This window comes from Rhizobium sp. NFR07 (assembly GCF_900111905.1).
Taxonomy (GTDB): Bacteria; Pseudomonadota; Alphaproteobacteria; order Rhizobiales; family Rhizobiaceae; genus Neorhizobium.
Genome location: NZ_FOKM01000001.1, coordinates 749,006 through 806,676, shown reverse-complemented (window position 1 = coordinate 806,676; position 57,671 = coordinate 749,006). Strand labels below are relative to the sequence as shown.

50 protein-coding genes and 2 pseudogenes (2 of these 52 running past the window's edge) are annotated in these 57,671 nt (G+C 61.7%); 10 read left to right on the top strand and 42 right to left on the bottom strand.

Translation table 11 applies throughout. The annotated features are described in order from the left end of the window. The 6 genes in view from BM216_RS03555 to BM216_RS03530 are tightly spaced (at most 55 nt apart) and all read right to left on the bottom strand, a layout consistent with a single transcriptional unit that may run on beyond the window. Positions 1-1,677, bottom strand: the 5' portion of a protein-coding gene (locus tag BM216_RS03555) for a gamma-glutamyltransferase family protein (protein ID WP_092994930.1). It extends 111 nt beyond the left edge of the window; the window shows 1,677 of its 1,788 coding nt (coding positions 1-1,677); the start codon lies at positions 1,675-1,677; the stop codon falls past the left edge of the window. 7 nt (positions 1,678-1,684) lie between these two features. Further along, the gene (locus BM216_RS03550) at positions 1,685-2,467 is read right to left on the bottom strand and encodes an ABC transporter permease (protein ID WP_092994927.1); all 783 of its coding nucleotides are present in this window, start codon (positions 2,465-2,467) and stop codon (positions 1,685-1,687) included. Positions 2,468-2,470: 3 nt separating this feature from the next. Further along, positions 2,471-3,334, bottom strand: coding sequence for an ABC transporter permease (locus BM216_RS03545; protein ID WP_092994924.1), 864 nt, complete (start codon positions 3,332-3,334; stop codon positions 2,471-2,473). After that, on the bottom strand, positions 3,331-4,431 hold the full coding sequence (locus BM216_RS03540; RefSeq protein WP_348271990.1) for an ABC transporter ATP-binding protein: 1,101 nt from the start codon (positions 4,429-4,431) through the stop codon (positions 3,331-3,333). Before BM216_RS03540 ends, BM216_RS03545 begins: the two co-directional genes overlap by 4 nt. Then, positions 4,428-5,852, bottom strand: a complete 1,425-nt coding sequence (locus BM216_RS03535; protein ID WP_092994921.1) for a BPL-N domain-containing protein — start codon at positions 5,850-5,852, stop codon at positions 4,428-4,430. Before BM216_RS03535 ends, BM216_RS03540 begins: the two co-directional genes overlap by 4 nt. A 55-nt stretch (positions 5,853-5,907) precedes the next feature. After that, on the bottom strand, positions 5,908-6,969 hold the full coding sequence (locus BM216_RS03530; RefSeq protein ID WP_092994917.1) for an ABC transporter substrate-binding protein: 1,062 nt from the start codon (positions 6,967-6,969) through the stop codon (positions 5,908-5,910). Between the two features lie 259 nt (positions 6,970-7,228). On the opposite strand from BM216_RS03530, the gene BM216_RS03525 reads away from it, so the two are divergent. Next, on the top strand, positions 7,229-7,912 hold the full coding sequence (locus tag BM216_RS03525; protein ID WP_092994914.1) for a FadR/GntR family transcriptional regulator: 684 nt from the start codon (positions 7,229-7,231) through the stop codon (positions 7,910-7,912). A gap of 319 nt (positions 7,913-8,231) precedes the next feature. After that, positions 8,232-8,531, top strand: a complete 300-nt coding sequence (locus tag BM216_RS03520) for a response regulator transcription factor (protein WP_244530048.1) — start codon at positions 8,232-8,234, stop codon at positions 8,529-8,531. Positions 8,532-8,600: 69 nt separating this feature from the next. Here the strand turns inward: BM216_RS03520 and BM216_RS03515 are convergent, their stop codons facing one another. The 6 genes and pseudogenes from BM216_RS03515 to BM216_RS03490 all read right to left on the bottom strand — a co-directional run. Beyond that, positions 8,601-9,284, bottom strand: a complete 684-nt coding sequence (locus tag BM216_RS03515) for a hypothetical protein (protein ID WP_092994911.1) — start codon at positions 9,282-9,284, stop codon at positions 8,601-8,603. Positions 9,285-9,309: 25 nt separating this feature from the next. After that, a pseudogene (locus tag BM216_RS03510) lies at positions 9,310-10,491 on the bottom strand (hypothetical protein). A 47-nt stretch (positions 10,492-10,538) separates the two neighbouring features. Then, positions 10,539-11,294 carry a TfuA-like protein gene (locus tag BM216_RS03505; protein WP_092994908.1) on the bottom strand — a complete coding sequence of 252 codons (756 nt, stop codon included), beginning with the start codon at positions 11,292-11,294 and terminating at the stop codon, positions 10,539-10,541. Positions 11,295-11,304: 10 nt separating this feature from the next. Further along, a complete protein-coding gene (locus BM216_RS03500) occupies positions 11,305-12,537 on the bottom strand; it encodes a YcaO-like family protein (protein WP_280141666.1) in 1,233 nt (410 codons plus the stop codon). After that, a complete protein-coding gene (locus BM216_RS03495; protein ID WP_092994905.1) occupies positions 12,521-15,622 on the bottom strand; it encodes an ATP-binding protein in 3,102 nt (1,033 codons plus the stop codon). The genes BM216_RS03500 and BM216_RS03495 overlap by 17 nt, the downstream gene beginning before the upstream one ends. 198 nt (positions 15,623-15,820) lie before the next feature. After that, positions 15,821-16,205: pseudogene (locus BM216_RS03490) on the bottom strand (transposase); the annotation flags it as partial. A gap of 217 nt (positions 16,206-16,422) precedes the next feature. Here BM216_RS03490 and BM216_RS03485 point away from each other — a divergent pair. Next, entirely contained in the window at positions 16,423-17,052 is a 630-nt protein-coding gene (locus tag BM216_RS03485) for an RBBP9/YdeN family alpha/beta hydrolase (RefSeq protein WP_092994902.1), read from the top strand. A gap of 174 nt (positions 17,053-17,226) precedes the next feature. Next, positions 17,227-17,673: an RrF2 family transcriptional regulator gene (locus tag BM216_RS03480; protein ID WP_092994898.1), complete on the top strand. Its 447-nt coding sequence runs from the start codon at positions 17,227-17,229 to the stop codon at positions 17,671-17,673. Here the strand turns inward: BM216_RS03480 and BM216_RS03475 are convergent, their stop codons facing one another. The 24 genes from BM216_RS03475 to BM216_RS03360 form a co-directional block, all read right to left on the bottom strand. Beyond that, a complete protein-coding gene (locus BM216_RS03475; RefSeq protein WP_092994895.1) occupies positions 17,674-18,891 on the bottom strand; it encodes an SfnB family sulfur acquisition oxidoreductase in 1,218 nt (405 codons plus the stop codon). It lies immediately after the preceding gene. Positions 18,892-19,030: 139 nt separating this feature from the next. After that, complete coding sequence (locus BM216_RS03470; protein WP_092994891.1) at positions 19,031-20,110, bottom strand: LLM class flavin-dependent oxidoreductase; 1,080 nt, start codon at positions 20,108-20,110, stop codon at positions 19,031-19,033. Beyond that, positions 20,107-21,117 (bottom strand): C-terminal binding protein, encoded by a 1,011-nt coding sequence (locus BM216_RS03465; protein ID WP_092994887.1) that lies wholly within the window; start codon positions 21,115-21,117, stop codon positions 20,107-20,109. Before BM216_RS03465 ends, BM216_RS03470 begins: the two co-directional genes overlap by 4 nt. A gap of 16 nt (positions 21,118-21,133) precedes the next feature. Then, on the bottom strand, positions 21,134-22,036 hold the full coding sequence (locus BM216_RS03460; RefSeq protein ID WP_092994884.1) for an ABC transporter permease: 903 nt from the start codon (positions 22,034-22,036) through the stop codon (positions 21,134-21,136). Further along, positions 22,029-22,859: an ABC transporter ATP-binding protein gene (locus BM216_RS03455; protein WP_210217016.1), complete on the bottom strand. Its 831-nt coding sequence runs from the start codon at positions 22,857-22,859 to the stop codon at positions 22,029-22,031. Before BM216_RS03455 ends, BM216_RS03460 begins: the two co-directional genes overlap by 8 nt. 83 nt (positions 22,860-22,942) lie before the next feature. Beyond that, positions 22,943-23,977: an ABC transporter substrate-binding protein gene (locus tag BM216_RS03450; RefSeq protein WP_210217015.1), complete on the bottom strand. Its 1,035-nt coding sequence runs from the start codon at positions 23,975-23,977 to the stop codon at positions 22,943-22,945. Between the two features lie 309 nt (positions 23,978-24,286). Continuing rightward, positions 24,287-24,847, bottom strand: a complete 561-nt coding sequence (locus BM216_RS03445) for an NAD(P)H-dependent oxidoreductase (RefSeq protein WP_092994881.1) — start codon at positions 24,845-24,847, stop codon at positions 24,287-24,289. Between the two features lie 60 nt (positions 24,848-24,907). Continuing rightward, positions 24,908-26,092 (bottom strand): acyl-CoA dehydrogenase family protein, encoded by a 1,185-nt coding sequence (locus tag BM216_RS03440; protein WP_092994878.1) that lies wholly within the window; start codon positions 26,090-26,092, stop codon positions 24,908-24,910. Between the two features lie 97 nt (positions 26,093-26,189). Next, positions 26,190-27,293, bottom strand: coding sequence for an LLM class flavin-dependent oxidoreductase (locus BM216_RS03435; protein WP_092994875.1), 1,104 nt, complete (start codon positions 27,291-27,293; stop codon positions 26,190-26,192). Positions 27,294-27,461: 168 nt separating this feature from the next. Further along, positions 27,462-28,550: an LLM class flavin-dependent oxidoreductase gene (locus BM216_RS03430; RefSeq protein WP_092994872.1), complete on the bottom strand. Its 1,089-nt coding sequence runs from the start codon at positions 28,548-28,550 to the stop codon at positions 27,462-27,464. Beyond that, the gene (locus BM216_RS03425; RefSeq protein WP_092994869.1) at positions 28,547-30,250 is read right to left on the bottom strand and encodes a dipeptide ABC transporter ATP-binding protein; all 1,704 of its coding nucleotides are present in this window, start codon (positions 30,248-30,250) and stop codon (positions 28,547-28,549) included. The genes BM216_RS03430 and BM216_RS03425 overlap by 4 nt, the downstream gene beginning before the upstream one ends. Next, entirely contained in the window at positions 30,229-31,077 is an 849-nt protein-coding gene (locus BM216_RS03420; RefSeq protein ID WP_092994866.1) for an ABC transporter permease, read from the bottom strand. Before BM216_RS03420 ends, BM216_RS03425 begins: the two co-directional genes overlap by 22 nt. Beyond that, entirely contained in the window at positions 31,074-32,084 is a 1,011-nt protein-coding gene (locus BM216_RS03415; RefSeq protein WP_092994863.1) for an ABC transporter permease, read from the bottom strand. Before BM216_RS03415 ends, BM216_RS03420 begins: the two co-directional genes overlap by 4 nt. A gap of 37 nt (positions 32,085-32,121) precedes the next feature. After that, on the bottom strand, positions 32,122-33,774 hold the full coding sequence (locus BM216_RS03410; protein WP_092994860.1) for an ABC transporter substrate-binding protein: 1,653 nt from the start codon (positions 33,772-33,774) through the stop codon (positions 32,122-32,124). A gap of 432 nt (positions 33,775-34,206) precedes the next feature. Next, a complete protein-coding gene (locus BM216_RS03405; protein ID WP_092994857.1) occupies positions 34,207-36,507 on the bottom strand; it encodes a molybdopterin guanine dinucleotide-containing S/N-oxide reductase in 2,301 nt (766 codons plus the stop codon). Between the two features lie 49 nt (positions 36,508-36,556). Then, complete coding sequence (locus BM216_RS03400) at positions 36,557-37,933, bottom strand: FAD-binding oxidoreductase (protein ID WP_092994854.1); 1,377 nt, start codon at positions 37,931-37,933, stop codon at positions 36,557-36,559. After that, positions 37,930-38,808 (bottom strand): 3-mercaptopyruvate sulfurtransferase, encoded by an 879-nt coding sequence (gene sseA / locus BM216_RS03395; RefSeq protein WP_092994851.1) that lies wholly within the window; start codon positions 38,806-38,808, stop codon positions 37,930-37,932. Before sseA ends, BM216_RS03400 begins: the two co-directional genes overlap by 4 nt. Positions 38,809-38,884: 76 nt before the next feature. Continuing rightward, entirely contained in the window at positions 38,885-39,487 is a 603-nt protein-coding gene (locus BM216_RS03390) for a 2-hydroxychromene-2-carboxylate isomerase (protein ID WP_092994848.1), read from the bottom strand. A gap of 11 nt (positions 39,488-39,498) precedes the next feature. After that, on the bottom strand, positions 39,499-40,068 hold the full coding sequence (locus BM216_RS03385) for a TetR/AcrR family transcriptional regulator (RefSeq protein ID WP_092994845.1): 570 nt from the start codon (positions 40,066-40,068) through the stop codon (positions 39,499-39,501). Between the two features lie 51 nt (positions 40,069-40,119). After that, positions 40,120-41,148, bottom strand: a complete 1,029-nt coding sequence (locus BM216_RS03380; protein ID WP_092994842.1) for a ketopantoate reductase family protein — start codon at positions 41,146-41,148, stop codon at positions 40,120-40,122. A 24-nt stretch (positions 41,149-41,172) separates the two neighbouring features. Further along, positions 41,173-42,492 (bottom strand): NtaA/DmoA family FMN-dependent monooxygenase, encoded by a 1,320-nt coding sequence (locus BM216_RS03375; RefSeq protein WP_092994839.1) that lies wholly within the window; start codon positions 42,490-42,492, stop codon positions 41,173-41,175. A 23-nt stretch (positions 42,493-42,515) separates the two neighbouring features. Then, a complete protein-coding gene (locus BM216_RS03370) occupies positions 42,516-43,373 on the bottom strand; it encodes an ABC transporter ATP-binding protein (RefSeq protein WP_244530047.1) in 858 nt (285 codons plus the stop codon). After that, positions 43,370-44,467 (bottom strand): FecCD family ABC transporter permease, encoded by a 1,098-nt coding sequence (locus BM216_RS03365; RefSeq protein WP_092994836.1) that lies wholly within the window; start codon positions 44,465-44,467, stop codon positions 43,370-43,372. The genes BM216_RS03370 and BM216_RS03365 overlap by 4 nt, the downstream gene beginning before the upstream one ends. Before the next feature lie 44 nt (positions 44,468-44,511). Further along, on the bottom strand, positions 44,512-45,645 hold the full coding sequence (locus BM216_RS03360; protein WP_092994833.1) for an ABC transporter substrate-binding protein: 1,134 nt from the start codon (positions 45,643-45,645) through the stop codon (positions 44,512-44,514). Positions 45,646-46,025: 380 nt separating this feature from the next. Between BM216_RS03360 and BM216_RS03355 the strand changes: the two genes are divergently transcribed. Then, positions 46,026-46,964: a formylglycine-generating enzyme family protein gene (locus BM216_RS03355; RefSeq protein ID WP_092994830.1), complete on the top strand. Its 939-nt coding sequence runs from the start codon at positions 46,026-46,028 to the stop codon at positions 46,962-46,964. 7 nt (positions 46,965-46,971) lie between these two features. Here the strand turns inward: BM216_RS03355 and BM216_RS03350 are convergent, their stop codons facing one another. Next, positions 46,972-47,643 (bottom strand): SDR family oxidoreductase, encoded by a 672-nt coding sequence (locus BM216_RS03350; protein ID WP_092994827.1) that lies wholly within the window; start codon positions 47,641-47,643, stop codon positions 46,972-46,974. A gap of 150 nt (positions 47,644-47,793) precedes the next feature. Here BM216_RS03350 and BM216_RS03345 point away from each other — a divergent pair, with 150 nt between their 5' ends. After that, a complete protein-coding gene (locus BM216_RS03345) occupies positions 47,794-49,290 on the top strand; it encodes a sulfatase family protein (protein ID WP_092994824.1) in 1,497 nt (498 codons plus the stop codon). Positions 49,291-49,299: 9 nt separating this feature from the next. Here the strand turns inward: BM216_RS03345 and BM216_RS03340 are convergent, their stop codons facing one another. Further along, positions 49,300-50,337, bottom strand: a complete 1,038-nt coding sequence (locus tag BM216_RS03340; protein WP_092994821.1) for a LacI family DNA-binding transcriptional regulator — start codon at positions 50,335-50,337, stop codon at positions 49,300-49,302. 180 nt (positions 50,338-50,517) lie between these two features. Between BM216_RS03340 and BM216_RS03335 the strand changes: the two genes are divergently transcribed. From BM216_RS03335 to BM216_RS03320, 4 genes are all read left to right on the top strand, one after another. After that, the gene (locus tag BM216_RS03335; protein ID WP_092994818.1) at positions 50,518-51,954 is read left to right on the top strand and encodes a sulfatase family protein; all 1,437 of its coding nucleotides are present in this window, start codon (positions 50,518-50,520) and stop codon (positions 51,952-51,954) included. A gap of 113 nt (positions 51,955-52,067) precedes the next feature. Beyond that, a complete protein-coding gene (locus BM216_RS03330; protein WP_092995129.1) occupies positions 52,068-52,802 on the top strand; it encodes an ABC transporter permease in 735 nt (244 codons plus the stop codon). Next, entirely contained in the window at positions 52,799-53,572 is a 774-nt protein-coding gene (locus BM216_RS03325; RefSeq protein WP_092994814.1) for an ABC transporter ATP-binding protein, read from the top strand. The genes BM216_RS03330 and BM216_RS03325 overlap by 4 nt, the downstream gene beginning before the upstream one ends. Before the next feature lie 39 nt (positions 53,573-53,611). Next, complete coding sequence (locus BM216_RS03320; RefSeq protein ID WP_092994811.1) at positions 53,612-54,592, top strand: aliphatic sulfonate ABC transporter substrate-binding protein; 981 nt, start codon at positions 53,612-53,614, stop codon at positions 54,590-54,592. 281 nt (positions 54,593-54,873) lie between these two features. Here the strand turns inward: BM216_RS03320 and ehuA are convergent, their stop codons facing one another. The 4 genes in view from ehuA to ehuB are tightly spaced (at most 60 nt apart) and all read right to left on the bottom strand, a layout consistent with a single transcriptional unit that may run on beyond the window. Next, positions 54,874-55,656, bottom strand: coding sequence for an ectoine/hydroxyectoine ABC transporter ATP-binding protein EhuA (ehuA, locus tag BM216_RS03315; RefSeq protein ID WP_092994808.1), 783 nt, complete (start codon positions 55,654-55,656; stop codon positions 54,874-54,876). Then, positions 55,653-56,345: an ectoine/hydroxyectoine ABC transporter permease subunit EhuD gene (ehuD, locus tag BM216_RS03310; RefSeq protein ID WP_092994805.1), complete on the bottom strand. Its 693-nt coding sequence runs from the start codon at positions 56,343-56,345 to the stop codon at positions 55,653-55,655. The genes ehuA and ehuD overlap by 4 nt, the downstream gene beginning before the upstream one ends. A gap of 12 nt (positions 56,346-56,357) precedes the next feature. Then, the gene (gene ehuC / locus BM216_RS03305; protein ID WP_092994802.1) at positions 56,358-57,023 is read right to left on the bottom strand and encodes an ectoine/hydroxyectoine ABC transporter permease subunit EhuC; all 666 of its coding nucleotides are present in this window, start codon (positions 57,021-57,023) and stop codon (positions 56,358-56,360) included. Between the two features lie 60 nt (positions 57,024-57,083). After that, positions 57,084-57,671, bottom strand: the 3' portion of a protein-coding gene (gene ehuB / locus BM216_RS03300; protein ID WP_092994799.1) for an ectoine/hydroxyectoine ABC transporter substrate-binding protein EhuB. Its footprint extends 264 nt past the window's final position; the window shows 588 of its 852 coding nt (coding positions 265-852); its start codon lies beyond the right edge, outside the window; the stop codon is at positions 57,084-57,086.

Genomic DNA, 57,671 nt, shown 5'->3' with positions numbered 1-57,671 from the left:
TGACAGCCTGTGGCCTCTGGTCCGCAGCTCGTCGAAGACGGCCTCACCGAAGCGGTCCTCGATCTGGAGGCGGCCAAGCTCGTATTCACGTGGATAGAAGGAGCCCGGCCAGTGGCGGCTGTGGAACATCGGGGCGTCGATTGCCTTCTGCAATCCATGGCCATGCAACACATGGCGCAGGAACACGGTCAGCGGCCACTGGTCCTGCTGGTCGCCACCCGGCGTGCCGATGGCGAGAAAACCTTCCCCGTCACGGGTGACGAGCGTCGGCGTCAGCGTGGTGCGCGGGCGCGTGCCGGGGCGAAGCGTCGAGGGCAGGCCCTCGTCCAGCCAGAACATCTGGGCACGGGTCGAAATGGGGAAGCCCAGGCCCGGAACGACGGGCGAGCTCTGCAGCCAGCCGCCGCTCGGGGTGGCGGAAACCATGTTGCCGAACCGGTCGACGACGTCGAGATGAACCGTATCACCCTCTATCTCAGGGACCGCAGCAAAGGTCACTTCGCCGCCGCCCGGTCCCTGCGGGACCTCGCTGCCGCCGCGGGCGGCGATCTTCGCCAGCCGTTCGGCAGCGCCGTCGAGATGGCTGGCGACAAGTTCGAGCGAGGCATCGCGGCCGATCAGTTTTGCCCTTTCGCGGGCGTATTCTGACGACAGGAGAATATCCATCGGGATATCGCTGGCATCCGGATCGCCGTAAAAGGCCTCCCGGTCGGCAAAGCAGAGCTTGGCGCTTTCGACAACCGTGTGAACATACTCGGCGCTCATCGTGTCGAGACCGTCGAGATCGAACTGCGAGAGAAGCTGCAATTGCTGCAGGAAGACGGGCCCCTGGCCCCATGGGCCGGTCTTGTGGACGCGCATGCCGCGGAACTCGACAGACAGCGTCTTTTCCCGCGTGGCGGTCCAGCCGGCGAGATCGTCGCCGCGCAGCAGCCCGCCGTTGCAGCGGCCGGACGTATCGAAGAGCTCGGCCATCCGGTAGAACCGGTCGATCGCCTCCGCCACGAAGCCGCGATAGAAAGCGCTGCGGGCGGCCTCGATCTGAACGACGCGATCGCTACCGGCGGATTGCGCCTCCTCGATGATCCGGCGATAGGTCGCGGCGATGCCCGGATTGCGCATCGGCGCGCCCGGCTTGGGGACATTACCGCCCGGCAGCCAGACATCGGCCGAACTCGGCCATTCTCTTTGAAAAAAATCGGCGACCGGGATGATCGAGGCGACCGCGCGCGGGAGGAGCGGATAGCCGTTCTCCGCATAGCCGATCGCGTAGGACAGCACGTCGGCGAGCGACATCGTGCCGTAGTCGCGCAGCATCAGCATCCAGGCGTCGAAAGCGCCGGGCACGACCGCAGGCAGAAGGCCGGTTCCGGGCACCATGTCGAGGCCGAGCGACCTGAACGTCTCGACAGTCGCCAGCTTAGGCGCCACGCCCTGGCCGCAGATCACGACCGGTTCGTCCTCGTCGACGCTCTTCAGGATGATAGGCACTTCGCCGCCCGGGCCGTTGAGATGAGGCTCGACGATCTGCAGCGTGAAGCCGCAGGCAACAGCGGCATCGAAGGCGTTGCCGCCGCGTTCCAGGACGGACATGCCGACGGCTGTGCCGAGCCAATGGGTGGAGCTGACGGCGCCGAACGTGCCGCTGACCTCGGGACGGGTGGTGAAGGAGACCATGTTATGCCTATCTCTGGACGATCTGACGTGCGCCGACCAGGCGTTCCGCCAGGAAGAGCACGATGAGAATGATGAGGACCTGCAAAGCGGAGGCCGCCGCGACGACGAGCTGATTGCCCTGGAACTGCAGGTAGCTGAAGATCTCGATCGGAAGGGTGACGATACCCGGGCCGGTAAGAAAGAGTGCGGTGTTGAGTTCGCCGAAGGAGACGACGAAGGCGAACAGCCAGCCCGACAGAACCCCCGGCCAGATGATCGGCATGGTGATCAGCAGGAAGGATCGGACAGGGCCTGCGCCGAGGCTCTGACCTGCCTCTTCCAGCGTGGTGTCGAAGCTTTGCAGCGACGTCAGCACCGACCGGAAGGCATAGGGCAGACAGACCACGACATGGGCGATGAAGAGGCCGGGCAGCACGCTCATGTTGACGGTCTTGTAGAGCAGCAGCAGTGCGAGGCCGAGGATCAGCGCAGGAAAGACGAGCGGCGCCATGATCAACATCTGAAGCATAACCGAAAAGGCATTGCGGTTGCGGGACACATAGATCGCCCCCAGTAGGCCTACAGCGGCTGCACCACAAGCGGAGGCTATCGCCAAAACGATCGAAAGCATGAAGGCGTTGCGCATCTGCGCGATGCTGAAGAATTCGATGAACCAGCGCAGCGAGAAGCCCGGCGGCGGAAAGCTCAGGGATTCTCCCGAGCTGAACGCCGCGATGATGACGACGAGGATCGGGCCGATGACAAGCGCAAGGACGATGCCGACGACCAGACGAAGAATGAAGGCACTCATGGCTCACGCCTTTCCCTGGACGCGTTGTGGACGGACGACGAGCTGGATGACGATCGCGATGATGAAAGCGATCAGCAGCAGCACGAAGGATAGTGCGGCGGCGCGCGGCCAGCGGAATGTCGAGACGCTGTCGAAGACCATGCTGACCAGCAACTTGTAGCGGGGGCCACCAAGCAGTGCGATCGAAACATAGGCACTGAGCGCCAGGAAGGTCACCAGCATTAGTCCTGATGCGATGCCGGGGCTGGAAAGAGGAAGAGTTACGCGCAAAAAGGTCCGCCACGGTCCGGCTCCGAGAGAGTGGGCCGCTTCCGTGTAATGCTTGTCTATCGTCGCCAGCGAATTCGTCAGCGAGACGACCATAAATGGAAGCAGAATGGTGAGCAGGCCGAGCGTGACGGCCTCGAAGGAATAAAGATACTGGACAGGTCTCTCAATGATGCCAGTACCGGTTAGCGTACCCGACAGCACGCCGCGGCGACCAAGGATCGCAAACCAGCCATAGGCGCGCACGACATTGCTCACCATCAGCGGCACCATCATGATCATCAGCATGATCAGCCGGCCCCGCGGCGACAGATGCGCAGCATAGAAGGCTGCCGGATAGCCGAGCAGCAGGCAAAGGATCAGAACGACAGCGGTGGAGAGAAGAGTGCGCTGGATGATCAGCCAGTAAAAACTATCGGAGAAGATCTCCGTATAGTTGGCGAGGGTCGGCTGGACGTCGAAGAGCGACGTTGCCGAATTGGTCATGAAGCTGATGAACAGCAGATATCCCAACGGCACGACGAAGAAGAGCGCGAGAATGATGAGAGGCGGCAGCGCCACCGCCCATGCCAGCGAATTGCGCGACAGGCTTGGGTTCATCGTGCGGGCTCCAGCGCGACCATGTTGTCATTGTCCCAATGAAGCCTGACTGCCGCACCCGGCTCGAGGTTCATCGGTTCGACGCCGGCATTCTGCACCACGGCGTTGACGGGCATGCCGTTGATGTCGAGATAGAGTAAGGTCTGGGCGCCGCGATAGATTGCCTCGCGCACGCTGGCGGCAATACCGCCTGGCTGGTTGCCGTCCATACTGCCGATCGAGATCTTTTCCGGCCGCAGGGCGAAGCAAAGCTTTGCGCCGGCCTCCGCGGTTACACCGGCGACGGACAGCGTGTTGCCGGCAATGTCTAGGATCGTACCGGTCCCGTCCTTGCCCTTGACGATCGCTTCAAGAATGTTGCTGGCGCCGAGGAAGGTGGCCACGAACTCCGTGCGGGGCCGGTCATAGATCTCGCGCGGCGTCCCCGCCTGCTGAATGCGACCATCCTTCATCACGGCGACGCGGTCCGACATGGTCAGGGCCTCTTCCTGGTCATGGGTGACGAAGACGGTGGTCATCTTCAACCGCTGCTGAAGGTGGCGGATCTCGACCTGCATCTGCTCGCGCAGCATCTTGTCGAGCGCACTCAGGGGCTCGTCGAGAAGCAAAACATCGGGCTCGAACACAACGGCGCGTGCAAGCGCCACGCGTTGCTGCTGACCGCCGGAAAGCTGGCGCGGATAGCGTTCGCCGAGTTTGCCGAGCTCGACGAGATCGAGCGCCGCCGCAACCTTGGTGACGATATCCGCCTTTGAAACGTTGCGCATTTTCAGGCCAAAGGCGACATTCTCGGCGACCGTCAGGTGCGGGAACAGCGCGAAGCTCTGGAACACCATACCGAAACTGCGCTTGTAGGCCGGCACGCCCGTGACATCGTTGCCGCGGATATATACATGGCCGCTTGTCGGTTGCTCGAAACCGGCGATCAGTCGCAGCGTCGTCGTCTTGCCGCAACCGCTCGGTCCCAGAAGCGCGAAGAGACTGCCGCGCTCGATCTCCAGATCGAGGGAATGCAGTGCCGTGGCGGTATCGAATTTCTTCTCTACCCGGGTGAAGCGGACATCCGCATTGATCATGGAAGGGGCCTGCGTATTCATTCGGTTGTCTCCAGGGCGCGGTCGCATGCAACGATGCGAAGGGCTGCCGCGACGAGGCGGATGGGAAGTTCGGTCACGATGAGGATTTCCGCCAGGCGGGTGTTCTGGTCGGCGCGCGAAGCGGTATCGAGGACGGTGGACAGGCCGGTCGCGACACGGGCGTCGATCGGGGTGGCCCTGACGACCGCTTTCATCGTCGAGGACACGTCGTCCCACTCGGATTTCAATCGCGACGCTTCCGCGGCGATTATCTCCTGCATCGCCACGGTCTCGGCAGCCGCCAGTTGCCCGATCGCGGCGAATTGCTGCGCCATCGTCCGGTCCAGGCGTTCGATGACTGCACCGATGCCATCGGCACGTTCCAGTTCCAGTTCCAGTTCCGGGCCGATGGCCGGCGAGTTCCCTTCATACAGCCCCAGACAGGCAATGGCATTGTGGATCAGGCGGAAACCGGCGCAATCTTCCTTCATGAAGAAGCGCAGCGTCTGATCCATGACCTTGAAGCCGCGGATCGGGAGATAACGACGCACATAGCCTTCAAGGGCGATGCCCTTGCGGACGAACTCGCCCATTTCCGGATGAGGCGAGAAAGTCAATACCCGGCCTTTGCCGAAAGACGCCATGAAGATGGCCGGCGTGCCCCGCATCTCCCTGTCGAACATGCCTTGCGACAACGGATTGTCGATGAAGAGACCGCTTTCGGAAATATGATAGCGGAAATGGCCGAGGTCTTCCGCCTCTCGGTTCGCCTGCGCATAGATCGGCCCGTGGTAATAAGGCAGTTCCAGCAACTCCGGCAGGCCGCGTCCTATCACCGGCCCATCGACGGAGATGCTGAGGACTGCGGCGCCGGTCAGCAAGTACTCCTGGGTGAATTTCGGCGTCGCATCGATCGCGCCGTGCCAGCCCGGACGGCCTTCCGACATGTAGAAGGCGCCGCCGCAGGAGCCTATATAGGTGCCGCCTTCGCGGATGAAGCGCGAGATCGCGGCGTCGATCCCGTCGATGCCTTCGGCTCGGTCGAGGCCCCAGGTGGCGAAGCCACCCGGCATGACGAGAAGGTCGTATCCGGCCAGGCAGCCGACGGCCACGTCTTCGCCCGTGACGGCATGAAAGCCGAAGCCTATGCTGAGCAGCGCGTGGGCGTAATAACCCCAATAGGGGTAGCCGATAGCGTCGCCGGCATAGATGGCAATTCTCGGGGCGAAGGCCCACTTTGGGGGATGCAGGGGAGGCTCCGCCAGCGGCTCGACCACAGGAGAGAGGCCGAGCCGTACTGCCGCATCCGATGCAGCGGCAGCAATCCTGAAACCATCATCGCCGTCTTCATCGACGCCGATGCCATGGGAACGGCAGCGATTGAGAAATGCGAGCGTATTGCCCGCAAACGCTCCCCGATCGGCAAGGCCGAAAGTTGTCATAGTATGAATATCCTGCAAGGGGAGGGCGGCAACCGATTGCCGCCCAGGTCTGGCATCAGCCGCCGGCGATCACCCTGTTCCAGCGATCAGTCCACTCGCCGCGGTTGGCGGAGATGAATTCGTGGTCCAGATCGATGATGCGTGCCACTTCCTCGTCGGAGAACTGCACGCGCTGCTGCAGCTCGACCGGAAGCGTCTTCAGCGTGTCCGGATGGGTTCCGCCATAGTTGAACACGTTGGCGACCCAGCCTTGGGTGGACGGATCGAGCGTCGCGTTGACATATTGTTCGGCGAGCGCCTTGTTCTTGGTGTTCTTTGCTATGCCGGTGCCCGAGAGGTAGGAGATGGCGCCTTCCTGCGGGAAGACCCACTCGACCTTGCCGCCCTGTTTCAGCACCGTATAGGTCTGCGATTTGTAGAGCAGGCCCACGGCGGCCTCGCCATTGACCAGCGCGCTCATGATGCTGTCGGTATCCTTCGCCCAGATCGGCTCCAGGTCGTTCATCTTGGACAGCATCTCGAAACCGGCCTCGGTATCCTTGGCATCCTTGCCGGCAGCCATGGCGCCGATCGGGATCATGTAGGGGCCGATCGAATGGGTGATTTCCGGCAGCACGATCGCACCGGCGTATTCTTCGTTCCACAGATCGGCAAAGCTCTTCGGCGGGATCTTTACCATGTCCGGATTATAGACGATGCCGAGCGCCGAATAGATCATCGCCACCCAGCCCTTGCGCTTGAAGCGATCCGGTACGGCTGCCAGGAACGGGAGGTTCGGTGAGGTTGGATCAAGATCTTCCAGAACGCCCTGAGCTTCCGCCAACGGCACGATCCCGTCATGCAGCTGCACGAGGTCAAAGACCTGATTGTCCATGCTGATCTTTAGTTTGGTGATGCGCTCCACCGGGCTCGAGCCGCGGTCCTGCACGATCTTGACGCTGGTCTTTTCGGCAAAGGGGATGTCGACATACTTGGCCATGCCGTCGCCCCACAGGCCTCCCCAGGTCATCAGCGCCAGTTGTTCGGGCTTTGATTGCGCGAACACGGAGCTTGCCGCTCCGAGGGTTGGCAGAATCGCCGTCGACGCCGCAAGCGCCAGGAAATCACGTCTCTTCATTTCAAGTCCCCCAAATTATTTTCGAACCAATCAGCATTGGTGCAGGTCGTTTGAGACAAGGCAGGAGTGTGGATCACGCTCTTGGTAGCAAATCCTCATCTCGAGATTGGCAGTAGTCAAGGAAAAAACGCCGGAGGTTGACTAAGTTTCGTGCTGCAATGCAACGGCGCCTGTTTTGTGAGCATTATGCCTGTCTTGCAAATTGGTTCGGATTGGTTCAGTTTTATTGAGTGCAACGGTTTGCTTGGAGCTGAAACAAATGTCGTCTCAAAAGACACTCCGCGTCGTCGCCACGCTGAGGTCCGCGATCGGTGAAGCCGACACCCGCTTCCTCACGGAAGATCGTCTTTTGCCTGAGAGGCAATTGAGCGCCGCGCTCGGCGTCGGTCGCCGCCTTGTGCGTGAAGCGCTGAATGCATTGGAGGGCGAGGGGTTGCTCTTTCGCAAGCAGGGGCAGGGCACATTCATCAGGGAGGTTAACCCCAAGACCGCGAGCCTCAAGTCGTTGGCCAACCACACCAGTCCCCATGACATCATAGAAGTTCGGCAGCAGATCGAGCCTATCCTGGCGGGGCTGGCCGCGATCCGAGCCACGCAAATGGAAATCGATCAGATGAAGCACTTGGTGCACCGCGCCGCGGCGGCCGACAGTCCCAACGAGTATGAAAGGTGGGATAGCGCTTTTCATTCCAAGATCGCCGAGAGCGTGCGAAACGGCATGTACTGGAGCATATTCCGATTGATCAACTCGGTGCGAAAGGAACATCACTGGGTGAGTTCGCGGTCTCGCGTGTTCACCGCCGGCGTGAGCAAAGAGATGGTCCAGCAACACAAAGCAATCGTTGATGCGATTCAGGCTCGCAATGCCAGTGGCGCTGAAAATGCCATGCGAACGCATATTATGACAGCAGGCGTGCGTATCCACGAGGGAGAACGCGAATAACGAATGAGTCAATGGTTCAGATCCGGTCAAGACCGCAGACCACGTGGCGCTTTGACAGCTTTGCGCCTCCATAGTGGTCATCGAGCTACCGGTCGACGTCGCCGCGAAGCGGACATTGCGTGGTGAAAACACCCGGTCGCAGCGGAGCCATAAGCTGTCATCTCGCCATTGCAGTCACGAGGGCTCGGCACTGCAATGTTGTGGCGCTATGCTGCAATCCGAAAAAGTCTAGTTCCGAAAGGACATATTGGCCAGTCTGATCCGGGGCGAGATGGCTTTATGGCTTGCTGTGCTAACGACGAAGAACACCGGCAGACAAATGCCAGCACGGAGACAATACTGGCGACAGCCTGAGATATTCGTCTTCCGCCCTTTCGCCGAGGCGCTCTACTGTTTCGAAGCACGGAACCGGCCGCTGGCAGACGCTGAAAATCCGCTGACCGGCCGGCAGCGGCAGATATTGACGATGATGGCGCAGGGCAAGACGAGCGGCGAGATCGCCGAGGAACTCAAGCTGTCCCGGCGCACGGTGGAGGCGCACCGCGCGAGAATGATGCGCTCCACCGGGATCCGGAACGCTGCGGGACTGATGGCCTGGTTCTCGACCGAGATGAATTGAGGTGTGTTTGAGACGCATGAACGGCGTGTGGCCGATAGCTTCGGCCACACTAGCCGCGATATACCGGACTCAGCCGCTGATCGGCGGCCGCGACGGTGCAAGCCTCATGGTCTGTGAGTAGGCGAGCGGTGAACGGTTGCCCGGAAGATTGGCGTCAAGGATGAGTGTCTTCACATCGTCGACGCGAATATCGATTACCATAACATCCTCCAGCCTGTCGATCTGCCATACGGCATAGCCGAGGCCTGGACCGTATCCGCAATCGCATTCGCAATCGCCGAATGTAAGCTGGTGGGGTGGACATGGCAGGAACATGATCAACGGCTTTGGCAAATCATAGCAGTGCCCTTCATAGGAGTAGCCGTATATGACGCCGATGCTCCTGCCTTTGTCATCGTCGCAGCATTTCTTGGAGGAAATCTCCACCGGGAGAGAATAAACATCGAAACCCAGCAGGACCGCGAGTGTGATTTTTTCCTTGAAAACCCCAAGGACGTTATTTGGATCAGGGCTGTATGACAGGCTTTTTCTTGCGATTTCTACTATTTTCTTTGTATCGCCCTCGATGTTGTTGACGTGTAGGTCATTTTCGAGTCGTTTTAGTACCTCTTCCTCGGAATGTACAACTATGGGCGCGTGAGGGGCCGGGCGCCCATATAATCGCACTTCGCCTGGTCTATAGGCGCTATAGTTGGGAGGCGTTAGGTCTGTTGCGTTTGGACCTACACCGGGATGGCAGCAGCAGTCGCTCATGTTCCCCTCCTATCAAGGACTTGTTTCAACGGATGATTTCACGCCATACAAAATTTGCCTCGAGCCGTTCGGCCGCGACCCCGTCGACCGTTGCTGCAACCACCGCCCTTGCGACTTGATCAAGCGTCATAGTGTTTGGGTCGAGCGAGCGCAGCGACCCCGCGAGCGCGCCACCGACCTGGTCGCGGGCGGTTTCGAGTGCCAGCTTGAAATAGAGCGACCGGTCGCGGAACGATCGCTCGGTCAAGCCGCGAAACTCGTCGAATTGGTCGAGCGTCAATTCACGGAGATCGACGTCGAGCAGGCGCGGGTCGGCGAACCCTTCGCGAACCAATTGGCGGTGGTAGACGTCCACGATGCTGTCGAAGATCGCGCCGAGGAAGGGGAGCGAGCGGTCGTGCGGTTCGCGGGTGGTTTCCGACATGCGGCGGAAATTGGTGGCGAGACGGATTTGCGTCTCGGGACTGGTCTCGGCGAAGCGGTTGAGCTCGTTGGAGAGCAGAAGATTGCCTTGCGTCCGACGCAGCAGCCGGTCGACGGCGGAATCGAAATGCAGGAGCGAAATCAGCGACACGCAGTCGGAAAAGGCTTCGGAAAACGGGAAGAAATCTGCCTCGCGCGATGTGATCATCGGGATGCCGAGTTCCGACAGGCTGATGAAATGGCCGACCTCATGGGCGATCGTGTCGAAGTTCAGCGCATAGGGCCGCAGCACGCCGCCGACATCGGAGGCTCCCAGTTCCAGATAGCCGTAGCCGGCATGCGCGTTGTCCCAGTCGACCAGGGGAATGATTTCCAGGCGGCGAAAAGCCGGGTCGAAGAACCAGCGGATGCGACGACCGAGATAGCTGTGCCAGATGTCGAGCACGAAACGTACGCAGGCATAGACGTGGACGCCAAGGTAGGCCCGCGATTTCGGGTCCATATTGTCGAAGTTGCGATCCGGGCCAGATCGTGCCGCCGGTCGCCGCTCGCCTTCGAACGGCGGCAGATCGTCAGGACCTTAGGGCTGTTTTTCGATCAACGGATCGACCACGTACACCCACTGGTCGCTCGGTCCGTCACGGATCTCGTCGGGCAGGATCGAGAGCCAGACGCGATCGGGCTCCTCGTAGCCGGGGACGAAGGGCGGCTGCGGAAAAATCCAGAATCGTGTTCCGATGCGTGGCTTCACGCGTTCCGTCACATTGTTCGGATACGGTTCCATGGCACAATCACTTTCGAAGAAGAAGGATTGAGCAACCACACGTTTAATTAGTAATTTCGTATCAAGTCGATGTCAATATGCGAGGCTTCCAAATCTCTCATGAAAGTATTGGTCGCGACCCAGGCGCGATCAACGTCGCTGCCCTGCCGCTCTACTATTAGGGAAGGCGCCTTGCGTAACGCAAGGAGGGCGTCCTGGCGCTTTTGCCCGGTCATTTCTTTTTGCAATGCCGAAATACGGTCACTGGAAAATCCCCCAGCCCGCAATAGGGCTGCGAGCGAGCGATCGCGAAAGTTCGTCCCGTGCGCCAATGCGATGAGCTGGTCGCGCTCATCGGATGTCATCATATTTCGGCGGGCAAGCGTCGAAAACGTCCGTTGAAGGTCGACCAGTGCGTCCGTGAGCGGCAGAAAGCCGAGTTCGGCGGGCCCTGACTGCACGGCGACCGCATCCTCCGCCGTCAACGTCCAGCGCCGGTACCACCTATAGATCAGGCCGACGCCGATCATGCCATAGGGCGCAAGCTCGGCCGCCCGCAAGGCTCCCATGCTGGCCGCCCCGATCATGACGATGCCTTGTGCCATCGCCCAGAGAATTTCCTTGTGGCGGACGGCGGGGCGGTCCTCGAACTGTCCGTCGATCAGGACCATCGCACGTGGCCGGAAGGCATGGGCGGCGAGTATGACGTCTCCCTGGGATACGGGCTGAAGATAGATCGCGTCGAGCACGGCCTGCGCCTCGTCGAGACGCAGCGTGGGGCCGAGAAATACCAGAATTGGACCTTCCTTGCCGGCATTCGTCATGGGCAATCCCTCAACGCAAAATTGAAAACGGCTGCGCACCCGCAAGAATGGTTCGCACGCAGGCCACACCTGCTTCGGCGTCCGCTCCGACCGGCACGGCGAGAACAGGTCCAAGCCCGCAGGCGGCAACCCGGTCGACGACGTCGCGCAGGCATGTTGGGGCGAAGGGCGACGCTGCCGTGCCCGCAGCCGTGGCTTCGAGGATCAGGCGGCGGGCGTCCGCGACGAGCGGATCGGTGCTCTTGCGATCGTGTTCGCGCGTCTGGTCGTCGCGCGCGCCGGAAATCGCTCCGGCGCGCGCCGACAATGCCTCCAGCATCGCGCTCGCCGCGGCTGTCTCGACGGTAAAGCCCGCCGAATGGCCCTCCGTCGGCAACGCCAGGGTCGGCTCAGACGCGCCGGCCTCGATCGCCTGGCACCAGATCACCGGTAGGTCGGTGGGCGAGGGGGCGTGCCAAAGCGCGAAAGCGATGCCCTGCGTCCGGGTGACCGAAAGAATATGCTCGACCTTCGGCCCGATGTGCGATGTCGCTATGCGGCGACGATCGAAAAAGCCGTGAGTGGTGAAGGCCCGCGCGATCGCGTCGCGTTCGATGCATTCGAACAGTCCATGCGCGAAGGCATCGCGCGCTGTGCTGTGGCAGGCAAGGCCGGTGGTGGTGCGGATGAACAATCCGTCACCCTGTGGCTCAGGATCGGTATAGCAGGTGTGAACAAGTTCGAGCGGCACCGGCTGCGGCGCTCCGCTCGCGACATCGACAGCCAAGGTCCAGGGAATTGGCAGCGATCGCCATCCGGTGCCGGCGTGGGGAAGCAGCAGGTTTTCGAGCATGGCCGCGTCGATCCGAAGCTCGTCGGCGGTCGCAAGAAAGCAGTCCGAGGAGGGAATGCGCTCGGCGAAATAACGCTCGAGACCTTCCATGATCGCCCCGACCGCCGCCTCCATCAGTGTGAGGCCGCGGCCAAGCGAGGTCACCTCGGAAAGCGCGGCCGGCTGGATGGCCTGCGCCACCGGCAGACCGAGACGGTCGAGCCCGGTCAGGTCGGCGAGACGGGTGATGCCGGCCCGGCGGCTGAAAGGGAGTAGCCTGCGAAAACATGCCTCGGCGGCGCCGGGGTCGGCCGGCGTATCGAGCGGTTGCCTCAAGCCGGCGGCAAGCTCGTCGCGAAAGTCGGCAATCCGTCCGTCGATCGCCGGCGGGGCAGGGGTCAGACCTTCGGCCGTGTCAGGGTCCGATAACAATGCCCAGCTCCCGGATTGAGCGGCCCGCCCTTTGCAGCAGAGCCATCGCACCCTGGCTTTCGGCGATGGTCACGGCGGTCAGCAGTTCGGCGGCGACAAGATTGGTTTCCACGTTTCCCCGAGCGCGCAGCACGGCCCGGCAGCGGTAGAGTTCGGCGAGCCAGTAGGCATGGCCGGTTTCCTTGGCCTGCCGGATGGCGTCGGTGACGACGTCGATGGCCTGCTCATATTTGCCGGCAAGGCCGAGCAGGGTCGCGTGCATGTAGAGATAGATCGGCAGGTCGGCGACGGCGCCGAGATCCTTGAGCAGCGCCAATCCCTCGCCGAACATCTCATGGCCGGCGAGGAGGTCGTCGCTGTGGGCTTTGGCCCAGCCGCCGAAAAGCAGCGACATGCCAGCGAGCGACTGCATCTCGTGTTGCTGGGCAAAGAGCTGCATCCGGCTCGAAACATCCGCCAGCCGCTCGAAATCGTCGCGGTAGAAGGCCGAGACCGCCTCGGTGTCGAGCGAATGGGCGGTACTCGGAGCATGGCAGATGCGCTCGACCAGGCCGACCATGTCCGCAAGTGCTGTGTCCGAAGCCGAGCCCTGTCCCGTCAGCCAGAGCGACAGAGCGAGTTGTCCGAGGCCGCAGACCTTGGCGTCGTGGCCGCCATAGAGCGTTCGCGCGGTTTCGGCCGTTTGCTCGTCGTAGAGCGCAAGCGCCGCCGTGATCGCCTCCTGCGTCTCCTTGTGCCAGCCGAGATTGAAGTCGATCGCCCAGATGCAATGCTTGACCTGCAGGGCGATTTCGCGATCTTCGGTGCCAAGCATCATCATCTGCACTTCGAGTGCGCGGTCGTGCATGACGAGAAAGTCGGGCCCGGTCAGCCACCAGCCCCAATAGATCGGAAACCACTTTGGCTGGTCTTCCTTCGGCTGGCGGCGGGCAATGGCGACGCCGTCTTCGTACAGCTTGCGGGCGGGCGGGGAATTGGCGCCGACGAGGCCAGTGAGGATCGGGCCGAGCCTCGTGAAGGCGGAAAGCCGCAAGGCGTCGACCGCCTCGCTTTCGTCCATCTCGGCGCAAAGGGCCAGCGCGTGCTCCAGATGGTGGCGCGCCTCGATCATCGCCGAGCGGCCGGCACTCTCGGAGCCGGCGGCGATGAACAGCCGAATTGCCTCCTCCGTGAGCCCGGCGCGTTCCGCCTGGTCGGCGAGCCCGCCGGTGTCGATCCATTCCGCCAGCCCACGGTCGTCGCTGACGGCGTTGAACAGCCGTCGGTGCAGAACCTGCCGTTGCTTGCGCAGCAGTGCCTTGTAGATCGCTTCCTGGATCAGGGCGTGTCGGAAGCGGTAGATCACGGTTCCGCCGGTTCGGCCACGCGTCAGAAAGCCGGTTTCGCACAGCACATCCGCCGCACTCGCCAGCGACCGCTTGGCGAGATCCGGCAAAAGCGCGTGAAGCAGCGGCAGCGTCGTACGGCCGCCGGCGATCGCCGCGGCTCGCGCCACGTCCCGCGCCGGTCCGAGGCGCGCGAGCCGTTCGTCGAGAATCTCTTCGAAGGCAAGCGCGTGCGTGTGAGAGACCTTGGCCTCGCCGTCATGCGCGATTGCCTCAGGAATATTCGCTGCATCCGCAGGTGCGATCTCCGTGATCCACTGGCAGATCTCCTCGATGAACAGCGGAACGCCGCCGGAAATCCGCTCAGTCGCCTCCAGAAGTTCCGGAAGTGCCGTGCGCTTGTGTGCCGGCCAAGTCGCTACGATCGCCTGCTTCGTCTCGTCGCGATTGAGTGGCTTCAACGACAGGTGCACCACGTCGGCACCGTCGGCCCAATCCATCGCGGCGCCAGGGCGCGAGGTGACGACGAGAAGGATGGGAAGCCGTGAAGCTGTGCGGGCGATTTCCCCAAGGAGGTCTTGCGACGTCGGATCGATCCAGTGAATATCCTCGACCGCCATGATCAGCGGACCGCGGGCGCTGACGGTCTCCAGCGCATGGATGGTTGCCCGCCGCGCCCTGTCGCGGATTGCCTTGGGATCGCTGCCGGAGAGGGACTCGTTTCGGCCCGCAGCGCCGAGCAGATACGAAAACAGTTCGGCGACGTCTGGCTCTTCTATACCGTGGTGCGCGAACGTGGCGGCGACGGTTGTCGCCGTCAGGCGTGAGGGGCCAGCCGCCTTGGACGCCGTGCCGGGAAAGCCATGCATGAGCGGGTGAAGCGTGGAGCGCGCGCCGCCGGGCGCGCACTGAAACAGGAAGGCCCTCGATCGCTCCTTGCGGGTAAGCTTGCGGATCTCCCGCAAAAGCCGTGATTTGCCGATGCCGGCGTCGCCTTCGATCGCCAGGATCTGGCCTTTCCCGGCCAAGACCTCTCGCCAGCAACGGCCAATTGTCTCAAGCTCGGCGGCACGGCCGATGAAGGAACCGCCAAGCCGTCCGAAGGCGTAGAAGCGGGTGACTTCGGTACGATGTTCGAGCGCGCGCCAAACCCTTTCGGGCTCGGCAAATCCCTTTAGCGACCGGCTGCCCTCGAAGATGAAGGCGTAGGCGCGTCCAGCGAGGGTCTTCGTTTCCTCCGAGACGAGAATGCTGTCAGGGGCCGCAAGCGCTTCCAGCCGCGTCGCCATGGCGAGCGCCGCCCCCGTCACCGACTCCTGCGAAGGGACTTCCTCGCGCGGTTCCTGGACCAGCGCGATGGAGGTGGCGATGCCGACGCGGACATGCATGTCGCTGCGCCGCGCCTCGCGGCCGATGCGCCGGCAGGCCTCGATAACGTCGAAGCCAGCGCGAATCGCCAGCGACGCGGCATCGCGCGAGCCAAGTTCCGTCGGGAAAAGGGCAACACCGCCGTCACCGGCCTCGACCCGAATCACGCCGGAACGCGCGACGATCGCCGACCGCATCGCTTGCTGAAAGGCGGAAATCAGCTCCTGGAAGTCCTCGATATCGAGTTGATGGAAAAGATTTGTCGATCCGACAAGATCGTAGCAGAGCGCCGTGATTTGGCGCCGCTCGCTGCCATGCTCCGCCGGCCGCGCGCCCCCGCCCGGCGATTTTCGTGGGTGCTTCGGTGAGTTGATGGGACTTTCGCTCGCCATCGCCGCCCCTTGCGTGTCTGCTAAATCCTGCACCTGACAGAGCGACTATAACACAGGCCGACACGATGTGTCGGTAGCCAAAAATTGAAAGGATGTCGGATTGTACGCGGCGCGAAAGGCCGTGCGGCGGGGCAGCCCCGCACGTCGAAATTACGCAACGATTTCAGAGAGAGTGGCACGCCCTGGGGGAGCCGAACCCCTCCTGCTCTGCGGGTTCTTCAGCCAGGTGTAAAATCCACTCGGGTGAACCCGCAGCAGGCGGCACATCGTCTGCACCGAAAACTGTAAGCGATGCAGAGCAATGAACGCGTACTTCACTTTGCATCCCTGGCGAAATACGCGGCCGCTTTTTTAGGATGTCTCGCTCCTCGGTGACGCGAGCCAATTCCTTCTTCAGCCGCCTGATCTCCTCGGCCTCATCGTTGCCCTGGGCGTTAGACGCCGCGAACTTCTTCTTCCATTCATAAAGGGAATGCTGGCTCACGCCGAGGCGCCGCGAAACCTCCGCAATCGGATAACGTCGCTCCGTGATCTGGCGAACAGCGTCACGCTTAAACTCTTCGCTGAAATTCGATTTGCTCATGATGCTCTTCCTGCCTCAAAATTAGGAAAGAAGGCGTCTACAAATCTTGGTGCTATTCAGTGCAAATCAACATACCGCGGATCGCAATCATCCGACTAACCAGCCGCCGGGAGAGGCAAGAATAGAAATCTACTGAAATAATGGAATTTAGTCGGTCATTCGCCGACCGCGTTCCGTCGCGGGCCTAGTTTCCGGATAACACTAAAGGAGATAATACATGGCCGCGACGCTCCTCATTCCCGGCTTGAACGGTTCATCGGACAACCATTGGCAACGCTACTGGGCCAGGGATCACGCAAACGCGGTGGTGGTGGAACAGGAGGACTGGGCCTGTCCTGCGATCGAGCACTGGCAGGCCAACCTGGACGAGGCGCTGTCGAGAACCGATGGCGCCTTTCTCGTTGCGCACAGCCTCGGCTGCCTGCTGGCGGCGAGCTATGCGAAGAGAGCGCTTTCCAAACGCATTCGCGGCGCGTTACTGGTCGCACCATGTTCACTGGATACTGCGGTCGATCTGCACCCGTGCATGATCAGGTTCGGAAGCGAGCCACTCGATCGCCTGCCGTTTCCAAGCCTCGTCATCGGAAGCCTCAACGACCCCTATATGAGCCCGAACCAGCTCGATCGCCATGCACGCGCCTGGGGCAGCGAGCTCTCGGTCATAGGATTTGCCGGACACATCAATGTCGACAGCGGCTTCGGGCGTTGGAGGGAGGGATACGGCCTCTTCGAGCGCTTGGTGCTTGGCGGAAATCGTTTTCCAGCTGATGGGCACTCCGCATCGGACCTGAAGCCAGGGCTGATGCCGGCCTCACTGCCGGCATCCCGTCACACGGGCACGCCCTGATCAGGTTTCGAGCGCCCGCAGTTCGCAGTGCCAGTAGCAGCGAACCAGCGATTATCGCCAGGGAGGCCGCGCAGTGTTCGTTCGGTGGCAGTGTTGAAGGTTCAAGGCCGCTGCTGTATCGCTTTCGGGGCCGGCAATTCTGCTGGCTGCAAACGCTTGGACTTGCGAATATCGATGCTGACGAAAAAAGGGAAATACGGGCTGAAGGCGCTCGTCCATCTGGCACAGATTGAACCCGGCAAGACGGCGTTTGTCAGCGAAATCGCCGAACAGAACAATATTTCCAAGAAATTTCTCGATGCGATCCTTCTGGAGCTGCGCAAGGGCGGTATCCTGCGGTCAAAAAAGGGACCAGGCGGCGGCTATGCGCTTGCCAAGCCGGCATCGCAAATCTCCATTGGCCAGGCTGTCAGGATACTCGACGGACCGCTTGCTCCGATCCGTTGTGCCAGCAAGACGGCGTTCGAAGCCTGCGATGACTGCGACGACCCGGAAGACTGTCAGGTGCGTCATTCCATGACGGAAGTAAGGGATGCCATTTCCGCGGTACTCGACAACATGACGCTTGAGCAGATGGTGGCGAAACGTTCGGCCCCATCCGTCGGAGAGCAGATACTCTGATCAGAACTGACCGTTCGGCGAGGGAAGCCTGCCGTTAAGGTGGAAATCACCGATGGCATGGTGTTTCCAGCGGACCGGATCATGGACCGTATGGGTGCGCGCATTGCGCCAGTGGCGGTCGAGATTGAGCGCCTCATCGGTCGAAGATGTACCTGCAAGCTCGAAGAGCGCATTTGTCGCCTCCAGTGCGGCTTCGGTGGTCAGGATCTTTGCGGCCGCGACCGCAAGCGATGCCTCGGTTGCGGCTTCAGGCGAGGGCGATACCTGCGCCACATCGATCGTTCGCCCTGCGCGCTCGATGACCGATGCTGCCGCCTCGATCCTGACGGCGATCGATCCGGTCCTTGCGATCAGCAGCGGATCATCGCCTGCAATCTCGATACCGAGATTGCGATTTCCTCGTGACCGGGTTTTGACGAAGTCGACCATGTCGGCGAAGGCCGCGCGAGCTATCCCGAGATCGACGGCGGCATGAAGTAATTGGCCGAGCGAGCCGAGAGGGGCCGGTTGCTCGAAAGCCTTATAGTGATCGATGACGCAGTCGGCAGCCACGTAGATATTGTCTATTGCCACCGTCCCGCTAGCTGTCGTTCGCTGGCCGAAGCCAGCCCAATCATCGGTAATCGTCAGCCCGTCCGTGTCGCGGGGGACGAGTGCCATCACGATGCGATCCTGTGGATCCTGCGCGAATACCGCAATCCAGTCGGCAAACAGGGTGCCCGTGGAGTAATATTTCTGGCCGGAAATGCGGTAGCCGGGTCCATCCGGGATCAGTCTCGTGTTGATCACCCCGGCGGCTCCGGGGTTCTTTTCGGCAAGCGCGTTGGCGAAGTGATCGCCCGCCAGCGCCCTCGGGAAGAAATAACGCTTCTGCTCCTCGGTGGCGGCGAGCCGCAACACTTCGAGAATGTAGAAATGGTTCTGCGGGATCTGGCCGATGGAGCTATCGGCCTCCGACAGGATCGCAACGACTTCGGCAAGAAAGGGATTGGAGATGTCGGCGCCGCCATATTCGGCGGGAACCGTCACGCCCAGGATTCCGGATTGTGCCGTCAGTTCCATCTCGCGATAGGGCAGAATACGCTGCCTGTCGCGAAGGCTCGAGCCGGCGCGGATCAACTCCGCCAGCGCCTTAGCGGCATCGACCGCCTCATCCTCCGTTCTTATGTACGAGGCTACGGCTTTGAGTTTTTGCGCCAAGCTGATCACCTTGCTCATCCCACCCTCCTCGCATGAACGCGACATTCAGCCATGCCGCGGCGGCCTGGAGAAGAAACAAAGCTTCAAAAAGCGCCGGACCATGAGCGTTTTTTTCTGCCTTGACCCGCGGCAGAGGTTTATCGGCCGCGGGCTGTTTTCAGTTGTTGTCCTTGGCCAAAAGCGGGAGCAACTGGTTGCCCTGCCTTTTTATCTCCGTCAGATAAGGCGTGTCGGAGAGCACGAAATGGCTGATGCCGAGCGCCTGATATTTGCGCAGCGAGCGCGCGACATCCTCCGCCGAGCCGACCAGCCAGGTCGTGCCGGCACCGCCGCCGCCAAACTTACCCGGCGCGGTGTAGAGATTGTCATCCAGGACGTCACCCTTGCCGGCTAGTTCGAACAGCCGCTGCTGGCCGACGGCCACCCCATGGCGGTGATCCTGCCAGCTTCCAGCCGAACCTTCCGCCATTCTTGCGACCTTCGCCTCCGCATCCGCCCAGGCCTGTTCCGTCGTGTCGCGAACAAGCGTGGTGATCCTCAGCCCGAATTCCAGCGGCGGCAGGTCCCGATCGAGTGTCTTGCTCAGCGTCTTCAGCCGTTCGATCCGCTCCCGCACGCCATCGAGCGGCTCGCCCCAGAAGAGCTGCACGTCGGCTTCGGTGGCGGCTACCTGCTCTGCCGCCGGCGAGGCGCCGCCGAAATAGAGCTTGGGATGGCGACGATCGCCGACCGGTTCCAGTCGCGGCACTACCGTGGAACCCGCGACCTCGAAATACTGGCCGCGGAAGGTAACGTCTTCCTCCGTCCACAGCCTGCGGGTCAGCCGCATGAATTCCTTGGTGCGTGCATAGCGCTGGGCTTGGTCGCCTTCCTTGTCGCCATAGGCCGCGAGAGCATCCGGCCCCGACACGACATTGACGCGCACCCGCCCACCGCTCAGGTGATCGAGCGTTGCGGCGGCGGAGGCAAAATTCGCCGGCTTCCAGTAGCCGGGCCGGACTGCGATCAGCGGTTCGAACGTCGTGGTGCGGGCAACAAGCGCGGTCGCGACGGTAAACGTGTCCGGCCTGCCCCAGCCGGTGCCGAACAGGGCGCCTTTCCAGCCATGGTCTTCCATGGCCTTTGCCTGGGTCGTTAGTGTATCCAGACTGTTGTGGCTCGGATCGACCGCGTCGCCACGGTGGCCGGATTTGACGTCGTTGGGGATGTACCAGAGAAATTCGGATTGGCTGCTCATGATCTGTCCGTGACCTGATTTCGAAGCTTGCCCTCGTCGAGCAGCAATCTTACCGTCTTCGCCGCATTGCGCCGCATCTCGACTGCCGCGTGATCGGAATAGAAGGCATTGTGCGGGGTGATCACCAACCGCCCGGCAAGCCAGTCTTCGCGATTGCGCCATGCCGTCAGCAGGGGGTGATCGCCGGGAGGTTCCTTGACCAATGTGTCGATTGCGGCAGCCGCCAGATGGCCGCTGCGCAACGCGGTTTCGAGCGCATCGAGATCGTCGATCAGCTCGCCTCGGGCGGTGTTGACGACGATGGCTCCCGGCTTCAGGCGGGAAAGGCCGTCCGCATCGAGAAGCCCGCGTGTCTCCTGCGTCGCCGGACAATGGAGTGTGACGACATCCGACTGGGCAAGAAGGTCTTCCAGCCGCTCCGTCCGCTCGTAGCCGATCGCTTTTTCGTGGCCCGGCGGCTGGCCCGGATCATAACCGAGGATGCGGAAGCCGAAGGGTTTCAGCCGGTTGACCACGGCCGTGCCGATCCTGCCGACACCGACCACACCCACCGTCGCCTTGTTTGAACGGGAAAGCGGCTTGAGGCTGTGGACCTGCCAGCCGGATGCATATCCGCGGGCGCGGGCATCGTGTTCCCAGAGCCGCCGATGCAAGGAGAGGATCATTGCCAGCGCATGATCGGCAACTTCCTCGGTGCCGTAATCCGGGTTGTTGGCAAAGGGAATGCCGGCGGCAGCGAGGGCCGCGAGATCGATCTTCTCGTAGCCGACGCCATAACGTACCACACCCTTGCAGCGGGCAAGATGAGCGATGCTCTTCGGTCCCAGCCGTGCGCCCCAGACCATTAGTGCATCAAGCCTTGCCAGACGGTCGGGCGTAAAGGACGTCTCGTCGGTACTGGCGAAGAAATCGATCTCGACATCGCTGCCGAGCACGTCCGCTTCCAGATCGGGTTCGCCGATCATGTGATCGGTAATGCCGACCACATATTTCCGTTCTGCTGTCATGCTGATTATCCCGGCGTTAACGCGTCATTCCCCATTTTGCCACCGTCCGCTTCTCAAGTTCGCGGAACAGGACATTCTCGACCAGAAGTCCGAACAGGATGACCATGATGAGGCCGGCGAAGACCCGGTCGGTGTAGAGCTCATTGCGGTTCTGGAAGATGTACCAGCCAAGCCCGCCCCGGCCGGAGGAGGCACCGAAGACCAACTCGGCGGCGATCAGGGTTCTCCAGGCAAAAGCCCAGCCGATCCTGAGGCCCGCAATGATCGAGGGCAGCGCTGCCGGAACAAGGATCAGCAGAACATAGCGCAACCCTCGCAAGCCGTAATTGCGGCCGGCCATGCGCAAGGTTTCCGGCACGCCGGTAAAGCCGGTATACATGTTGAGCGCCAGCGGCCAGAGAACCGAATGGATCAGCACGAAGACGAGGCTTGCCTGACCCAGCCCGAACCACAGCAGAGCGAGCGGCAGAAGCGCGATCGGCGGCAGGGGATTGAGCATGGATGTCAGCGTCGACAAAAGGTCGCGCCCTATCTGGGTCGAAACCGCGACGGATGTCAGCACGAAGGCGAGTACGACACCTGCCGCATAGCCCTTTATCAGGACGTCCAGCGAGTTCAGGGTACGCGCCGGAATCACGCCGCTGAGTGCATCCTCGACCAGCGCCTTGATCGCTGCGGAGAAGGGCGGGAGGAGCAGCGGGTTTGCCTTGAGCCTCGCGGTGATTTCCCACAGCAAGGCAAGACAGATGAGGATCAGCGTCTTGCGCAGCCATGCGCGTTGCCAGAGGCGCTGATGCAGCGGCAGGGCTTGGTCGCTTGTCGCGTCGGCAAGCGGTTCGAGCGGCCGCTCGTATTCCGGTCGGACAGGTGGTTCCGGCCGCGTCTCTGGCTCAAGGCGGTTGCGCAAAGCTTCACTCATCGCCGGCTCCATCCGTTGCTTCGGCTTCTTCGAACAGGAGCCGGTGAATGCGGCTGGCGGCCGCCTGGAATTGCGGACTCCCGCCGCTTTTCAGATCCCACTCGTGGCTGTTGATCTCCGCACGCATGCGCCCCGGATGGGGTGACAGAAGCGCGATGCGATTGCCGACCACCAGGGCCTCCTCGATCGAATGGGTCACAAACAGCAGGGTGAAACGTACTTCTTCCCAGAGCGCCAGAAGCTCTTCCTGCATCTTGCGCCGCGTCAGGGCGTCCAATGCGGCAAAGGGCTCGTCCATCAGCAGCACACGCGGCTCCATGGCGAGCGCCCGGGCGATCGCGACGCGCTGCTTCATGCCGCCGGAGAGCGTATTCGGATAGGCATCGGCAAAACGGGTCAGGCCAACTTTCTCGATATAGTGATCGGCGCGCTCGTCGGCCTCTTTCCGGCTCAGGCGGCCGGAGACGCGCAGCGGAAAGGCGACGTTCTCGCGAACGGTCTTCCACGGCGGCAGCTGATCGAATTCCTGAAAGACGACGACGCGATCGGGGCCTGGGCCATGTATCGGCTGTCCATCGAGCAGGATCCGGCCCTCGCGCGGAGGAATGAAGCCGCCAACCGCCTTCAGCAGTGTGGACTTGCCGCAGCCGGACGCACCGAGCAGGATGAACCGATCGGCTTCCCAGACGTCGAAGCTGACATTCTGCGTGGCGCGCACCACCCGTCCCGGAGCGTGATATTCCAGCGTCACACCTTCAACGGCAAGGAGAGGCGGGGTAGGCGGTGCTGCATTCTCCCGCAGAGGCGAGGTCATGGCGTCCATTCTCGGTTCCATTCAAATTGCAAACCCGGGACCGGCTGCATCAGCAGGCCGGTCCCGGGTCGTGAAGGTTGTGAGGGATGGCCTCAGCCGCCGTTCTCGCCATGGGCTTCCTGGAAGAAGTAATCCTTCCAGGAGCCGGCCTCGGTCTTCAGGACGCCAAGCTTGTGCAGCTCGGTGGCATAGACGAAGGTATTTTGCGGAACGATGGTGAAATCGTTCTCGGGATCGTTGATGATTTCGAGGACGAGTTCGGGCGAAAGCTTCGAGCCCTGCTGGCGGATGAAGGTTTCCGCCGCCTTTTCCTTGTTGGCATTGATCCATTTCGCCGCCTCGCCCAAGGCGGCGTAGAAGGCCGCATAGGTCTTCGGGTTTTCGTCATGGAAGGCCGTGGTGGTGTAGAGGACGTTGAAGGTCGCCGGCCCGCCGAGGATGTCGTAGGAGCTGATCACCTTGTGTACTGCCTTGTTGCCCTGCAGTGCCTGGTAATAGAATGGCGCCGAGGAAAAGTGCGAGTTGACCTCGGTCGCCCCCGAGATCAGCGCCGCGGTCGCGTCCGGATGCGGCAGGCTGATGGAGATCTGGTCGAGCTTCTGGAAATTCTCCTGGCCGAAGAGCTTAGCCGCCTCGATCTGCAGCGTGCGTGACTGGAAGCCGACGCCGGCCGCCGGCACTGCGATACGGTCCTTGTCGCTGAAATCCTTCAGCGTCTTGACGTCCGGATTGGTGGTGATGAGATAGTTCGGCAGGGAGCCGAGGGCCGCGACCAGCTTGACGTCACCTCCGGTCCGATCCCACATCGTCAATGCCGGGGGCACGCCTGCCGAAACGATGTCGAGATTGTTGGCGAGAAGCGCCTCGTTCATGGCCGTCGCGCCGGAAATGCTCGCCCAGTCGACCTCGATATCGACACCGGCTTCCTTGCCGTGTTTCTCAATAAGCTTCTGGTCGCGGATGACGTCGAGGATCAGGTAGGAGATGCCGAACTGCTGCGCGATCCTGATCTTGCCTTCGGCGGCGGCCTGTCCGGCTATCAGCATTGCGGCGATGCCGAATGCGGCTCCCATTGCCTTGCTGCGATTGAAATTGACGCCAAGCGTCGAAGGACCACGTGCGCTCATGAGTATCCCATCCGGCGAATAATTTAGGTGAACGCGATGAAGCGCATGCTTCCCCGCAATGACATTGTGAACGGCGTATCCTCGCCAAGGCGTGGCCCAACCTGTTGCAAAAGGCTAAGTATCGCGACCAAATCTATCAACATGGTCGCGTTCTATTCTGGTGCGCGAAATGAGAGCAAAATCGCTTTGCTTCGGCGAAACGCCGAATAATCTACTTGCCGGGTATTTGCCGGCCCAGGTTGCCCGGGAGCCGGTCTTGTCGAGGGCACCGTCGGTGTCGGGTGTCCAGCGCCGGTTGAAGGCTGCGGTTTACTCCGCTGCGATCGCCGAGGAGATGGAGCGCGCGCTGATAAGCAGCGAGGCTTCCGCCAGAGCCTGGTTCACGCGACCGAGGATGACGGGGGAGGGGGCTCCCTCGACGAAGTCACGGCCCGAGGCATAGATCGCGGTCGGGGTCACAAAGGCTTCGAAGAACGCGAAAAGCGGGCGCAGCTGGTGCTCTACGACAAGCGAATGGCGATCCCCGCCGCCGGTTGCCGTCAGGATGATCGGCTTGCCGCGCAGGTCGGATGGATCGAGCAGATCGATGACATGTTTGAAAAGGCCGGTATAGCTGCCCTTGTAGGTCGGTGACCCGATCACCAGGGCTTCGGCCTCGATGATCGTGCGGATCACCCTGCGCGCTGCCGGGTTGAGATCGGCGACGGATCTTGCTGCCGCCAGCGAAGTGCCGAGGTCCTCGACGTCGAAGACCGCGTGCTCCAGGCCGGATTGCCTGGCCAGCGTTTCAGTCACGGTTTCGACGAAACGCCTTGTGCTCGACGGGCGGGCGATATTGCCGGAGAAGCCGACGATCAGGTTGTTGCTCATTCAGTTCCCTTTCAGTGTAGGTTCAGCGGCAGGTCCCGATTGAGGGTGCCCTTGCCTCAGTCAGGCTGTCTTCAATATGGAAATGGCTGCCGGATAGTCCGGAGAAGGGGCATTCTGGGAACGCTCCGACCGGTTGAAGGCGGCACGACCCAGGATCGAGATCGACGTGTCCTCCTGCGGCGCGTGCACCAGGACGGACTGGACATCGCGGAAATGCCGCTCGAGGCCGAGATCGGCATTGAGGCCGGGATTGCCGATGCCGCGTACGGCGATCTCGACGGCCTCGCGGATCTGGCGACCGGCAAGCAGGCGCGCCCGTATCAGCGGCTCCGCATCGCCGGTGTTGCGCTCCAGTGCCCCGAAAATAAGCTGTCGAGCGCCGGAAACCAGCAGGTCGATCTCGCCCGAAAGCGTGACGAAGCGTTCCGTACGGGCGATCGGATGGCCGAGATTGGCCGGCACGCGCTCATGCGCGAAGCGGATGAAGGTTTCCTGCGCAGCCTCGGCGGCTCCGAGATAGAGCGCTGTCAGAGCCAGGTTGATCGCCGCGTGCGCGCGGTTGTCTTGCTGGGCGACAGACGGATCGACGAGGTCGAGCACGTTTTCCGCCGGTATCTCGACATCGGTATATTCGACGTCATGCGAGCCTGTCGCCCGCATGCCGAGGCTCTTCCAGTTCTCGATGATCCTAATGCCCGGCAGGCCGTTGGCAACGACGAAGGTTCCAACCCGTGCCGGGGTTTCGTCCGTATGCGCCCATACGAGGAAATGCGTCAACCCGTGTGCGCCGGTGACGAAACGTTTGCGGCCGGTGATCGACCAGCCCTTTGCGGTGCGACGTGCGCGGGTAGCCGGCAGGCCGCCACGGGCCGGCGAGCCGAGTTCAGGTTCTACTCGCGCAGCGTTGAGCAAGAGGGGACGTTGCTTCGCTTCTCCGAGCAGACGCCGGTAAAGGTCTTCCGGCCAGTGGTTCTTCGTCGCCTGGCCGAGATGATTGAAGATCGTCATGGCACTGATGAGCGCTACCGATGGGTCCCCACGTCCCAGCGCGGAAAGGATGTGGGCCGCATCGGCAAGCGTGCCGCCGCTGCCGTCATAGCGGGTTGCCACGGTGCTCTCCAAGAGGCCGGCCTGATGAACGGCATTGATACCGGCCCAGGGAAACTGACCGGTCTGATCCGCCTCCGGTGCGGCGTCTGCGAGCGCGCGCGCGGCGGCGTCGAGGGCGGTTGGATCGTAGGACATGCGGTTCGATGCTTTCTGGCTGTCGAGAGAGAAAGGTGGCCGGGTCCGGCTCTGCCGGGACAAAACGAGGTCCGGTAGGCCCGGACCTCACGCACGATCAGGCTGCGGTCTTTCGCTTCGCCTCTTCCCGATCGCGAAGCCCTTCGCGGACGAGCGGCAGGATGTAACGGCCGTAATCGACCGCATCGTTGTAATTGTCGTAGCCGCGGATGGAGATCAGGTCGGCGCCGAGATCGATATAGTCGAGAATGGAATCGGCGATGGTGCGCGGCGAACCGACGAGCGCGGTCGTGGCGCCGCTGGCATTGGTGGCGGTGACCGTCGGATACCAGAGGGCGCGATCATGCACGTCGCCGCGTTTGGCGATATCGAGCAGGCGCTGTGAGCCGACATTGGCCGGCGGCGCGGCATTGATCGGTGCGCGCGCGAGCCCCTTCTGGCGGTTGGCATTCAGCTGATCGAGCACCTTGTGTGCCTTCTGCCAGGCCAGATCGTCGGTTTCGGCGACGATCGGACGGAAGGTCACCCAGATGCGCGGGCGGTCCGTTCGGCCGGCCTTTTCGGCCTCCGCATAGACGCGGTCGATCTGCTGCTTGGTTTCCGCCAACGGTTCACCCCACAGGCCGAAGATATCGCAGAGCGAGCCGCCGATCCGGTAGGCGGCATCCGACGACCCGCCGAGCGAAATCGGGATGAGCCCGTTTGTCGGACGCACAGCGCTGCGGAACTGCTTGAACTGGTAATATTTCCCGTCGAAATCGAATGGCTCCTTCGACGTCCAGGCGAGGCGCAGGATGCGGATATATTCCTCCTGGCGCTCGTAACGCTCCTCCTTGTTGAGGAAGTCACCCTCACGGGCCTGCTCCTCGTCACTGCCGCCGGCGATGAAGTGAACGACCACGCGACCGCCGCTCAGCTGATCGAGGGTGGCGAGCGATTTTGCGGCGACCGTCGGGTAGACGGTGTTCGGCCTCAGCGCCACGATGATCTTGATGTGCTTCGTATGGGCGAGAACCGTCGCGCCGAGCGTGAAAGGATCGAAGGACGAGGAGGAATAGGGGATGAGCGTGTAGTTGAAGCCGTAATCGTCAAGAGATCGGGCATAGCGCTCCAGAAACAGGGGGTCGACAGGCGCATCCGGAATGGGGTTCAGGTCATTCGACGCGTTGGGAAAGCTAACGCTGATAAATTCCGCGGTCATGGGAGCTCCTTGAAATTGCCGACCAGTGTCGAAAGGTTATGCAGGGTGCAGGTGATGAGGAAGACAGACCGTTCTTTTTCTATCGATTATGTAGAAAATATTCTCTGTCGCGATGCTTGATTTAGGCGTGTCGACCATCGTGATTGCATGGGCGGCGTTACAGGCAGGTTATGAGCCGGATGTGGGTGACCAGCCGAATGCGGGTGCGACCGTCTGTGCGAGATCGGCGAGGAGCCGGATGTTTTCGGCAAGCCCGAAGGCCGGCGGTAGGAAGAGAACGATCTCGTCTGCGGCCGCGAGGCCCGGATCGTTGAACACCGCTTCGATGACCTGATCCGGCGTTCCCTGGAATACCGGTGAAATCTGTGCGCCTTCCGGCTGGCGAGGAGGCGCCAGCGCGCCCTTGGGACGCGATGCGGCGATGCCCTTCGTGCGACGCTCGAGATCATAGGCCGCATATCTGTCGCGCAGTTCCGTCGTTGTGCCGACCAGGATGGACGCGGCGACGGCGACCGGCGGCGCCTCCGTCCCCCATATCCTGTTCCAGTTGCTGCGATAGGCATCGATGATGCGGGCCTGATAGGCGCCGAAGGTCTCGCCTTCATCATGATCGTGCAGCACCGTGCCGCTGATGAGACCGATACCGAGCTCGGCGGCCTGCACGGCGGAATTCAGGCTGGCTGAACCCTGCCGTATTCGCGATCGCAATGTCGGACTGTGCGGCGTGACCCGCAGCTCCGCTCCTTGCGGCGCGCCCTGGCCGGGCTCGGTGACCGTGTGGAGAACCTCGCCGGAAATCGCCGAGAGAAATCGCGCCTGCCGCCGCTTTGCCTCGGTTCGGGCATCCGTATCGACAGCGCCGAATACGGCGTCGAAGGCTGCATTGGCGCCGGTCGAGATGGCGAGTTCCAGTCGCCCGTCGATCAGGAGATCGGTCGTGCCTGCCGCTTCGGCGAGCAGGATCGGGTCCTGGTAGCGCATCGGTATGACCGCCGAGCCGAGCGTAATGCGGCTCGTGTGCTGGCCGACTGCTGCGAAGAATGGGAGCGGCGAGGATAGGTAGTGGTCGAAGTGCCGCTGATAGGCCCAGCCCGACTGGTAGCCCAGGCGCTCGGCCTGTTTGAACAGTTCGATGCCGTCGCGCAGGCCCTGCGCCGGTCCGGCGTCGTCATTGAATGACACACGGGTGTTGAAGCCCAGTCGCTGTTTCGGGCGGAATGATGCGGGCAGGGTGCCGGAGGAGAGAGCGATGGTCATGCGATCTGCTCCTGTCTTGCAACACGTCGCTGTTTCGGCTGAACCAGCGGCCGCGTTGCGGAGATGCCTGACGGGATCGATTCCAGCAGAGAGGCGGTGTAGGCGTGCTGCGGATTCTCGAAGATATCCGCCACACTTCCCTGCTCGACGACGCTGCCCCGCCTCATCACGGAAACGGTATGTGCAAGCTGGCGAACCAGCGCCAGGTCATGGGACACGAAGATATAGGTGAGGCCGAGCCTTGCCTGCAGCGTCAGCAGAACCTCGACGATATCCGCCTGCACGCTGACATCGAGGGCGGATGTCGGTTCGTCGAGCACGATCACATCCGGCTTCAGCACCAGAGAGCGGGCGATCGCCACGCGCTGCCGCTGCCCGCCCGATAGGGCTCCCGGTTTGCGGGTCAAAAGGTGTTCGCCCAGACCTACATTGGCCAGCGCCTCGCGCACCTGTTCAGACCTTTCCAGAGGTGTCCCGATCCTGAAGCGGTCGACCGGTTCGCGCACCAAGCGTTCGACGGTCCAGGTCGGATCCAGCGAGGTGAACGGATTCTGGTAGACCAGTTGAAGGTGTCGCCAGACCGAGCGCAGGGATTGCTGCGAGCGCCCGGAAACCCGTTCGCCTGCAACCGAGATCTTTCCACTGTCCGGCTCGTCCAAGCCGAGCAGTAGCCGGATCGTTGTCGTCTTGCCCGAGCCGGATTCGCCGACCAGGGCGTGGGTGGTGCCGGCGGGAACGGTGAAGGAGACGTTGTCCACGGCCGTCAGAACCTTGCCATCGACCGCGAATGTCTTGGTGACGGCGCTGACCTCGATTTTTGGGGCTTGCCCGCCTTCGTGCCGGTGCAGGCTCGGATCTCGCAGCTTCACATAACGATCGGGATTGAGGGCCGGGACATCGGCATGCAGTTTGCGTGCATAGGCGGAAGCCGGTGATGAAAAGACGGCCGATGTCCGCCCGGCCTCCTGCACGGAGCCGTTCTTCAAGACGACCAGACCATCGGTTCGCTCGGCCGCGATCGCGAGATCATGGGTGATGAGAAGCAGGCTGATATCCAGATCCTGTTGCAGGCGGGACAAGAGATCGAGAATGCGCTTCTGGATGGTGACGTCGAGTGCCGAGGTTGGTTCGTCGGCCACCAGAAGGGCCGGGCGCGGCAGGACCGCAAGGCCGATCAGCACGCGCTGCAGCATGCCGCCGGACAGCTGATGCGGATAGGAATCATAGACCCGTTGCGGGTTGTCGAGGCCGACCTGCGCAAAGGTTTCCAGAATGAGTGCCTTGCGGATGGCAGCATCCGTCTCGCCGGTCAGTGCGGCCGCCTCCATTGCTTGCACCCCGATCTTGCGCACCGGGTTCAGCGCATTGCCTGGATCCTGCGGGACGAAGCCTATCGCCCGACCGCGCAGGGGGCGGAACCGCCGTTCCGGCAATGCCAGCACATCCTGCCCACCGAATTCGACATGTCCGGAAGCCGCAGCACCACCTGGCAGGAGCCTCAACAGGGCGCGGGCAATGGTGGACTTGCCGGAACCGGATTCGCCGATCAGCGCGAGGCTCTTGCCGCGTCCCAGTTCAAAGCCGACATCGTGTACGACCTCCTGTCGGTCATAGGAAACCGAAAGGTTGCGGACCTTGAGAAGCGGGGCGGTAGTTGTCGGGTGAAGGAGAGTGGGCGTCAGTCTGTCTTGCGAAGCCATCGGCTGATCCTGTTCACGGAGAGGACGGTTAAGATGGTGACGAAGGCCGGGGCGTAAACGAGCCATGGCCATTTGAGGTAATCCTTGCCGATCGAGATCAGCAGACCCCAGTCGGAGGCCGGCGGCGGGTCGCCGTAGCCGAGGAAGGCGAGGCTGGCGATCACCAGGATCGACTCACCGAACTGCAGGACCGCGAGCGGCAGAACCGAGCGCGAGGCATTGGGCAGGACGTGGCGCCAGAGGATGAACCAGCGCGAACCGCCCGACAGATACGCCGCCTCGACGAATGTCGCCTGCCGCGTCTTGATGACCTCGGCGCGGGTCACGCGGGCGAAGATCGCGACCGCCGAAACGCCGGTGGCAATGGCTGCGTTGATCGTCTCGAAACCGATCGCGGTGACGACGATGACGGCGAGCAGGAATTTCGGGATCGCCAGGAGGACATCCACAAGCCGGGCGAAGACGACGTCCACCCAGCCGCCGAGGAAGCCGGATATCAGGCCGATCAGGCCGCCGACGACCACGCCGATGACCACGGCAATGAGCGCGCTCGATACCGAGGAGGCGGTGCCGTAGACGACCCGGGCATAAACGTCGCGGCCGAGGTGATCGGTGCCAAACCAGTGTAGGGCGCTGGGGCCAAGGAGCTTGTCGGCCGGCACGCCGACAACAGGGCTGTAGCTGGTGAACAGGCCCGGCAGAACCGACCATGCGAGCACGATCGCCACGATCAGCAGGGAGAGCGCGACGGTGGCCGGCACATGAAAGCCTGCGAGCAGGCCGCCGGAACCTAGGCTGCGAGACCTTGCGTTGGAAACGAAGCTCATGGCGTCACCGCCTTGGTTGCACCGATGGCCGTTTCGTCGGCCGTGGTCGGACTGCGCTTTCGGCCGCCGATGATTTTTACGCGCGGGTCGAGCAGCGGGTAGAGGAGGTCGGCGATCAGGTTGACGAGCACGAAGACGACGGCCCCGAGCGAAACGACAGCCTGCAGCACCGGCAGGTCCTGGGTGCTGACCGACCGCTGCACGAGGCTGCCGATGCCGGTGCGTCCGAACACCGTTTCGGTGATCAGGGAGCCGCCAAGAAGTTCGCCGATCGTGAGCGCCACGACGGTGACGACGGGAAGCGAAGCGGGTTTCAGGAGATGAGTGGCGAAAAGCCGGGCCTGCCCGATGCCGCGGCTGCGGGCGACGGCTGCATATTCCTGCTCCGCCTCCCTGTCGAGATTGGCGATCAACACCTCCGCGATCTGCGCCGACACGGGAATGCCGAGCGCGATTGCCGCAAACAGGGTGGCCCAGAAGCTGTCGGGGTTAATGACGCGGAACAGGCCGAGCTGGAAACCGAAGATATGGATCAGCATGAGGCCGATGACGAAATTCGGTACCGACAGGAAGAGCGAGGGAAAGCCGCGCAAAAGACCCTGTCCGTATTTCTTCGGCACGAAGCGCGTGCCATAGGCGACGAGCATCGCCAGGACCAGCGCCACCGCAAGGCCTGCCGATGCGAGGATGAGCGTCGAGGGCAGCACCTCGGCGATCAACGTCGACACTGGCCGGTTGGATCGCATCGACATGCCGAGATCGCCGGTGAGGAAGCCGGAAAGCGCGTTCCAGAGCTGGACGATGATCGGCTTGTCCAGACCCTGTGCCGCGATGATCTCGGCGATTTCCTCTTCGGTGAAGCCGTTCTGCGGATTGCGCAGGACGCTGGTGACCGGGTCGCCAGGCAGAATGCTGACGACCACGAAGGTAAAGATATAGGCCAGCAGTATGACCACGACCGCCTGGCCGAGCCGCTTTGCTGCATAGGTCAGATAGGCATTGCTCACGCGGAAGGCCCTCTCACATCAGATTTCTGGAACGGGCTCAGTCGGCGATAAAGGCCGTGTAGTAGCTGGCATAGGCGACGCCGTTATAGACCTCGCCCTTCAGCGTCGGCGATTGCACGTAGATGCGCTGGACGATCTGCGTGCGCGGGACGAAATAGCCCTGTTCGAGAACGTAATGCTGCAGTTCGTCAAGAAGGGGATTGCGTTCTTCGGCGGAGGCCGCGCCGGCGATCTTGTCGCGCAGACCGTTCAGCACCGTGTCGCGATCATCAAGGGCAAACCAGTTCTCGCCATTATTGGCGTTGGTCAGAATGCCGGCGACGGTGCCCGCGTCGATGAAGCTGCGCGTCACTTCATAGGTCGGGATGGCGGGGCCGCCATATTTCACCTTTTCGCCGTAGGTGACGACGTCATAGGCGCGGATATCGACCTTCCAGCCGAGCTTGCCGAGCTGCTGGGCGATGAGTTCGTCGACCGACTTGGACGTCGCCAGATAGGGGTTGGAGTGCAGCGTCAAGGTGAGTTGCTTGCCGTCCTTGGCGCGGATGCCGTTTGCGCCCTTCGTCCAGCCCGCCTCGTCGAGCAGTTTTTCGGCTTTCGCCGGATCATAGGCCAGGAGTGCGCTCTGGTCGGTGGCGCCGGGCACGTTGCTCTGGATGAAGGACGTCGCGAGATGCCAGTCCGGCGTATAGACCGTGTCGATGATTTCCTGGCGGTTGATGCCGGCCTGTAGTGCCTGGCGCACCTTCACGTCGTCATAGGGAGGAAGCTTGGTGTTGACTGCCCAGCCGTTGACGAAGCCGAGATAGCGCGGGGTCGCGACGGTAAACCCCTCCTCCTTGAGGGACTTCAGTTCCTGGGGCGAGGCGTTATAGGCGACATCCGCCTGTCCCGACTGGACAGATGCCACGCGCAGTGATGGTTCCGAGACCAGCTTGTAGGTGATCGTATCGAGGAAGGCCGGGCCGGTATGGCCGACAGCCGCCGGCCCCCAGTTATAGTCCTTGCGCTTTACCAGCGTGACGTGGTCGCCTTCCTTCCAGCTCTCGACCACGTAAGGGCCGCTGCCGGCGGTTTTGCTCAGGTCCGCCTGTTCCGAGGCCGGCTGCGCGATGCTTTTCGGCGAGATCAGGATCGAGCCGTGATAGCCGAGCGTCGGGATGAAGCCGAGCGTCGGCTTCTTGAAGAAGACTTTCACGGTTGCCGTATCGACGGCCTCCGCGTGGTCATAGGTCTTGGGGAAGAGGCCGATCGGGTTGATGCCTTCGTTCTTGCGGCCGGCATACCAGATATCGAGATTGGCGACGACCGCTGCCGCATCGAGCGGTTCGCCATCGGAGAACGTAACACCGTTCTTCAGATGGAGCGTGAATTCGGTAGCGCCGTCATTCTGCTCCCAGCGTTCCACCAGCCACGGGCTGACCTTGCCCTCGGCATCGACATAGAGAAGCTTGTCGGTGACGTGGCCCCAGATATGGCCCTGGAAGCTGGAGATGGCGCTGTTGTTGGGGATCCAGGTGTCGCCGAGCGAGTCGATGAGGAAGGTGATGTCACCGCCGTCGCGCGGACTGTCGGCGGCCAGAGCAGGATTGAAGCCGGCCGTGGTAGTGACGGCAAGCGCTGCTGCGATGGACGCGCCGACGAGAAGGCGACGCCGGGAAAAGGAGAGAAGGGAGGAACGTTCGGTCATGAATGGTGATCCTGATGGTTCGGTTGTGCTTGTTTCCAGGCTTCCGCCGGGCACGGCTTTCGATGCAGCGCACGCAAAGATCCGCCGTCGCCGCGACTGCATGCCGCGCGATCAAATGCCGGTTTGAAAATGTGATGAACGAGCTGCGGCGCTGCCGCGGTCAGACGGCCTTGATAGGCTGCCTAGTGTAAGGAGCGCGCCAGGCGGTACATATCTCGATCATGACGCTGTCCCCTATGATCTTTGACAAGAAGATGATGACGCTTAGCCTATCAGGGCAGGCGGGATGAGAAAGACTGGTTATTCTTTTTCTATCGAATTTATGGATTATTTTGTCGCCTTATGTGAGCGCGTTGGGATGTGCTTTTTCAAGGCGTAATAAAAGGATGGGATGACGGGTGCCGGGCGCATCAATGCGATCGCCGCCCCGTCTCAGGTCTTCTCCTGCGCGAACATCATTCGCTCGAAGATCCGCACTGGCGGCAGTTCGCCGGTAAACCGTTCGACCTCGACCGTGGTGATCTGGCCGGTGCAGCCTTGGGCGAGTTTCGAGGTGCCGACGTCGCGGGTGAGGATGTTGGGGTTGCCGTGAATGCACATCGCCGTCTCGGCCGTGCGGTCTTCAGGCTCGAACCATGCGCCGGTTGCCAGCTGCATGACGCCCTTCTTGACGCTTTCGCTCAGTACGGCTGCGGCAAGGCAGCTGCCACGGCTGTTGAACAGACGAACGATATCGCCATCCGCTATGCCGCGTGCCTCAGCGTCCGCCGGATTGATGCGAATCGGCTCGCGATCCCTGATCTTTGTCGAGCGGCTGAAATCGCCGTAATCAAGCTGGCTGTGAAGGCGCTGGTGCGGCTGATTGCAGACCAGATGCAGGGGGAAGCGGGTCTCACCGGTTTCCAGTCTGGCAGGGTACCATTTCGGATGGCCGTGGCAGTCGTCGTAACCGAATTCATCGATCGTCTCGGAGAAAATTTCGATTCTGCCGGACGGCGTCTGAAGCGGCGCAACTGACGGATCCTGCCGGAAGGCATGGGCCGGGCCACCCTCGTCGGGTTTCACCGGCAGGCGCAGTTCGCCGCGTTCCCAGAAGGTCTCGAAGTCCGGCGCATCATGGCCTGCGCCAGCAAGCGCCGTGCGCGTGGTCTCGAACAGGAAGGCCAGCCATTCGCCACTGGTTTTGCCTTCGGTGAAGCTATCGAACTTGCCGAGACGGCGGGCGATTTCGGAAAAGATATCGTAGTCGTCCCGCGCCTCGCCGACCGGATCGATCAGCTTCTTCATGGCGATCATCAGGTCGTCGCGGTCTGCCGCGCCGATATCGTCACGCTCCAGGGTGGTCGTTGCCGGCAAGACGATGTCCGCGTGCCGGGCGGTCGATGTCCACGCGGTTTCGTGGACGATGATCGTTTCCGGCCGCCGGAATGCGGCCCGCAGCCTGTTGATATCCTGGTGGTGATGAAACGGATTGCCGCCCGCCCAATAGACGAGACGGATGTCCGGATATTTCAAAGAATGGCCGTTGTAGTCGAATGCGCCGCCCGGGTTGAGCAGCATGTCGGCGATGCGCGCTACGGGAATGTAATCGCCAACGGGATTCCTGAGCTGGCTGAATGTCGGCAGCGGAACGGCCTGCTGGTTTTTGCCGATATTGCCGAGCGCGCCGAGCGAATAGGAATAACCGCCGCCATCCAGTCCGATCTGCCCGAGCATGGCGGCAAGCACGATGCCCATCCAGACCGGCTGTTCGCCGTAATCGGCGCGTTGCAGCGAGTGGCTGACGGTGATCAGTGTCCTCGCGCGGGCGGTGGCGCGGGCAAGATCCTGAATAACATCGGCGCCAATGCCGCAGATGCCGGCGGCCCAATCGGCAGTCTTGGGCTGTCCATCGCTGCGGCCGAGAAGATAGTCCTCGAACCGTTCGTAACCGACCGTATAGCGGTCGAGGAAAGCTCGGTCATGCAGGTTTTCGCTAACGAGGACATGGGCGAGGCCGAGCATAAGCGCCACGTCGGTGCCCGGAATGATGGGGAGCCATTCCGCATCCAGCTCGCCGGAAAAATCGTCTTTCAACGGGCTGATCGAGATGAAGCGGGCGCCGCGGGCCTTTGCTCCTCCGAGCTTGCCGCGCACGACATGCTTGCTGATGCCGCCGCCATGCACATCCGCGTTCTTGATCGCCATGCCGCCGAAGGCAAGGACCAGTTCTGTGCTACGTTCTATGGCGTCCCAGGTCACACTCTTGCGATCGAACGTATCATACGGTCCCAGAACATGCGGGATGATGACCGATGCCGCACCCGAACTGTAGGTATTGACCGACCGCACATAACCGCCCAGCACGTTCAGAAAACGATGGATCTGGCTTTGCGCGTGGTGAAAGCGTCCGGCGCTCGACCAGCCGTAGGAACCTCCGAAAACGGCCGTCGGGCCAGATTCGCCATAGATGCGGCCGAGTTCCCTGGCCACGTGATCAAGCGCCTCCGGCCAGCTCACTTCCACATAGTCGTCCCTGCCGCGCTGCCCTGCATTGCCTGGCTTGCCCTCAAGCCAGCCACGACGGATTGCCGGTCGCCGAACGCGTGCCGGGCTATGGGCCACTGCCGGGATGTTTCCAAGCAGCGGCGATGGATCGGGATCGCCCGGATGCGGCAGGATTTCAAGCCTGCCGTCCTCCAACCGACCCGAAAAAGCACCCCAGTGGGAGCTGTGCGGCTTGAAGGCATTCATGGCGGCATCCTTGGCGGTGAGTGCATTTCTTGAGGGTAACCGGACAGGGCTAGTCCGGCAAAATCTTTCCGGGATTCATGATGCCGGCTGGATCGATCGCGTTCTTGATGACCGCCATCAGATCAACCGCATCGCCGTGTTCGGCCCGCAGATAGGCGATCTTGCCAGTGCCGACGCCATGTTCGCCGGTCGACGTGCCGCCAACCGAGATGGCATATTGCACCATCTTCTTGTTGATCGCAGCGACCTCATCGAGTTCGGTCTGGTTGGCCGGATCGACGGCGAAGACAACGTGATAATTGCCGTCGCCCACATGGCCGAGAATGGCGGCCGGCACGCTGCAATCTGCAAGCAACTCGCGGGTCTTCAGGATGCAGCCGCTCAATTGCGAAACAGGAACGCAGACGTCGGACGACCAGCCCTTGGCATTTTCGCGTTGGGAGACCACGGCATAGAAGGCGCTGTGACGCGCTTTCCAGAGACGGTTCCGTTCCTCCGCCGCATTGGCCCATTCGAAATCCCGCCCGCCATTTTCCTCGACGATCGCGGCAACCATCTCCACCTGCTCCTGCACGCCGGCCGGAGAACCGTGAAATTCGAAGGCGAGGGTATCCTCGATCTTCAGCGACAGATTGGAATAGGCGTTGACGGCCCTGATCAGGCCGCGATCCATCAGCTCCATGCGGGCGACCGGAATGCCGAGCTGCACCACCTGGATGGCGGCCGAAACGGCCTGTTCGACACTTTCGAACGAGCAGAGGGCGGCGGAAATCGTCTCCGGAATGCCGTAGAGCCGCAGCGTCACCTCGGTGATGATGCCGAGTGTACCTTCCGAGCCGACGAAAAGTCGGGTCAGGTCATAACCGGCAGAAGATTTTCGCGCCCGGCCGCCGGTGCGAATGATCTGTCCGCTCGGCAGGACAACGGTGAGCCCGAGCACGTTTTCGCGCATGGTGCCGTAGCGCACGGCATTGGTGCCCGAAGCGCGTGTCGCGGTCATGCCACCGATCGAGGCATTGGCGCCGGGATCGATCGGGAAGAACAGGCCCATGTCGCGCAGATGAGTATTCAGCTGCTCCCGCGTCACGCCGGCTTCCACCGTGCAGTGGAGATCCTCGGCGCTGATGCGGTTGATGTTCGACATGCGGGAGAGATCGATGGAGACGCCGCCGCGCACTGCCGTCAGATGGCCTTCGAGCGAGGTGCCGGCGCCGAAGGCGATGACAGGCACTCCGTCGGCTGCGCAGAGGCCTACGATCTGGGAGACTTCTTCCGTGGTCTCGGCAAAGATCACGGCATCCGGAATTGCCGGAGTGTGGTGAGATTCACCGCGGCCATGCTGTTCGCGCAGGGCCTGCGAGGTCGAAAACCGATCGGCGAAGCGGGTGCTCAGCGTCTCGGAAATGGAGGCGGGCAGGGCGCTCACTTCGCGTCACCGCGCGTGGCCGGGCCTGTATCGACCGGCGTGTCGCCCGGCTGTCCCCATTCGGTCCATGCGCCGTCGTAGATTGCGACATCATCCTTGCCGATCAGATGCAGGCCAAAGGCGAGCGCCCCTGCCGTGACACCTGAACCGCAACTGGCGATGACAGGCGCAGACAGATCCAGTCCGGCGCTTTCGAAGGCTTCGCGAATGGTCTTGATGTCGCGGATTTCACCGGTCTCGGGATTGCTCAGCGCATTGAAGGGAAGGTTGAAACTGCCCGGAATGTGACCGGAACGAAGGCCCGGGCGGGCCTCCTTTTCCTCTGCTGTGAAGCGGGCGGCGGAACGCGCGTCGATGACCTGCTCCGTCCGGCTTTCGAGATTGGCGAGGACTTGAGCCTTCGAGCGGACGGCATCGGCTTCAAACGTCGCGTGGAAGCTGCCCTTGGTGACGGGGTCGACCACATCCGTGACCGGGCGGACTTCCGCCAGCCATTTGCGCAGGCCTCCGTCGAGAACCGCAACCTTGTCATGACCGAAGGTCCTGAAAGTCCACCAGACGCGGCCTGCCGACATGAGGCCGGGCGTGTCATAGACCACGACGACGCTATGGTTCGAGATGCCGAGGTCGGCAGCGTAGCGTTCGAATGCTTCGGCCGACGGCAGCATGTGCGGCAGCGCTGTGTCGTGATCGGCGACGGCATCGATATCGAAGAAGCGCGCTTGGCGGATGTGGCGTGCTGCAAAATCCTCTGCGGCGACGGGGGTGACACCCGGCAGCTTGAAGGATCCGTCGAGAATGACGAGATCGGCATGGTCGAGATGGGCGGCTAGCCACTCACTGGAGACGAGGGAACCCGGCAGGGAAAGAGACATGGAGGAACTCCTGCAGTCTGTCTGACAAGGCCGGATACGCCGCGGGCGCGGCGCGTGGCCTCGCGTATAAGGGAAATCAGGCGACCAGCTTTTCGCCCTTAAGGTGACGTTCCAGGAACGGAAGGCTGTCCTGCCCCCAGTAAAGCTCGCCTTCGTAACGATAGGTCGGGACGCCGAAAACGCCTGCGGCCTTGGCCGTCTCGAAGCTTGATGCGCGGATCGCCTGGGCAGCATCGCTCTGCCCCTGTTCATCCAGTGCTGCCGCATCGAAGCCGGCGGCTTCGGCGATCGCCCGGCGGACATCGCTATTGCCGATGTCTTCACCGCGTCCCCAGAAGGCTTCCTGAAGCGCTGACGTCAGCTTGAGCCAGTCCTGACCGGCGCTGATGGCGGCGATGATCATAAGGCCGGCCGGTGCCGGGTCGGAAAGGGCCGCGCGGTTGTCGAAGTTCAGCGCCTTGCCTCTCAATGCAGCCCAGCGCTTCAGGTCTTTCGTCCAGTAAGCCCGGCGGGCCTCCGGGCGATTGCGCGAATAGATGCCGCCATTGTCTTCGATCAGGGGAATGACGTACGGGTGGACCGTGGCGCCATGCTCGCTCGCCAGTGCCGCAAATGGTTCCAGGCCGATATAGGCCCAGGGCGAGCCGATGCTGAAGAAATAGTCGATCACTTTTGTCATGCTCTGCTCTTTCAGGAGGATGTTTTGGGCGAGGCCGCCACGTCGAAGACGGCGAGGGCACAATCGCGCGCGACGAGGACGGCCTTCGGATCCCGCTCCACCGCTACGGTCGCAAGCGCACCTTCGTAGAGCAGCGACAGATGTGCCGCAGCCTGATCGGCCCGGCTGGTTGCCCGAGACATGATGGCGGCGAATATGCCCCTTACCATCGCCTTGTGTGCGCGCGCGACAGAGACGACCCGTTCGGAATCGCCATGTTCAGCAACCGCAAGCGCGAAGGCGCAGCCGCGAAATTCGGGGCTGTCTGCCTTGTCGTGCAGGCGATCGAAGATTACTCGAACCTGCTCGCGCGGCGCCATGGTCGCATCGAGAACGTCCTGCAGGGAACGGATGACCCGTTCATGGCGCGCCTGCAGGTAGGCTGCGACGAGATGATCTTTGGAGGGGAAATGCCGGTAGAGCGTTGCCTTGGCAACATTGGCTTCCTCGATGATGCGGTCGATGCCCACCGCCCTGATGCCCTCGCGATAAAAAAGCGCGCCGGCTGCGGTTAGGATCTGATCTGATATGGCTTCTCTCATTGCTTCGCTTCGAAATGGTCGCTTCATTACCCATGATCGACAGGAAGCCGATCAGTTTACGGCAGCAAGACCGGTCTGTCTTGTCTGGTCCGAGTTGTCCACCAGCGACAGGATCCCGTCAAGGGGAAGCGGGCTCGAAAACGCTCCCTGTTGCGCCAGTTTCCCGGCCAGCGCCTGAACTGCTTCGTTGTAGGGCGTCGGGTGGCCATGAAGACGGCCGAGGAGAACGATTTCGCCATTGAGGAAATCGACTTCGCTCGACGCGCCGCGGGTAAAGCTCTGCCAGGTCGATTGCTGGCCCGGCTGAATGCCGCTGTCCTGGGCGGTGCGCCAGTTCGAGATGTCGATGCTGCGCTCCGAGGGCAATGCGAGCTTGTGGCCCGCAGCCTGAAGGGTGCGCCGGGCTTCCTCCACCAGCGCCTCCCCGATTTCGGCCCGCAGGTCGGCCGGGCCGTCGAACAGTTCCAGCACGTTGCGAACGTTGTGGAGGAGCTTCGCCGATTTCCAGCGGCGAATGTCGGCACTCGGTTCGGCCAGATAACCGGCGCGGTTCAGGTCTGCGGCAATCCGGTTGGCCGTCTCGTCCCGTCCGGATGGGAAGCGCCCGATGGTGACGACGCCGACTTCGGGATCGCCACCCACGACCACCTTGCCCGTTTCGGTAAACCGGGCCGGTGTCAGGATGCTCGCGCCATAGACATGGGCAAAGGTTCTAAGCGCTGTGGCTTCCGTTGCCAGACCATTCTGGAAGGTAACCACCGGCAGGTTTTTCGCCGCCATGTCGGCGGCGTTCGATACGCTTCGCCACGACCAGAAGGCCAGCGCGCTCGCCGCATCCTGGCTCTTCACCGTCAGCAAAAGAATATCGTCGGGCGTCAACTCCGGCGGGGCGCCAAGATCGAACGCCTTCAGCCGGATCTGCCGCGTGCCCGAGGGCCGCTGGTAGCTCAGCCCGTGCTCGATGATGTGGCTGATCTGTGCGCCGCGGCCGACCAGTACATAGTCGAGGCCGGAGAGTTCGAATTGTGCCGCAAGGCTTGCGCCGACTGCACCGGCGCCGATGATTACGTAACGTGTCATCTCTTCTTCCTCGTTGCGGGCCGCTCAGACGCCCAGATTCTGCCTCAGCGTCTCGTGCTGGTAGTCGTGATGGAATATGCCCCGCCGCTGTAGTTCAGGGATCAAATGATCTGTCACGGCGGAAAGGCCGAGCTCGTATTTCAGGGTGAAGGCGAGGAAATTGAAGCCATCCGTCGCGCCGCGCTCATAGCGGTCCTGCAGCTGGTCGGCGATGTTCTCCACCGAGCCGATGGGAAACCAGTGTCCCGCACCGCTCGAGTGATAAATGATGAGGTCGCGCACGGTACGAACCTTGCCGCTTTCGATAAGGTCGCGAAACACGCCGAAGCGTGAGCGGCGCCCCTGGATATCGGCCGTCTGCGGCAGGTCGTTGACCGGGATTTCGTCATCGAGATCGAGATCGGCCAGGTCGATCCCACCGAACTGGCCGGCAAGCGACTTCCTTCCCTCTTCGAAATCGATGTCGTCGATGACCTTCTGCCAGAAGCGCTTTGCCTCGTCGTCGGTGGAACCGATCACGGGCGCGACACCGGGCAGGATCTTGATCGAATCCGGCGAGCGGCCATAGGCGGAAGCTCGCGCCTTGAAGTCGCGATAGAGATCGATCGAAGGCTCCGTTTCCGTCAGCCCCGTGGTGAAGATCACATCGGCCACGCGTGCGCCGAGCTGCCTGCCTTCGCTGGAAGACCCTGCCTGAGCGAGGATCGGACGGTCCTGCGGGCTGCGGGAAACGTTGAGCGGGCCTTGCACGGAAAAATGCCGGCTGTTCCAGTCGATACGGTGGACCTTGCCGGCATCGACGATCTGGCGACCCCGGTCGTCATAGCTGATGGCATCCGGCTCCCAGCTTTCCCAGAGCGCCTGCACCACGCCGGCAAATTCCTCGGCGACCGCGTAGCGGTCATCATGGGCGGGAAGCGGCTTGCCGAAATTCTTCTCTCCCGCAGAAGAGGTGACGAGGTTCCAGCCGGCGCGTCCCCTGGAAATATGATCGAGCGAAAGCACTTGGCGCGCGAGGTTGTAGGGTTCGGTAAAAGAGGTCGAGATCGAGCCGATAAGGCCGATCCGCGAGGTCTTCGCCGCCAGAGCGCTCAACAGCGTGACGGGCTCCAGCCCCGGTTTCGGCGCGGTTTCGCTGGTGACGAGCGCATCGGCCAGGAAGATGGTGTGGATCTTGCCGCGCTCGGCCTGCTGCGCCTGTTCGACATAGGCGTCGATATCGAGCAGGTTGTCCGTCGGGCCGTCACGGCCCTTTTTCTTGGCTTGCCCCGTTCCGCCCAGCAGAAGGCCGAGCACCAATCCCTGGCCGCGTTCGCTGCGACGGCCCGCCCACTTGTTTGTCATCTGTTTGTTTCCTCGAAAGAATGTCAGGCTGTCGCGTATTCGCGCTGTTCCGCCAGGCGAGGGGCCCGGACGGGTTCGGATGTCGCAGGTTGCAGCCCGAGCTGCGCATGACCGTGCTCGGAAAGCGGATGGACCTGAACGAAGCCCTTATGGGTCGACAGTTCCACATCCACGCCATAGACCCGTTTGATCAGTTCCGGAGAATAGACTTCCGCCGGTCGCCCCTCGGCAATCACCACGCCATCCTGGAGGAAGACCACGCGATCGGTGAAGCGGGCAGCCTGATTGAGATCATGGATGGCGATGACAGCGGCGACATTGTTTTTGCGCGTCACGTCGCGGGCCACTTCCAGGGTCTGCCACTGGTAGCGGATATCGAGCGCGCTGGTCGGCTCGTCGAGAAGCAGGATTTGCGGATCCTGCGCCAGTGCGCGCGCGATGAGGACACGCTGGCCCTGGCCGCCCGAAAGCTCGGTGACGGCGCGGTCGCCCAGTTCGTCGAGCCCCATCCTCTCCATGGCGGCATCGACATGCGCCCAGTCCTCGTCACGCGGGCGGGTGCCGAAATAGGGCGTGCGGCCGAGCAGGACTGCCTCCCTGATATCGAGGCCAAACGAAAGGCCAATGGATTGCGGCACATAGGCGACGATCCTGGCAAGATCCTTGCGCGCAAGCCGGGTCAGGTCCGTGTCGCCGTTCCAGGTGATAGTGCCTTTCGTCTGGCTGTTGATGCCGGCAATGGTCTTGATCAGCGTCGACTTGCCGGAGCCATTGGAGCCGAGAAGGCCGATGAGTTCGCCCTTTTCGACGGTCAGGTTTGCGCCCTTGACGACCTGTCTTTTGCCGTAGCCGACTTCGAGTGAGGAAATCTTGAGGGTCATTCGATTGCCTTTTGTCGAGTGAGGATGAGGTAAAGGAAAATCGGAGCGCCGACCAAGGCATCGATAATGCCGACAGGGATGACGCCCGGATTGATGACCAGCCTGCCGACGGCATCGGCGATGACGAGAAGCAGGGCGCCGATGATGGCCGAGAACGCGATGAGGAAGCGGTGATTGGCGCCGACCACCAGTCGCGCGATATGAGGCGCGACCAGGCCGACGAAGCCGATGATGCCGGTGAAGGCAATGGTTACGGCGGTAAGCGTCGCGGCGATCGCGATGGTTTGCAGCCGTACCTGCGAAACCGCCACGCCAAGGCTCTTGGCTGAATCATCGCCGGCAAAGGCGATGGCGTTCAATGCGCTGCTGCGGAAACGGATATAGGGGAAGGCGAGGGCCAGGAGCACGAAGAGCGCGAGAACCTGATACCAGGCCGAATTGTTGACCGAGCCCCAGGTCCAGCGGACGATTGCGGCAAGCACCTCGTCCTCGGCGAAATACTGGATGCAGGCCGTCAGCGCACCGAATAGCTGTGAAAGCGCGATGCCGACCAGAATGAGCGTCGTCGCATGCAGATTTCGCGTCGAGGCAAGCGAAAGCACCAGCGCGGTGTTGAGGAATGAGAAGAGAAGTGCGCCTATGACCAGCGAGATCGCGGCGCTGCCGGCGGTTGCCCCGAAAAGGACGATGGCGAGCGAGGCGCCGAAGGCGGCAGCCGGCGCGATGCCGAGTGTATAGGGGCTGACCAGCGGATTGCGCAGCAGGCCCTGGAACAGCACGCCGGCGACGGCCAGCGCCGCGCCGCCGAGGATAGCGAGAAGCACGCGCGGCAGGCGCAATTCCCAGATGACATTATGCTTTAGCAGTGTTGCGCGGTCGGTGGGGACGGTCCCGGAGATCTTGGACCAGAATGTTTGCAGGACATCGAGGAGCGTCGCCCCCGACGTTCCGATCCTGATGCCGATCAGCGCGGTGATGACCACGGCTGCAAAGCCGAGCGCTATGGCAAGTTTCTGGCTGGTGTAAAGGTCCGTCGATCGTCGACGTCCTGATGGGGCGACGGGGTGCAGGGGATCTGAATGCACTGAGCTCATTGTCTCTCTCAATCTGGTTGAGGGGCTGGGAGGCGGCAGGCTGTCTAGCCGTCCAGCTTGTAGGCGTAGTCCGCGACGGGACGCGGCTCGACGCCCTGCGCCTTCAGCCATCTGGCGAAGTAGGTGTCGACATCGACATCTTGGAAATGCTCGGGGTGCAGCCACTTGGCGACGGCCAGTGCCCCGATCTGCTTGCCGAGCGCGGAGAAGAAGAAATTGTTGATGACGAAGACGTTCTTGTCCTGCACCGCCTTGATCGAGTTCCAACCCGGACGGTCGATCACTCGCCCGGCCTGCTCGGCAAGCAGTTCCTGGTCCCAGGGTTCGTAGCCGGAGGCCTGACCGTCCACGCCGTTATGGATGATCACATCCGGGTTGCGGTTGATGATCTCGACCGGATCGACCGTATAGGTGTGGACAGAGGCGCTGCCGGTGTTGGCGATTGCGATGTCGCCGAAAATGTTCTTCCCGCCGCCCAGAACGATCGTGTCGTGCCAGCCGGAACCCGGAAGCGAGGTGACGAAATCCGCATTGTTTTCGAAAAAGACCTTCTTCGGCTCGACGCCTTTCAGGCGCTCGGCGAGAAGCTTGTCGATATCGTCGTAGAGCGCGGCAAGATCGGCCGCACCTTTCTCCGCGCCGAAGATCTTTCCCAGGTTGGGTAGCTGCGCGCGCAGAACCTTCGGGTCCCAGGTGCTGACGACGACGACCTCGATGCCGAAGGGCTTCAACTTTTCGACAGCGTCCTGCCAGGGTGCGTTGCGACGGGTGAAGAACACTTCAGCCCCCGACGTGGCGATGGTCTCCCAGTTCGGGCCGTTGAAATTGCCGGCATCCAGAAGATCTGCAAACCTGGCGAAATAGTCCTTGTTCGCAGCGTTTTTGCCTGGATTGGATGTCTGATCGATTGCAACGATCGTGTCGCCCGCTCCGATGGCGCGCACGATTTCGGTCTGATACCAGAGGTCGGGATAAACAGATTTGATCGGTGCTTGAAGGGTTATCTCGCGTCCAAGCTCATCAGTGATTGTTATCGCCTTCTGCTCCGCAGCTCCAGCTCTTCCGACATAGGGAGTATCTGCGACGGCGATCAAGAGGCCGCCTGCTGCCGACCCTAAGAGAGCGAGTGCGTGACGGCGGCTGATGTGATGCTTGGGTGAGGAATTCGATCTGGTCATACAGGTCCCCTGGCGGCTATTTGCAAGTGCAATCGGACCCGCGTCCAACTGCATGACGAAAGCCTAGTCACCAGGTGCATATGCAGAAAGACTGGTCATTCTAATTCTACTGGATTTATAGAAAATATGTTCGCCGATATCCTGCTGGTGCAAGCTTCAGCATGTGACGAGTGAAGGTAATAGGCGGCGGATATTGTGAATGGTACGGTGAGTGCCATCATCCTAAATGGCAGTTGCCTGAAGTTTCACCGACGCGGACATTTCCGGCAGGCATCGACGCCACGGCGCCATTTTTCTATCCTCATCCCGACTCGTGCTGCGGAGAACACCGGCGCGCGTCGTCGTTTCAGGGCGCGTTAGGCGCTTTCGGGAAAGCAAGCATGAGCGAATGTTGTTCGGCCGCAAGGCGAGAGGGGCAGGCAGGCAGTCCGCCGAGGGCTTCCAGCTTTCCGGCGACAGGAAGAGTAGCCGAGACGATCTCGGTGAAGGGCGGCGAGACCTTCGTCGGCACCAATGATCCGGTCATCACCGGCGATGGCGAGGGGCCGGAGCGCAAGGTCCTGCTTCAGGATTTCCACCTGGAGGTAGAAACCGTCACCGTACGCCGCTTCGCCGAATTCGTCGAGGCGACCGGCCATATAACGGAATCCGAGCGGTTCGGCATGTCGGCGGTCTTTTCTCCGCTCCTCAAGGATCAGGCAATGGTTACCGGGGGTGTCTCCAATACGCCCTGGTGGACGCGTATCGACGGCGCGACCTGGAAGGAACCGGAAGGGCCGGGCAGCTCAGTCGATGATCGGCTCCACCACCCGGTGACCCATGTCTCCTGGAACGATGCCATGGCCTTTGCCACCTGGGTCGGCGGCCGCCTGCCGACAGAGGCGGAGTGGGAGCACGCCGCGCGCGGCGGCAACCGCCACCGCCGCTATCCTTGGGGCGACGACGAGCCGACCGAGGATCTCGTTTTCTGCAACATCTGGCAGGGGCAGTTCCCCCGGCACAATACACTGAAGGACGGCTATTTCGGTACGGCGCCGGCCCGCAGCTTCGAACCCTCCGAGGCGGGCTTCTACAATCTCTCAGGCAATGTCTGGGAATGGAGCGGCGACGCCTTCAAGGTTCGGTCGCTGTCAAAGGCGGCGAAGATCCGCAACGAGCACGCAAGAAAATCCGCCGACAAGGTGCTGAAGGGCGGCTCGTTTCTCTGCCACAAGAGCTATTGCTACCGCTACCGGATCGCCGCCCGCATGGGTCTTTCGGCCGACAGTGCGTCCAGCAATACCGGTTTCCGGATCGCCTATGACGTCCTGCCGTCGTGAGACTTCGCTACCAGGGAAGGATCTGGCCATTGTAGTTGTAGAAGGTGCCGGTCTGATGCGGGCCGGAATGATCGATGACGTCGCGCATGCACGCGACGCTTTCGGACACGGTCAATCCGCGGCCCGGTTGGGCCGAGACATTGCCGGGATGGATGCCGAGGACGCAGATCTCGCGCGGGCCGAGATCGATGGCGAGGCTCTTCATCACCATATTGAGCCCGGCCTTGCTGGAACGATAGGCGTAGGAACGGCCCGTATTGTTGAGCCCGATCGAGCCCATGCGGCTGGTGATGAACGCGATCACCTTCTGCTCGCTCTGCGCCACGTGTCCGGCGAATGCCTTCGAGATAACGAAGGGCGCGATCAGGTTGACTTCCAGCATGCTGCGCCAGAGCGTCAGATCCGTCTCTTCGAGCGCCGGGTGCGGGCCGGGTATGCCGGCATTGTTGATCAGGACATCGATCGCGACACCATCAAGTTTCGCCGCCAGTTGAAGGACCGCCGTTTCGTCGGTCACGTCGAGCTTGACCGGTTCGACATTGGCACCGAGGCGGTGTGTTTTCCCGAAGGCTTCCGGGTCGAGACAGGTTGCGATCACCCGGTCTCCCCGGGCCGCGTATTGAAGCGTGAATTCCTCGCCGAGGCCGCGGTCGCAGCCGGTAATCAGGACGGTCGCCATCGGTCCTCCATTCATCCGCAGGCACGGCCGGCATCCGCTTGGGGAGCCGCCCGTCGATCTCCTGCTACAGATAATTTGCAGCCGCGCCTAGCGGCGATTTGAGACATAGACAGCCGCACGCCATCGTCGAGACAGAACCGGGAGGAAAGAGTGTCAGACCAGAAAAAGCAGCCGAATATCATCTTCGTCATCACCGACCAGCAGCGGTTCGACACGATCGCAGCCGGCGGCTTTCCCTACATGAAGACCCCGAACCTGGACCGCATGGTGCGGGAAGGCACCTATTTTCGTCAGACCTACGTCACTTCGCCCTCCTGCGCGCCATCACGTGCAAGCCTCTTCACCGGCGTCTATCCGCATACCAACGGTGTCTTCCGCAATGACGAGCCCTGGGCTTTCAGCTGGGTGCAGATGCTGGCCGAGGCCGGTTATCGCTGCGTCAACGTCGGCAAGATGCACACCGCGCCCTTCGAAGATTCCTTCGGCTTTCACGAGCGGCACGTGGTGGAAAACAAGGATCGCGCCACGGCGCGCCTGCCGTTCTATCTCGACCAGTGGGACAAGGCGATCTGGACCCGCGGTTTCGAAAAGCCGAGCCGTGTCACCTACCGGCGGCGCGAGGATTACCGCTCCTCGGTCGGGGCCTTCGTCTGGGATCTCCCGGAGGATCTCCATTCGGACAATTTCGTGCCGGCACTCGCCCGGATGTGGCTCGATACCTATAGCGGCAACGAGCCCTTCTTCCTGCAGATCGGTATTCCGGGCCCGCACCCGCCCTATGACCCGACGCAGGAATATCTCGACATGTATACGGATGCCGCGCTGCCCGAGCCGATCCTGAGTGCCGAGGATATCGACGCCCAGCCGACCGCATTGAAGAAGCTGCGACAGCAGCATCTCGATGTGGATCACGATGCCGTAGTGCATCTTTCGGATCCCACGCCGGAGCAGCTACGGCGCCAGCGGCAGCATTACTTCGCCAACGTCTCGATGATCGACACGCAGATGGGCGAGCTGATCGAGGCGGTCAAGCGGCGCGGCGTGCTCGACGATACGATCATCATCTTCACCTCCGACCATGGCGACAGCCTGAACGACCACGGGCACAGCCAGAAATGGTCGATGTACGAACACAGCGTCCGGGTGCCGGCGATCGTCTGGGCGCCGGGACGCGTGGCCGAGGGCAGGGCGGTCGACGATCTTGTCTCGCTCTTCGATTTCGGCCCGACCATCCTCGAAATGGCAGGCGTGCCTGTTCCGAACTGGATGGAGGCGCAGTCGCTGATGTCCTATCTCAGGGGCGAAGAATGCGAGCCGCGCGAGTTCGTCTTTTCCGAACATGCCGGCGACAGGATCTTCAACGGCAGCGAATTCATGACGATGATCCGCAGCCGGCGCTACAAGCTCGTCCATTTCGTCGACAGCAACGAGGGGCAGTTGTTCGACATGGAGGAGGATCCGACCGAGGTCAGCAACCTCTGGGATGATCCCGCGCATCGCGACACGCGGCGGGAACTGGTCGAGGAAATACTGAAATGGCGCGTCAGGAGTTCGCTCAAGACCCAAGGTTGGACCTTGGCGAGCATCAAATTCGGCGCCAATTCCGGCCGCACACCAGCCAGCAACTCGCGCCAGAACGGCGCCTGATACCTCTCGTCATGGCTTACGGCGTCGGGTGCTGTCGCGTGCGACGAGGTGCCAGTCGACCACCGTCGTCCTGGGCTCGGTACCGTTGATCCGGGCAAAGATCGCATCGGCAGTCAGTCTGCCGATGCGCTCCCTGTCGGGGCGGATGGTCGTCAGCGGCGGTGTGACGCAAGCCGCCGCCTCGTTGTCACCGAAGGCGATGACGCCGATATCCTCCGGCATCCGCTTGCCGCGTTTCGTCAGCGCACGCAGGACGCCGAAGGCGACGACGTCACTGTTGCAGGCCACCGCATCGATCTCCGGATGCCGGTCGAGCAGTTCGAGTGCCAGGCGCTCGCCGAGATCGGGGTTGCCGCCCTGCTGGGCAGTCAGCTTCGCGACCGGCACCAGACCCGCTGCCGCAGCTTCCGTCTCGAAACCGTGCAGACGTTTCTGCGCACGTCGGTCGTTCTCGCGCACGCTGCCGACGAAGGCGAGTTTCCTGTATCCCTGTTCGATCAGGTGGCGGGCCTGCGCGGCCCCGACCTCCTCGTGATCGAAGCCGATGGCGGAATCGATCACCTCACCACCGGTATCCCACATTTCGATGATCGGAATGCCCGAGGCCTTCAGCAGTTCGACCACCTTGGGCGGATGATCGACGCCGATGATGGCGACCGCCGCCGGCCGCCAGCTCAGGATCGAGCGGACGAGCCTCAGTTCCTGATCCGGATTGTAGCGTGTATTCGCCAGCATGACCTGCAGGTCACGATCGAGTAGCGCCGACTGCAGCGTGTCGATGATGCTCGCAAATTCCGAGTAGTAGAGGGAGGTGACCACGACGCCGACAATGTCGGTGCGCGTTCCGGAAAGGCAGCCGGCGAGCCGGTTCGGGACATAGTTCAGCTCTTCCATCGCGACGTTGATGCGCTTGCGCAACTCGGCTCTCACCGTATTGGGCGCACGCAGCGCACGGGAGACGGTATTGACCGATACGCCAACCTGTTGCGCAATGGAGGCAAGCGTCGGCGTCGCCCGCGTCTCCGTGTCATCAATCTCGATCGTCATGAGGCCTACTCTGTCCGAACATCAATAATTCGTCTGGAACCGCAAGAGTGATCGTTGCGTTAACGGTAACTTTGTGCCATCGTTTTGGAAGTGAGGCAAGCGAAAGACGGGAGAATGGGGACTTTCGCTTGGCAAGGGTGACGCCGCTTGACTGATCGGCGGCGTAGAGGAGCAGGATATATGGCTGACAGGCCGAACATCATTTTGATCATGACCGACCAGCAGCGCTATGATTCCATCGCGGCGCTCGGCTTTCCTTACGCCAATACCCCGAACATCGACGCGCTCATCGGAAAAGGTGTGGCGCTGACTAATTGTCATATCACCGCGCCAAGCTGTGTGCCCTCCCGCGCCAGCCTCTTCACCGGCTACTATCCCCATACGACCGGCGTGCTCGCCAATGGCCAGAAGTGGCAGCATACCTGGGTCGAACAGCTACGCGATGCTGGCTATCGCTGCGTCAACGTCGGCAAGATGCACACCATTCCCTACAATTCGGACAGCGGCTTCCACGAGCGTTATGTCGTGGAAAACAAGGACCGCTACATGGAAGGGCGCTGGTATTTCGACGAGTGGGACAAGGCGCTTGCCGCAAACGGCCTCGTCAAACAGCAGCGTGAATCTTACCGCGAGCGCGACGATTATCGCGACCGGCTCGGCTGCTTCGACTGGGAACTGCCGGAAAATCTGCATTCCGACGCTTTCGTCGGCAACATGGCGAAGTGGTGGGTCGATACCTACCCGCCGACGGAGCCGCTGTTCCTGCAGGTAGGCTTCCCTGGGCCGCATCCGCCCTTCGACCCGCCGGCGCGTTATACCGAGCCCTATCTCAAGCGTAACGATCTGCCTCTGCCAAAACCGACCAGGGAAGAACTCGATTCCCTGCATCAGGAACTGAAGGACAAGCGCCAGCACGACGTGGACGTCGATCATGACTCTGTCGTCTGGAGCCTCGATCCGACAGAAGACCAGATGCAACGGCTCTGGGCGCATTATCTCGGCAACGTGACCCTGATCGACGAGAAGGTGGGCGAACTGCTGGAATCGTTGAAGGATCGCGGCTATCTCGATGATGCCATTGTCATCTTCACCTCCGACCACGGCGAATGCCTCGGCGAACACGGGTTGATCCAGAAATGGTCGATGTACGACATCGTCACCCGCGTGCCGACGGTGATCTGGTCGACCGCCAACCGTTTCGAGGGTGGGCGCGAGATCGACGGGCTCTGCCAGCTCTTCGATCTCGGTCCCACCATCCTCGATTATGCCGGCATCACGCCGCCGAAGACGTTTGAAGCGAAGAGCCTGAGGCCCGCGCTTGAAGGCGGGGAGTGGACGCCGCGTACCCATGTTTTCTGCGAGCAGATCGGCGACGTGGCAATGGCCGGCGGGGTTGAATTCATGACCGGCGTGCGCAGCGACAGGTGGAAGCTGGTGCATTTCAAGGGATCGGCCGACGGACAGCTCTTCGACCTGGAAAACGATCCCAAAGAGGTGAAGAATCTCTGGAACGATCCAGCCTGCGAAGACCGTAAACGCGAGCTCCTGGACGTCATGCGCGATTGGCTGATCGAATCCAATTTGAGGACGCGGGACGTCATGGTCGCGGCACGTTGAACCAGACCGAAGTATCGGCCGAATACTCGGGAGGAGTGATCTTGGCAGTTGTCGAAACAGAACATGCACCCGAAGCGACGAGGCAGGCCCCGCTCTTGTCGGGGCCGCTCGGCATGCTGGCGATCAATATCGTCGCGGTCGTCATCGGCGTGATCCTGTGGGGCCTGGTGACGTCCTACGGCGTGGTTGGCCTGCCGACGCCGATGGCAGTCGTCACGCAGGCGGTGATCCAGGCCGAGAGTGGTCTCTTATGGTCCGATGCGTTGGCGAGCCTTGCGCGCGTCTTTACCGGTTTTGCACTCGGTATCATCGTCGCCATACCGGTCGGCTTCCTGATGGGCTGGTACAGGATCGCTCGGGCGATCATCGAGCCCTACGTGCAGTTCTTCCGCACCATCCCGCCGCTGGCCATCATTCCGCTGGCGATCGTGACGATGGGCATCGACGAGATGCCGAAAATCTTCGTCATCTTTCTTGCGTCCTTCCTTTCCAGCGTCGTGGCGACCTATCAAGGCGTCATCAGCGTTGACAGGACGTTGCTCAATGCGGCCCGCGTGCTCGGGGCCAATGATTTCACCATTTTTCGCCGGGTCATCGTGCCGGCTTCGCTACCCTATATCATGGTCGGGGTGCGAATTGGCCTCGGGGCATCGTGGTCGACGGTCGTTGCTGCCGAATTGATCGCGGCGCAATCGGGCCTCGGGTTCCGCATGCAGCAGGCGCAGCTCTATTACGACCTTCCGACCATCTTCGTCAGCCTGATCTCGATCGGAATTCTCGGCCTGATCATGGATCGCATCGTGATGGCGATCGACAGTGTTCTCACCGCCTGGCAGGAGAAACTATGACCCCAAAAATTTCCTTCCGGAATGTGAGGAAGACGTTCGAGATTGCCGGCAACGCGGCATTCACCGCTCTCGAAGGGCTCAATCTCGATATCGAGGACGGCGAGTTCATCACGGTCGTCGGTCCGTCCGGCTGCGGCAAATCGACAGCGATGAATATCGCGGCGGGCCTAACCGCGCCGTCGTCCGGCCAAGTTCTGGTTGACGACGTTTCGGTGACCGGGCCAGGTCCCGAACGGGGTGTGATCTTTCAGCAATACGCGCTTTTTCCCTGGCTGACCGTGCGGGAAAATGTCGAGTTCGGCCTGACGATTTCGGGCAAGTCGAAAGCAGAGCGGCGCCGGATCGCCGATCATTTCATCGACCTGGTCGGGCTGACGGATTTTGCCAACTCGCTGCCGAAGACGCTGTCGGGCGGGATGAAGCAGCGCTGCGCCATCGCGCGCGCCTATGCGGTCAATCCGAAGATTTTGCTCATGGACGAGCCTTTCGGAGCACTCGATGCTTTGACCCGTGTCCAGCTTCAGGATCAGTTGCTGGCGATGTGGAGCAAGGAGCGGCGCACCGTGATGTTCATCACCCATGACGTCGACGAGGCCGTCTATCTGGCAAGCCGCGTCGTCGTGATGGCGGCGCGTCCGGGGCGGCTGCATAAGGTCGTCGATGTCGACCTGCCCTATCCTCGCACCGAGGAAATGCGGCTTTCATCCGAGTTCTCGGAATTACGCAACGAGGTCTGGCGCGCGGTTTATCATCCTGCCGCGGCCGCCTGACCCTGACATTTTCATCAGCCCGTCAAAGGAGGAATGACCATGCTGACGAGACGAAATCTTATGGTGACGAGCGCGACTCTCGCGGGCGCCAGCGTCTTCTCCATCGGTGGCAGGGCCAAAGCTCAGTCGCAGGAGATGAGCATCGGCTATATCGCCGATTTCCCGAATGCCAGCGTGCTCGCCATCGCCGAGGAGCAGAAGCTGTGGGAGGCCGAGGGCATTGAACCCTCGGTGAAGGTCTTCACCAACGGCCCGATCCAGATCCAGGCGATGGGCGCGGGCAGTCTCAACTTCGGCACGATCGGTCCCGGCGCTCTATGGCTGCCGGCAAGCGGCCGCGCCAAGGTGATCGGTGTCAATGACATCGGTTTTTCCGACCGGGTTATCGCGCAGTCCAGCATCGGCACTATGGCCGACCTGAAGGGCAAGAAGGTCGGCGTGCCTCAGGGCACGTCGGGCGACATGATCCTGCGCATGGCGCTGACCAAGGCCGGCATGACGATCAACGACATCCAGATGGTGCCGATGGATCCATCGACCGTCGTCGCCGCCTTCACCTCCAAGCAGATCGATGCAGCCGGCATCTGGTATCCTCTGATCGACACGATCAAACCGCGCGTGCCTGACATGAAAGAACTGGCCTCAAACCAGGATTTTTATCCGCAGACCTCGTTCATCAACACGTTCGTGGCCCGCAACGAGATCGTCGAGCAGGATCCGGAACTGGTGAAGAAATTCCTGCGGGTCATGAAGAAGGCGATGGATTATCGTGCGGCTAATCTTGACCACTCGATCGAGATCACCACGGCCTTCCTTAACGCCCCGAAAGAGGCCACTGAAAAAGTCGCCCGCAGCCGCAAGATGCTGACGTCCCAGGAACTGGACGCCTTTACCAAGGACGGTACCGTCAACAAATGGCTGACCGACTTCAACAAGATGTTCCAGGACTTCGGAACGGTGAAGGAGCCGCTGGCACCGGAGAAATTCTATACCGGCGACCTTTTCATCAACGCTGGGTGATAACCTGCCGAGGTCGCTAGCCGAAATGGGTGATGATTGGCGATGACTGGAAATTGCGCACCAATCATCCGCCAATCCAACTAGGCAAGCCATGACACCGCTGTGCCTCTTCTGCCAAGAGTTGAAACGACGACTATGCAAGGATCACGTGGTCTGGGCAGCGAATGCCACGTTCCACTATGCTCTTGCCGCAGCAAGTTGCATGGTCAGGGCGCGGGTTTGCATCCGATCAGGAACGTCTTCTCTTTCACGGCCCGCACAGTCGCCTCGCTAGTGCCTCATCACGAATTTAAAACCGACGACAGGAATTCGCGTGTCCGCTCCTGTTGCGGCGCACCGAATATTTCCTCCGGCTTTCCCTGCTCGCATATGCGGCCTTTGTCGAAAAAGCAGACACGGTCCGATACCTCGCGGGCAAAGCGCATCTCGTGGGTGACAAGCAGCATTGTGAGATCATGCTCACGTGCCAGGCCGCGGATGACGGAAAGAACTTCCCCAACGAGCTGCGGATCAAGTGCGGATGTCGGCTCGTCGAACAGCAGGACGCGCGGTCGCATGGCAAGCGCACGCGCGATCGCGACGCGTTGCTGCTGGCCGCCGGAAAGCTGTACCGGGTAGTGATCCTTCTTGTCCGCAAGCCCCACCATCTGCAGGAGTTCGATCGCCCGCGCTTCGGCTTCCGCCCGCGCCATTCCCAGCACCCGGACGGGTGCCTCCACCACGTTGCGGAGAACCGTCATATGCGGAAAGAGATTGAAGCTCTGGAAGACCATCCCGACATGATTGCGGATCTGGCGAAGATGTTTTTCCGAAGCATGGAACGGACCTTTGCCACCTTGCTCGTGATAGGACATGTCGCCGAGCGTGAGCTTGCCCTCCTGGAACGGCTCCAGCGTCATCAAAATACGCAGGACCGTCGATTTGCCCGAGCCGGACGGACCGATCAGCGTAACCTTCTCGCCCTTCGCAACGCTGAAATTGAACTGGTCGAGCACGGTCAGGATGCCGAAGCGCTTGGAGACATCGGAAAATTCGATGAGGGTCTGGTTGTTGTTATCGGTCATCGCAAGGGTATTCCTGCTTTCGGGAGAGCTTTCTGCAGCCGGTGGAGGCCCACCGAGCAGATCAGCGTCAGGAGAAGGAAGATCAGGCCGACTAGCGTCAGCGGCACGAGATATTCGAAGGTACGTTCGCCGATCATGTTCGCCAGCCCCATCATCTCGAGCACGGTCACGACGGAGAGAACCGGCGTTTCCTTGATCATGGCGACGAGATAGTTGCCCATGGCCGGCAGGATGCGTGGAATTGCCTGGGGAATAATGATGTCCCGATAGGTCTGCATGCGCGTCAGGTTGAGCGCGGTGGCCGCCTCCCATTGGCCATGATGGACGGCTTCGATACCGCCCCGATAGACCTCGGAGGTATAGGCGGCATATTGCAGGCCTAGCGCCAGCGCACCGGTGAGAAATGCCGGAAGCACGATGCCGAAATCGGGCAGCACGTAATAGAGAAAGAAGAGCTGCACCAGGAGTGGCGTGTCGCGCAGGAACTCGACGATCAAGGCTGTCGGCCAGGAAATGATCTTGATGCGGCTGCGGCGCAGCAGGGCAAAAATCAGACCGAGAACCAGCGCGATGGCAAAGCCGGCGGCAGCGGCCTTCAGGGTGACCGTCAAACCGATCAAAATGATGGGCAGGATCGAGGTCGTGTAGGTGACCCACGTCGTCGTGTCCCATTCGTAACCATACATCATAACCGTAAGCCCTCACGAATGTCGGGTGCGGGGGAAGACGTCGCCGCGTCGCACGAAGCGCTCGATCACCCGGATCACGATCATCAGCACAAGCGACATGGCGAAGTAGCAGAGGAGCGTGATCGAGTAGATGCTGGCGCTATCGAGCGTGATATTGCGGATCGACTGAGCCGCGAAGGTCAGGTCCGCGATGGAGATCAGCGACACGAGCGAGGAGAGTTTTAGCGTCTCGATTGCGAGATTGCCGAAGGCCGGCATCATCTCGACCACCGCTTGCGGCAATGAGATGCGAAACAATGTCTGGAAACGGTTGAAGTTCAGCGCGCGGGCAGCTTCCAGCTGCTGTGTCGAGACGGACGAAAGAGCACCGCGGACGATTTCCGCACCATAACCGCCCGCATGTGCTGCAAGCACCAGAATGCCTGTCGTGATCGGATCGAAGCTCAATCCGACCAGCGGCAATGCGTAATAGAACCAGAAGAGCTGAACGAACAGCGAGGTGCCGCGAAACACTTCCGTGTAACAAAGTGCGATAGCCGACAGGACAGGCCCGCCTTCAACGCGCAGAATGCCGAAGAAGAAGGCGAGTACCGCTCCGACGGCGATCGACGCCAGCGTAATCGTCATGGTGACGACGGCACCTTGCCAGAGCATCGGCAGGTAGGCTGCCCAGTCCATCTGGAAGTCTCCCGAGGTTTGACGAATGGCGCCCGGTCAGGGCCGAGCGCCTTTCTGCCGTTACTTGCCGGCGCAGAGATCGGCGACGTTCTTTTCGGCAGCCGCGGCGATGCTCTGCTCGGACAAGCCGTATTTGGTCAGGATCTTCTTGTAGTCATCCGTCTTGCGGAACTCGACGAGAGCGGCGTTAAAGGCGTCGCGCAGCTCCTTGTCTTCGGGCCGGAAGGCAAAGCCGCCATAGTTGCGGACCGGTGCATCCTTGACGATCGGATCTTCAAACGGCGCGACCTGCTCGACATTGGCCTGACCCTTGGCGAGTTCCGAGACGGTCAGCTCGGTTGCCGCATAGGCGTCGGCGCGACTCTGCACGGTCGGTATCGCATCGGCATTGGCGGGAATGAAGACGATCTGCTCATCCTTGACGCCGACGGCCCGCAGGAAGTCGACATTGTTTGCACCGGAAACGACGGCCACCTTTAGCGACGGATCCTTGGCGATGTCTGCATAGGTGGTCAGGCCCTTCGGATTGCCCTTCTTCACCAGAAGACCTTCACCATAGGACGAGTTCGGCTCGGTGAAGGAGACCTGCTTGCAGCGTTCGGGCGAAATGTTCTGTTCCGCGGCCGCGAAGTCGAAGCGGCGGGCTTT

Coding starts and splice junctions, on each gene's coding strand:
- BM216_RS03550 (WP_092994927.1), bottom strand. CDS start 2,467: ATGAGTGCCTTCATTCTTCGTCTGGTCGTCGGCATCGTCCTTGCGCTT.
- BM216_RS03545 (WP_092994924.1), bottom strand. CDS start 3,334: ATGAACCCAAGCCTGTCGCGCAATTCGCTGGCATGGGCGGTGGCGCTG.
- BM216_RS03540 (WP_348271990.1), bottom strand. CDS start 4,431: ATGAATACGCAGGCCCCTTCCATGATCAATGCGGATGTCCGCTTCACC.
- BM216_RS03535 (WP_092994921.1), bottom strand. CDS start 5,852: ATGACAACTTTCGGCCTTGCCGATCGGGGAGCGTTTGCGGGCAATACG.
- BM216_RS03530 (WP_092994917.1), bottom strand. CDS start 6,969: ATGAAGAGACGTGATTTCCTGGCGCTTGCGGCGTCGACGGCGATTCTG.
- BM216_RS03525 (WP_092994914.1), top strand. CDS start 7,229: ATGTCGTCTCAAAAGACACTCCGCGTCGTCGCCACGCTGAGGTCCGCG.
- BM216_RS03520 (WP_244530048.1), top strand. CDS start 8,232: ATGCCAGCACGGAGACAATACTGGCGACAGCCTGAGATATTCGTCTTC.
- BM216_RS03515 (WP_092994911.1), bottom strand. CDS start 9,284: ATGAGCGACTGCTGCTGCCATCCCGGTGTAGGTCCAAACGCAACAGAC.
- BM216_RS03505 (WP_092994908.1), bottom strand. CDS start 11,294: ATGACGAATGCCGGCAAGGAAGGTCCAATTCTGGTATTTCTCGGCCCC.
- BM216_RS03495 (WP_092994905.1), bottom strand. CDS start 15,622: ATGGCGAGCGAAAGTCCCATCAACTCACCGAAGCACCCACGAAAATCG.
- BM216_RS03485 (WP_092994902.1), top strand. CDS start 16,423: ATGGCCGCGACGCTCCTCATTCCCGGCTTGAACGGTTCATCGGACAAC.
- BM216_RS03480 (WP_092994898.1), top strand. CDS start 17,227: ATGCTGACGAAAAAAGGGAAATACGGGCTGAAGGCGCTCGTCCATCTG.
- BM216_RS03475 (WP_092994895.1), bottom strand. CDS start 18,891: ATGAGCAAGGTGATCAGCTTGGCGCAAAAACTCAAAGCCGTAGCCTCG.
- BM216_RS03470 (WP_092994891.1), bottom strand. CDS start 20,110: ATGAGCAGCCAATCCGAATTTCTCTGGTACATCCCCAACGACGTCAAA.
- BM216_RS03465 (WP_092994887.1), bottom strand. CDS start 21,117: ATGACAGCAGAACGGAAATATGTGGTCGGCATTACCGATCACATGATC.
- BM216_RS03460 (WP_092994884.1), bottom strand. CDS start 22,036: ATGAGTGAAGCTTTGCGCAACCGCCTTGAGCCAGAGACGCGGCCGGAA.
- BM216_RS03455 (WP_210217016.1), bottom strand. CDS start 22,859: ATGGACGCCATGACCTCGCCTCTGCGGGAGAATGCAGCACCGCCTACC.
- BM216_RS03450 (WP_210217015.1), bottom strand. CDS start 23,977: ATGAGCGCACGTGGTCCTTCGACGCTTGGCGTCAATTTCAATCGCAGC.
- BM216_RS03445 (WP_092994881.1), bottom strand. CDS start 24,847: ATGAGCAACAACCTGATCGTCGGCTTCTCCGGCAATATCGCCCGCCCG.
- BM216_RS03440 (WP_092994878.1), bottom strand. CDS start 26,092: ATGTCCTACGATCCAACCGCCCTCGACGCCGCCGCGCGCGCGCTCGCA.
- BM216_RS03435 (WP_092994875.1), bottom strand. CDS start 27,293: ATGACCGCGGAATTTATCAGCGTTAGCTTTCCCAACGCGTCGAATGAC.
- BM216_RS03430 (WP_092994872.1), bottom strand. CDS start 28,550: ATGACCATCGCTCTCTCCTCCGGCACCCTGCCCGCATCATTCCGCCCG.
- BM216_RS03425 (WP_092994869.1), bottom strand. CDS start 30,250: ATGGCTTCGCAAGACAGACTGACGCCCACTCTCCTTCACCCGACAACT.
- BM216_RS03420 (WP_092994866.1), bottom strand. CDS start 31,077: ATGAGCTTCGTTTCCAACGCAAGGTCTCGCAGCCTAGGTTCCGGCGGC.
- BM216_RS03410 (WP_092994860.1), bottom strand. CDS start 33,774: ATGACCGAACGTTCCTCCCTTCTCTCCTTTTCCCGGCGTCGCCTTCTC.
- BM216_RS03405 (WP_092994857.1), bottom strand. CDS start 36,507: ATGAATGCCTTCAAGCCGCACAGCTCCCACTGGGGTGCTTTTTCGGGT.
- sseA (WP_092994851.1), bottom strand. CDS start 38,808: ATGTCTCTTTCCCTGCCGGGTTCCCTCGTCTCCAGTGAGTGGCTAGCC.
- BM216_RS03390 (WP_092994848.1), bottom strand. CDS start 39,487: ATGACAAAAGTGATCGACTATTTCTTCAGCATCGGCTCGCCCTGGGCC.
- BM216_RS03385 (WP_092994845.1), bottom strand. CDS start 40,068: ATGAGAGAAGCCATATCAGATCAGATCCTAACCGCAGCCGGCGCGCTT.
- BM216_RS03380 (WP_092994842.1), bottom strand. CDS start 41,148: ATGACACGTTACGTAATCATCGGCGCCGGTGCAGTCGGCGCAAGCCTT.
- BM216_RS03375 (WP_092994839.1), bottom strand. CDS start 42,492: ATGACAAACAAGTGGGCGGGCCGTCGCAGCGAACGCGGCCAGGGATTG.
- BM216_RS03370 (WP_244530047.1), bottom strand. CDS start 43,373: ATGACCCTCAAGATTTCCTCACTCGAAGTCGGCTACGGCAAAAGACAG.
- BM216_RS03365 (WP_092994836.1), bottom strand. CDS start 44,467: ATGAGCTCAGTGCATTCAGATCCCCTGCACCCCGTCGCCCCATCAGGA.
- BM216_RS03360 (WP_092994833.1), bottom strand. CDS start 45,645: ATGACCAGATCGAATTCCTCACCCAAGCATCACATCAGCCGCCGTCAC.
- BM216_RS03355 (WP_092994830.1), top strand. CDS start 46,026: ATGAGCGAATGTTGTTCGGCCGCAAGGCGAGAGGGGCAGGCAGGCAGT.
- BM216_RS03350 (WP_092994827.1), bottom strand. CDS start 47,643: ATGGCGACCGTCCTGATTACCGGCTGCGACCGCGGCCTCGGCGAGGAA.
- BM216_RS03340 (WP_092994821.1), bottom strand. CDS start 50,337: ATGACGATCGAGATTGATGACACGGAGACGCGGGCGACGCCGACGCTT.
- BM216_RS03335 (WP_092994818.1), top strand. CDS start 50,518: ATGGCTGACAGGCCGAACATCATTTTGATCATGACCGACCAGCAGCGC.
- BM216_RS03330 (WP_092995129.1), top strand. CDS start 52,068: ATGCTGGCGATCAATATCGTCGCGGTCGTCATCGGCGTGATCCTGTGG.
- BM216_RS03325 (WP_092994814.1), top strand. CDS start 52,799: ATGACCCCAAAAATTTCCTTCCGGAATGTGAGGAAGACGTTCGAGATT.
- BM216_RS03320 (WP_092994811.1), top strand. CDS start 53,612: ATGCTGACGAGACGAAATCTTATGGTGACGAGCGCGACTCTCGCGGGC.
- ehuA (WP_092994808.1), bottom strand. CDS start 55,656: ATGACCGATAACAACAACCAGACCCTCATCGAATTTTCCGATGTCTCC.
- ehuD (WP_092994805.1), bottom strand. CDS start 56,345: ATGATGTATGGTTACGAATGGGACACGACGACGTGGGTCACCTACACG.
- ehuC (WP_092994802.1), bottom strand. CDS start 57,023: ATGGACTGGGCAGCCTACCTGCCGATGCTCTGGCAAGGTGCCGTCGTC.